At 61.0% G+C, this 57,671-nt stretch carries 46 protein-coding genes and 2 pseudogenes (1 of these 48 running past the window's edge); 19 read left to right on the top strand and 29 right to left on the bottom strand.

The features are described 5' to 3' along the window. The 4 genes from FNJ47_RS05510 to FNJ47_RS05495 all read right to left on the bottom strand — a co-directional run. A protein-coding gene (locus FNJ47_RS05510) for a TRAP transporter substrate-binding protein (RefSeq protein WP_163151392.1) crosses the window boundary here: on the bottom strand, nucleotides 1–313 show its beginning. Its footprint begins 776 nt before the window's first position; 313 of the gene's 1,089 nt are visible here — the first part of the coding sequence; it begins with the start codon at nucleotides 311–313; its stop codon lies off the left edge, out of view. 300 nt (nucleotides 314–613) lie between these two features. Further along, nucleotides 614–850, bottom strand: coding sequence for a hypothetical protein (locus FNJ47_RS05505; RefSeq protein WP_163151389.1), 237 nt, complete (start codon nucleotides 848–850; stop codon nucleotides 614–616). A gap of 211 nt (nucleotides 851–1,061) precedes the next feature. Next, nucleotides 1,062–2,192, bottom strand: coding sequence for a P-loop NTPase (locus tag FNJ47_RS05500; RefSeq protein ID WP_163151387.1), 1,131 nt, complete (start codon nucleotides 2,190–2,192; stop codon nucleotides 1,062–1,064). 56 nt (nucleotides 2,193–2,248) lie between these two features. Beyond that, nucleotides 2,249–2,686: a VOC family protein gene (locus tag FNJ47_RS05495; protein WP_163151385.1), complete on the bottom strand. Its 438-nt coding sequence runs from the start codon at nucleotides 2,684–2,686 to the stop codon at nucleotides 2,249–2,251. Between the two features lie 172 nt (nucleotides 2,687–2,858). Here FNJ47_RS05495 and FNJ47_RS05490 point away from each other — a divergent pair, with 172 nt between their 5' ends. After that, the gene (locus tag FNJ47_RS05490) at nucleotides 2,859–3,761 is read left to right on the top strand and encodes an NAD(P)-dependent oxidoreductase (protein WP_347341616.1); all 903 of its coding nucleotides are present in this window, start codon (nucleotides 2,859–2,861) and stop codon (nucleotides 3,759–3,761) included. Nucleotides 3,762–3,953: 192 nt separating this feature from the next. Here the strand turns inward: FNJ47_RS05490 and FNJ47_RS05485 are convergent, their stop codons facing one another. From FNJ47_RS05485 to FNJ47_RS05475, 3 genes are all read right to left on the bottom strand, one after another. Beyond that, nucleotides 3,954–4,169, bottom strand: coding sequence for a helix-turn-helix domain-containing protein (locus FNJ47_RS05485; RefSeq protein ID WP_163151381.1), 216 nt, complete (start codon nucleotides 4,167–4,169; stop codon nucleotides 3,954–3,956). Nucleotides 4,170–4,473: 304 nt separating this feature from the next. Then, on the bottom strand, nucleotides 4,474–4,581 hold the full coding sequence (locus FNJ47_RS54630; protein ID WP_163151379.1) for a KTSC domain-containing protein: 108 nt from the start codon (nucleotides 4,579–4,581) through the stop codon (nucleotides 4,474–4,476). 51 nt (nucleotides 4,582–4,632) lie between these two features. Then, nucleotides 4,633–6,420, bottom strand: coding sequence for a retroviral-like aspartic protease family protein (locus FNJ47_RS05475; RefSeq protein WP_163151378.1), 1,788 nt, complete (start codon nucleotides 6,418–6,420; stop codon nucleotides 4,633–4,635). 563 nt (nucleotides 6,421–6,983) lie between these two features. Between FNJ47_RS05475 and FNJ47_RS05470 the strand changes: the two genes are divergently transcribed. From FNJ47_RS05470 to FNJ47_RS05460, 3 genes are all read left to right on the top strand, one after another. Beyond that, nucleotides 6,984–8,588: a sensor histidine kinase gene (locus tag FNJ47_RS05470; protein WP_163151376.1), complete on the top strand. Its 1,605-nt coding sequence runs from the start codon at nucleotides 6,984–6,986 to the stop codon at nucleotides 8,586–8,588. 154 nt (nucleotides 8,589–8,742) lie between these two features. Beyond that, entirely contained in the window at nucleotides 8,743–8,946 is a 204-nt protein-coding gene (locus FNJ47_RS05465; RefSeq protein ID WP_163151374.1) for a DUF1289 domain-containing protein, read from the top strand. Nucleotides 8,947–8,971: 25 nt separating this feature from the next. Further along, nucleotides 8,972–9,562 carry a TIGR02281 family clan AA aspartic protease gene (locus tag FNJ47_RS05460; protein ID WP_163151372.1) on the top strand — a complete coding sequence of 197 codons (591 nt, stop codon included), beginning with the start codon at nucleotides 8,972–8,974 and terminating at the stop codon, nucleotides 9,560–9,562. 2 nt (nucleotides 9,563–9,564) lie between these two features. On the opposite strand, the gene catC is transcribed toward FNJ47_RS05460, so the two are convergent. Both catC and FNJ47_RS05450 read right to left on the bottom strand, forming a co-directional pair. Further along, nucleotides 9,565–9,855: a muconolactone Delta-isomerase gene (catC, locus tag FNJ47_RS05455; RefSeq protein ID WP_163151442.1), complete on the bottom strand. Its 291-nt coding sequence runs from the start codon at nucleotides 9,853–9,855 to the stop codon at nucleotides 9,565–9,567. A gap of 122 nt (nucleotides 9,856–9,977) precedes the next feature. Continuing rightward, entirely contained in the window at nucleotides 9,978–11,555 is a 1,578-nt protein-coding gene (locus tag FNJ47_RS05450) for a 4-hydroxyphenylacetate 3-hydroxylase N-terminal domain-containing protein (RefSeq protein WP_163151371.1), read from the bottom strand. A gap of 276 nt (nucleotides 11,556–11,831) precedes the next feature. On the opposite strand from FNJ47_RS05450, the gene FNJ47_RS05445 reads away from it, so the two are divergent. From FNJ47_RS05445 to FNJ47_RS05425, 5 genes are all read left to right on the top strand, one after another. After that, entirely contained in the window at nucleotides 11,832–12,461 is a 630-nt protein-coding gene (locus FNJ47_RS05445) for an FAD synthetase (RefSeq protein WP_235999471.1), read from the top strand. Further along, nucleotides 12,458–12,982 (top strand): flavin reductase family protein, encoded by a 525-nt coding sequence (locus tag FNJ47_RS05440; protein WP_163151369.1) that lies wholly within the window; start codon nucleotides 12,458–12,460, stop codon nucleotides 12,980–12,982. The genes FNJ47_RS05445 and FNJ47_RS05440 overlap by 4 nt, the downstream gene beginning before the upstream one ends. Before the next feature lie 71 nt (nucleotides 12,983–13,053). After that, entirely contained in the window at nucleotides 13,054–13,923 is an 870-nt protein-coding gene (locus FNJ47_RS05435; RefSeq protein WP_163151367.1) for an intradiol ring-cleavage dioxygenase, read from the top strand. A 66-nt stretch (nucleotides 13,924–13,989) separates the two neighbouring features. Continuing rightward, nucleotides 13,990–15,168: a muconate/chloromuconate family cycloisomerase gene (locus tag FNJ47_RS05430; protein ID WP_163151364.1), complete on the top strand. Its 1,179-nt coding sequence runs from the start codon at nucleotides 13,990–13,992 to the stop codon at nucleotides 15,166–15,168. Nucleotides 15,169–15,351: 183 nt separating this feature from the next. After that, the gene (locus tag FNJ47_RS05425; protein ID WP_163151362.1) at nucleotides 15,352–16,248 is read left to right on the top strand and encodes a LysR family transcriptional regulator; all 897 of its coding nucleotides are present in this window, start codon (nucleotides 15,352–15,354) and stop codon (nucleotides 16,246–16,248) included. Here FNJ47_RS05425 and dusA read toward each other — a convergent pair. Further along, on the bottom strand, nucleotides 16,223–17,239 hold the full coding sequence (dusA, locus tag FNJ47_RS05420) for a tRNA dihydrouridine(20/20a) synthase DusA (protein WP_163151360.1): 1,017 nt from the start codon (nucleotides 17,237–17,239) through the stop codon (nucleotides 16,223–16,225). The genes FNJ47_RS05425 and dusA overlap by 26 nt on opposite strands. Nucleotides 17,240–17,384: 145 nt before the next feature. Between dusA and FNJ47_RS05415 the strand changes: the two genes are divergently transcribed. The 3 genes from FNJ47_RS05415 to FNJ47_RS05405 all read left to right on the top strand — a co-directional run bounded on the left by FNJ47_RS05415 (nucleotide 17,385) and on the right by FNJ47_RS05405 (nucleotide 19,376). Continuing rightward, the gene (locus FNJ47_RS05415; RefSeq protein WP_163151358.1) at nucleotides 17,385–18,365 is read left to right on the top strand and encodes an EAL domain-containing protein; all 981 of its coding nucleotides are present in this window, start codon (nucleotides 17,385–17,387) and stop codon (nucleotides 18,363–18,365) included. A gap of 105 nt (nucleotides 18,366–18,470) precedes the next feature. Then, on the top strand, nucleotides 18,471–18,983 hold the full coding sequence (locus tag FNJ47_RS05410; protein WP_235999470.1) for a DNA polymerase III subunit epsilon: 513 nt from the start codon (nucleotides 18,471–18,473) through the stop codon (nucleotides 18,981–18,983). Nucleotides 18,984–19,145: 162 nt separating this feature from the next. After that, complete coding sequence (locus FNJ47_RS05405; RefSeq protein ID WP_163151356.1) at nucleotides 19,146–19,376, top strand: hypothetical protein; 231 nt, start codon at nucleotides 19,146–19,148, stop codon at nucleotides 19,374–19,376. 7 nt (nucleotides 19,377–19,383) lie between these two features. Here FNJ47_RS05405 and FNJ47_RS05400 read toward each other — a convergent pair whose 3' ends face one another. Next, complete coding sequence (locus tag FNJ47_RS05400; RefSeq protein ID WP_347341614.1) at nucleotides 19,384–19,716, bottom strand: hypothetical protein; 333 nt, start codon at nucleotides 19,714–19,716, stop codon at nucleotides 19,384–19,386. 222 nt (nucleotides 19,717–19,938) lie between these two features. Between FNJ47_RS05400 and FNJ47_RS05395 the strand changes: the two genes are divergently transcribed. Then, a complete protein-coding gene (locus FNJ47_RS05395) occupies nucleotides 19,939–20,196 on the top strand; it encodes a hypothetical protein (RefSeq protein WP_163151353.1) in 258 nt (85 codons plus the stop codon). 340 nt (nucleotides 20,197–20,536) lie between these two features. On the opposite strand, the gene FNJ47_RS05385 is transcribed toward FNJ47_RS05395, so the two are convergent. The 3 genes from FNJ47_RS05385 to FNJ47_RS05375 form a co-directional block, all read right to left on the bottom strand. Further along, nucleotides 20,537–21,775, bottom strand: coding sequence for an MFS transporter (locus FNJ47_RS05385; RefSeq protein WP_163151351.1), 1,239 nt, complete (start codon nucleotides 21,773–21,775; stop codon nucleotides 20,537–20,539). 65 nt (nucleotides 21,776–21,840) lie between these two features. Next, nucleotides 21,841–22,719 carry a polysaccharide deacetylase family protein gene (locus tag FNJ47_RS05380; protein ID WP_206685292.1) on the bottom strand — a complete coding sequence of 293 codons (879 nt, stop codon included), beginning with the start codon at nucleotides 22,717–22,719 and terminating at the stop codon, nucleotides 21,841–21,843. Further along, nucleotides 22,719–23,411: a fumarylacetoacetate hydrolase family protein gene (locus FNJ47_RS05375; RefSeq protein WP_163151349.1), complete on the bottom strand. Its 693-nt coding sequence runs from the start codon at nucleotides 23,409–23,411 to the stop codon at nucleotides 22,719–22,721. Before FNJ47_RS05375 ends, FNJ47_RS05380 begins: the two co-directional genes overlap by 1 nt. A 199-nt stretch (nucleotides 23,412–23,610) precedes the next feature. Here FNJ47_RS05375 and FNJ47_RS05370 point away from each other — a divergent pair, with 199 nt between their 5' ends. Next, nucleotides 23,611–24,390, top strand: coding sequence for a GntR family transcriptional regulator (locus FNJ47_RS05370; RefSeq protein ID WP_163151347.1), 780 nt, complete (start codon nucleotides 23,611–23,613; stop codon nucleotides 24,388–24,390). 164 nt (nucleotides 24,391–24,554) lie between these two features. Here FNJ47_RS05370 and FNJ47_RS05365 read toward each other — a convergent pair whose 3' ends face one another. The 4 genes from FNJ47_RS05365 to FNJ47_RS05340 form a co-directional block, all read right to left on the bottom strand. Next, entirely contained in the window at nucleotides 24,555–25,862 is a 1,308-nt protein-coding gene (locus FNJ47_RS05365; RefSeq protein WP_163151345.1) for an HlyD family type I secretion periplasmic adaptor subunit, read from the bottom strand. Then, nucleotides 25,862–27,553: a type I secretion system permease/ATPase gene (locus FNJ47_RS05360; protein ID WP_163151343.1), complete on the bottom strand. Its 1,692-nt coding sequence runs from the start codon at nucleotides 27,551–27,553 to the stop codon at nucleotides 25,862–25,864. Before FNJ47_RS05360 ends, FNJ47_RS05365 begins: the two co-directional genes overlap by 1 nt. 325 nt (nucleotides 27,554–27,878) lie before the next feature. Beyond that, on the bottom strand, nucleotides 27,879–31,766 hold the full coding sequence (locus FNJ47_RS50155) for a M10 family metallopeptidase (RefSeq protein ID WP_175068348.1): 3,888 nt from the start codon (nucleotides 31,764–31,766) through the stop codon (nucleotides 27,879–27,881). A gap of 626 nt (nucleotides 31,767–32,392) precedes the next feature. Then, the gene (locus tag FNJ47_RS05340; protein WP_163151341.1) at nucleotides 32,393–42,601 is read right to left on the bottom strand and encodes a beta strand repeat-containing protein; all 10,209 of its coding nucleotides are present in this window, start codon (nucleotides 42,599–42,601) and stop codon (nucleotides 32,393–32,395) included. A gap of 962 nt (nucleotides 42,602–43,563) precedes the next feature. Between FNJ47_RS05340 and FNJ47_RS54625 the strand changes: the two are divergent. Both FNJ47_RS54625 and FNJ47_RS53160 read left to right on the top strand, forming a co-directional pair. After that, nucleotides 43,564–43,704 (top strand): annotated as a pseudogene (locus FNJ47_RS54625) (SOS response-associated peptidase); the annotation flags it as partial. Between the two features lie 655 nt (nucleotides 43,705–44,359). After that, entirely contained in the window at nucleotides 44,360–44,488 is a 129-nt protein-coding gene (locus FNJ47_RS53160; RefSeq protein WP_283811198.1) for a hypothetical protein, read from the top strand. 30 nt (nucleotides 44,489–44,518) lie between these two features. On the opposite strand, the gene FNJ47_RS05335 is transcribed toward FNJ47_RS53160, so the two are convergent. From FNJ47_RS05335 to FNJ47_RS05325, 3 genes and pseudogenes are all read right to left on the bottom strand, one after another. After that, nucleotides 44,519–45,706, bottom strand: a complete 1,188-nt coding sequence (locus tag FNJ47_RS05335; RefSeq protein WP_163151339.1) for an allantoate amidohydrolase — start codon at nucleotides 45,704–45,706, stop codon at nucleotides 44,519–44,521. Nucleotides 45,707–45,956: 250 nt separating this feature from the next. After that, nucleotides 45,957–46,736 carry an SDR family NAD(P)-dependent oxidoreductase gene (locus tag FNJ47_RS05330; protein WP_163151337.1) on the bottom strand — a complete coding sequence of 260 codons (780 nt, stop codon included), beginning with the start codon at nucleotides 46,734–46,736 and terminating at the stop codon, nucleotides 45,957–45,959. Nucleotides 46,737–46,789: 53 nt separating this feature from the next. After that, a pseudogene (locus tag FNJ47_RS05325) lies at nucleotides 46,790–47,332 on the bottom strand (oligopeptide/dipeptide ABC transporter ATP-binding protein); the annotation flags it as partial. 322 nt (nucleotides 47,333–47,654) lie between these two features. On the opposite strand from FNJ47_RS05325, the gene FNJ47_RS05320 reads away from it, so the two are divergent. Next, entirely contained in the window at nucleotides 47,655–49,634 is a 1,980-nt protein-coding gene (locus tag FNJ47_RS05320; protein WP_235999467.1) for an ABC transporter ATP-binding protein, read from the top strand. Nucleotides 49,635–49,665: 31 nt separating this feature from the next. Then, nucleotides 49,666–50,670, top strand: coding sequence for a phospholipase D-like domain-containing protein (locus FNJ47_RS05315; protein WP_163151335.1), 1,005 nt, complete (start codon nucleotides 49,666–49,668; stop codon nucleotides 50,668–50,670). A 611-nt stretch (nucleotides 50,671–51,281) separates the two neighbouring features. Here the strand turns inward: FNJ47_RS05315 and FNJ47_RS05310 are convergent. From FNJ47_RS05310 to FNJ47_RS05275, 8 genes are all read right to left on the bottom strand, one after another. Further along, on the bottom strand, nucleotides 51,282–51,743 hold the full coding sequence (locus tag FNJ47_RS05310) for a hypothetical protein (protein WP_163151333.1): 462 nt from the start codon (nucleotides 51,741–51,743) through the stop codon (nucleotides 51,282–51,284). Nucleotides 51,744–51,774: 31 nt separating this feature from the next. Next, on the bottom strand, nucleotides 51,775–52,884 hold the full coding sequence (locus tag FNJ47_RS05305) for an HlyD family secretion protein (RefSeq protein ID WP_163151331.1): 1,110 nt from the start codon (nucleotides 52,882–52,884) through the stop codon (nucleotides 51,775–51,777). A gap of 466 nt (nucleotides 52,885–53,350) precedes the next feature. Further along, on the bottom strand, nucleotides 53,351–54,004 hold the full coding sequence (locus FNJ47_RS05300; protein ID WP_430649352.1) for a hypothetical protein: 654 nt from the start codon (nucleotides 54,002–54,004) through the stop codon (nucleotides 53,351–53,353). Between the two features lie 87 nt (nucleotides 54,005–54,091). Beyond that, complete coding sequence (locus tag FNJ47_RS05295; protein ID WP_163151329.1) at nucleotides 54,092–54,841, bottom strand: outer membrane protein; 750 nt, start codon at nucleotides 54,839–54,841, stop codon at nucleotides 54,092–54,094. 129 nt (nucleotides 54,842–54,970) lie between these two features. Further along, nucleotides 54,971–55,921, bottom strand: coding sequence for a helix-turn-helix domain-containing protein (locus FNJ47_RS05290; protein WP_163151327.1), 951 nt, complete (start codon nucleotides 55,919–55,921; stop codon nucleotides 54,971–54,973). 124 nt (nucleotides 55,922–56,045) lie between these two features. Continuing rightward, nucleotides 56,046–56,399: an HdeA/HdeB family chaperone gene (locus FNJ47_RS05285; RefSeq protein WP_050423713.1), complete on the bottom strand. Its 354-nt coding sequence runs from the start codon at nucleotides 56,397–56,399 to the stop codon at nucleotides 56,046–56,048. Between the two features lie 135 nt (nucleotides 56,400–56,534). Next, a complete protein-coding gene (locus FNJ47_RS05280) occupies nucleotides 56,535–56,840 on the bottom strand; it encodes a hypothetical protein (RefSeq protein WP_163151325.1) in 306 nt (101 codons plus the stop codon). Further along, the gene (locus FNJ47_RS05275; protein ID WP_347341613.1) at nucleotides 56,840–57,316 is read right to left on the bottom strand and encodes a DUF2092 domain-containing protein; all 477 of its coding nucleotides are present in this window, start codon (nucleotides 57,314–57,316) and stop codon (nucleotides 56,840–56,842) included. Before FNJ47_RS05275 ends, FNJ47_RS05280 begins: the two co-directional genes overlap by 1 nt. Between FNJ47_RS05275 and FNJ47_RS51040 the strand changes: the two genes are divergently transcribed. Continuing rightward, on the top strand, nucleotides 57,296–57,671 hold a 376-nt coding region (locus FNJ47_RS51040), incomplete at its 3' end, for a DUF2092 domain-containing protein (RefSeq protein ID WP_163151426.1). The genes FNJ47_RS05275 and FNJ47_RS51040 overlap by 21 nt on opposite strands.

Here is a 57,671-nt window from a genome sequence, read left to right as displayed (position 1 = left end):
GGTCCTTGCCGACATAGTAGTAGGACACGGTGTGGCACATCTCGACGGTGCCGTTGGAGGTCGCGTCCAGCGCCTGCAGGCCGGGGACGATCTCGCCCGCCGCGAACACCTGGATCTGGAACTTGTTGTCGGTCATTTCGGCGACGTACTTCGCCACCTGGTCGGCGCCGCCATAGATGGTGTCCAGCGACTTCGGGAAGCTCGAGGTCAGGCGCCACTTGATTTCAGGCGAGGACTGCGCGATCGCCGGCGCGGCAACCGCCGTCGCGGCAGCACCGGCCGCAGAAACTTTCAAAAAATCACGACGCTTCATCGTAAGGCTTCTCCTTGAGGGGCGTTTCCCAGTGACCGCAAGCAGTTCTCCGGCACGACGCATTAATGGCCTGCCGAGGCGCTCTGGTCGGCCCTTTAACACGGAAGGAGCCTTCACGGAAACGCGACAATGGCATGACCGCACCAATTAAACGAAAGTCTGATGACGCGGGAAATTGGCCGAAAAATAAGGGCTCAGGACACCTCGCGGCCGCTGGCGGACCCTGCCGCCGACCGCGCGGTAAATCGCCGCGCGCGAGAGCCGTCCCGTTCACGCTCAACCACCGCGCTCTCGGGACAATCAGCGCCGCGTCGTCTCCCGCGATTTTTTGGCTTTATCGGCCAGATGTCGCCCGCGCCGGATCCAGCTTTGTGCGGTCGTCTTGCTGACGCCATACGTCTTCGAGATCGCCTCCGCGGCCTCGCCGATCGAGTCGGATTTCTTGGCAACGTTGAACGCCGCCCGCGAGGCCTCTTCGCGCTTCTCCCGCGTCAGATGTTTGCGGCGTGTCTTGTTTGCTTCGCGTGATGCTGCCATGTCGATGGCCGCCCCACGGCCCCTGCGCAGTTTCGGCTTCCCCCGTGGCCGCCTTCGACTGGTGGAAGGATGGTACGATTCGGCCGGTGCCACACAAACATACAGGCCGGAGCCGATTCAGCAATCGTCCAAAGGCGACAGGCCTGTGAAGAAGGACCCGAGCATCCTGGCCCTTCATGACCCATCGGCCCGCCCGGACAACCGGGCAGGCTCAGGCCGAGGCGATGACGCCTTGCAGCTGCTCCCGGACCTTGCCGCCGATCGCGCGGTAAATCGCCGCGTGCGGGCCGTCCGGTTCGCTCTCGACCACCGGGTTGCCGGAATCGGAGGCGGTGCGGATGGCGATGTGTAGGGGGACTTCGCCGAGGAACGGCACCCCGAGCTTCTCGGCCTCGTGGCGGGCGCCGCCATGGCCGAAGATGTCCGAGCGGGTACCGCAATGCGGGCACTGAAAATAGCTCATGTTCTCGACGATGCCGAGCACCGGCACGTTGACCTTCTTGAACATCGCCAGTCCCCGCCGCGCGTCGATCAGCGAGAGATCCTGCGGGGTCGAGACGATGACGGCCCCCTTGAGCGGGACGTTTTGCGCTAGCGTGAGCTGGGCGTCGCCGGTGCCGGGCGGCATGTCGACGACGAGCACGTCGAGCGTGCCCCAGGCGACGTCGCGCAGCATCTGGGTGATCGCGGACATCACCATCGGCCCGCGCCAGATCATCGCGGTGTCCTCCTCGACCAGGAAGCCGATCGACATGATCGCCAGGCCGAAGCGTTGCAGCGGGATCATCTTCTTGTCGTCGTTGAGCTGCGGCTTCTCGCGGATGCCGGTCAGCCGCGGCACCGACGGGCCATAGATGTCGGCGTCGAGCAGCCCGACGCGCAGGCCGAGGTCGCGCAAGCCGAGCGCGAGGTTGAGCGCCGTGGTCGACTTGCCGACCCCGCCCTTGCCGGAGGCAACCGCGATGACGGCGGAGATGCCGGGGATCTCGGCCTGACGGGCCATCGGCGATTGCGCACCGGGCGGGTGCGGGTGACGGTGTGCGGATGCGGGCTGGACGCCGCCGGCCGGCCGCGGCGCTGGTGCCGCAGCACCGGCCTTGCGCTCCGCGGTCAGCGCGATCATCGCGACGCTGACGCCGGGAATGGCGCGCACGGCGTTCTCAGCCTGCGCACGCGCGCTTTCCCACGCGCGGGCCTCCGCCGCATCGACGTTGATCGAGAAGAACACCTTGCCGTCGGTGACCGTGATCGCCGACAGCACATTGGCGTTGGTCAAGGGGACGCCGCGCGGCGACATCACCTTGGCAAGGCAATCGAGAACCTGTTGCTGCGTCACGCTCACCGCGCATCTCCTGGAAAATTCAAGAGTGCACCCATAGAGCGTTGCAGCGCAAAAGGCTACCTCGCTCCGACGTCGTCCCGCCGCTCGGCCGGCGCGGCCGAGGCCCCTTCCTTGGCGGCCTCGTAGTTCAGCTCGATCATGACCCCGTTGGGGTCGTTCACGAAGATCTGCCAGAGATCGCCGCCGGGAACCTGGCGCGAGTCGAATTCCATGCCCTTGGACTGAAGCCGCTTCCGCATCCCGTCAAAGCCGTGACTGGCAAAGGCGACGTGATGGACGACGCCGGAGTCCGGCTTTTGTGCCTCGTCGGTCGCCGAAATATCGACCAGATGCACGACAGCCTTGCCCTCGCTGTACATCCACGCACCGGGGAACGCGAAGTTCGGCCGCGCGCCCTTTTCCAGGCCCAGAATGTCCTCGTAGAACCGCACCGTGGCGGAGAGATTCCGGGTCCGGATATTGAAATGATCGAGCACACCGACGCTCATGCCCATGCGATACACTCCCTTTTTTGTGAGCTTCTTTGGTCGCCCGATCCTAGCACAAAACCAGGGTCTGCCATCCAACGAAGCCGTTGCCCTCCGCTGCGCAGGGGGTATGGTGCGGCTCCTTCCATGGACGGAATGCCCTGCCCGCCGCGACGTTTTCCGGCGGTCCTAAGGGGCGATCACCACGGCAAATCACAAGGTATCAGACATGGCTAAAGTCGCTTTTCTCGGTCTCGGCGTAATGGGTTTCCCGATGGCGGGACACCTCGTGAAAAAGGGCGGCCATGAGGTCACCGTGTACAACCGGACCGCAGCGAAGTCGAACGAATGGGCCGACAAGTTCGGCGGCAAGACTGCGCCGACACCGAAGGCCGCCGCCGAAGGCCAGGACTTCGTGATGTGCTGCGTCGGCAATGACAACGACCTGCGCGCGGTCACGATCGGCCCCGATGGCGCGTTCGCCGGCATGAAGAAGGGCGCGACCTTCGTCGATCACACCACCGCCTCCGCCGAGGTCGCCCGCGAGCTCGATGCCGCCGCCACCAAGGCCGGCTTCAAGTTCGTCGATGCGCCGGTGTCGGGCGGCCAGGCCGGCGCCGAGAACGGCGTGCTGACGGTCATGTGCGGCGGCAGCGAAGACGCCTACGCGGGCGCCGAGCCTGTTATCACCGGCTCTTATGCGCGGATGTGCAAATTGCTCGGACCGGCAGGCGCGGGCCAACTGACAAAAATGGTCAACCAGATCTGCATCGCAGGCCTGGTGCAGGGCCTCTCTGAGGGCATCCACTTCGCCAAGAAGAGCGGCCTTGACGTCGCTGCCGTGATCGAGACCATCTCCAAGGGCGCAGCGCAGTCCTGGCAGATGGAGAACCGCTACAAGACCATGAACGAAGGCAAGTACGATTTCGGCTTCGCGGTCGAGTGGATGCGCAAGGACCTATCGATCGCGCTGGCGGAAGCCCGCCGCAACGGTGCGACACTTCCGGCAACCGCGTTGGTCGACCAGTTCTATGCCGAGGTCGAGAAGATGGGCGGCAAGCGCTGGGATACGTCGAGCCTGTTGGCGAGGTTGCAGCGCTAACTCCTCGCATTGGCCTGGGTGACCCGCGCGAGCGGGTCACCTGCCATGCGGCGTCGTCTCGCGAAGGCGAATTCCCCCTTGAAGGTGCGCGCTGCCAAAATATCGAAAACAACCCCATGCAAAGGAGCTGGCGGGCCGCCGGCATTCGACATGGCAACTTGACATGTCGGGCAAATCAGGGGCACACTTCCATTATTCCGAAATTGTAACTTCTGGCTGGCGGTTTAGTGGCCCGGGCTTCCGGTTCAATCCATCTGGCCCTTCGGTCTTCCAGGCCTTGACCCAGTCATGGAGACTCTTGCGGGAGATTCCAAGTTCGCGAGCCACGGGGAGCACACCTTCGCCCCGTTCGATCGCTTTAATTTTGTAAGCTGTCGGAAATTGACGTTTCTTTCCTCGTCCTGCCACAGGTCATCCTCGAAATGCCTGTCACTGTAATTATCGTGTCTCACTTCAGGGGTGCAGTCCAGCACCGTCACCGTAATCGCGGGGGCTCTTCCGACACGCGGTGCTGGCGATGAATCTTGCGTATGAGGTGCACGCCACGCGCTCCTTGATCGCGGATGGCGCCTTCGAGAACGATGTCGAGACAGCATCACAAGCTGCTTTGATTGCCGCCGCTGCCCGTGCATAGATCGCTTTTGCTTTGGCGGCGTCTACGGCGGCGCGCTCGCTAGATTTGGTCCCGGCACCGTTCGCTGACGCTGGCACCCTATGCGTCCGTCATACGGGCCATCCGCACCGGTCCCCTTGATTTTCTGATGTAGAATTGCCCCATCGAAGGTGCGGCAAGGAACGCGTCGAGTACGGCCGGCGGCAACTCGCAATAGTGGTAGTACGTGCCGATGAGATCATCCTTGAGTGTGAGACTTTATTGAAGGACAAGTTCGTGGTTTACGTTGTCCTGCGACCAAGACCTGAACCTATTCAAAAAGGACTGTCCAAGCAGCAAAGGGGCATTGGCGCGTGCGATGCTTGCGTGAACATTGGTCACCGTTCGATCTCCAACCTTCAAAGATCTGATGATAAATGTCCTCGATGAGACAATCGAACCATCAGCAAGGCGATGGTTCGCCGATCCAGTAAAGTCGCTTTCGTTGATCGTGCCGGTCCTCATCAATGTTTGAGCAACATTGGCTGGGATCGAAACGTCAGAGGCTCCACTGTCAACAACGAAGTTTAACTTCAGGGTATCGTTTATGAGAGCGGGCACGTAAAAGGTCCCATTGCCTGAAACCATCCTCACGCGCGCGTCGCCCGCGGATAGTTCGGTCACTATCTGAGGTGCCGCGGGCCGAAGGACGCCGAGACGGGCCAATGCCGCCTGGGCAAAACGATTTCCGTGATCTGCGGCTAGCCTGTACAGGCGGGCGGCTTCGCGCTCATCTTTTACTAACCCGCCATCGCCGCGCTCGTATGCAGCTCCTAGATTTGCCTGACCTTGAGCGTTGCCACCCTCTGCAGCCATTTTGAAGAACCGTACAGCCTCGACAACATCTTTCGGCAGTCCTCCGACTCCACCCAAATAGGCAAGTCCTAGATTCGCCTGCGCCTGCGCATTCCTGTGTTCTGCTGCGAGCTTATAAAGCCGTACTGCTTCGGTCTCGTCCCTAGTTAACCCACCGGAGCCGCGCAAATACGCCGCGCCCAAGTTAGTTTGCGCCTGATCGTTGCCTTGTTCAGCTGACAGTTTGTAGAGACGCACAGCTTCACGATCGTCTCTTGCCAGCCCGCCCGCTCCACGCTCATAGGCAAATCCGAGGTTCACCTGGCCAACGGCGTTACCTTGGTCAGCCGAAAGCTTAAAAAGTCGTACGGCTTCGCGCTCGTCTTTCGATACCCCTGCGTGACCTCGCGCGTAGGCAAGCCCAAGATAAGCCTCTCCGAGAGCATTACCTTGGTCGGCCGATAATTTGTACAGTCGGCCCGCTTCGCGTTCATCTTTGGTGACTCCGCCGCGTCCCTCGAGATAAAAGATCCCGAGATAGACTTGCGCGAAAGCGTTACCACGCTCTGCTGCCGTTCTGTATAGACGGGCGGCCGCGTACTCATCTTTGGCTAAGCCGCCACGTCCCGTTTGATATAATCTGCCGAGATTATATTGCGCTGACGCGAAGCCCTGATCTGCGGAAAGCCTAAAAAGACGGGCGGCTTCACTATCATTTTGGGGCAGCCCGCCGCGTCCCCCTAGATAAAGAACTCCAAGGTCGTTTTGACCTTGCGCATTCCCGTGATCTGCAGCGAATTTCGAGAGGCGGAGCGCTTCGGCGTCATCCTTCGGGATGCCGCCCTCGCCAATCAGATAAAGCGACGCCAGGTTGGCCGCACCTTGAACGTTGCCACCCTCGAACGCCTTGGCGTATTGCCGCCGGGCCGCATCAACGTTCTTTGCGGCCTGATATGCCCGACCAAGCTGGAGGGCAATCCTGGGCTCGTTTGGGGCCACCTTCGCTGCGCGCTCGCATGCATCGATTGCGACCTGTGCGACGATCTTTTCAGAACTGACGCCAGCGACTCCCGCTGGTCGCGTGCTATCAAATGGATGAGCCGCAACTTGATCGCAGGCTGCTAGAAGTTCAACGACCGGCTTCGCGGCAGCGGAAATAGAGGAACAACCAAATCCAATCAAGAGTCCGACGGAGATACAAATCAGCCTCACCGCACTCCTCCCGTGAGACGAACTGAAAGTGTTTCGCTAAAATAAGACCAAGCCTATCCGTCCGGCTCGCTCCTGCCAATGCCGGATGTTCGGGAAGATGTGCGGCGGCAAGGCGAAAACTCTCGGTTGATTAAGAAATCCCGCTCCTCTAGGGACAGCTCGCGCCCGCCACAGTATCCCTTCGCCTGTCCCGCTGGAGGCCTGACGCGCGGCCAGGGAGGGCCCCCTCTGGGAGCTGAGCACAGCTGCGAGGTGTCCTTGCTGGTCGCTGCCCAGCCGAACGCCAATCGACGCTCGCCCCGATCCGCGCCAGTCGTCTCTTTCGAGATGACCGGGATTACGGCGGATCACCTGCCCTGCGGCGGCATCCCCCGATGTTCGCAAGCGCTGCGGCGCTTGCAATTGCGCGCCATTTGCGCAGCGGCGCACCGCCCCTGCAAAAGTTAATTTAACCTCTGGTTAACGAGTTTCCTTAGCTCTTTAAGTCATCGCTTAATGATTTAGCGTCACAGATAGACAATGCAAAAAGCCCGCGCGGTTCGCGGGCAGGATTTGTGTTGTTGATGAGTAATCCCGCAGAAAAGCCTGAAGTTGTAGCGCTTCCGGCAGGACCTCAGGTGGCGGCGCCGGTGAACAGCCGGCGCGTTGCTGCGCAGCGGGTACGTGAGGCGCGGGATCGGTTAACGTCAACCAGTGGAACCCGCCCGGCATTCGATGCCGAACTGCTCCGCCAATACGCCCAGACCCGGATATCTGCGTCCTACGTCGTGATGCTGCTGGTGGTGGCAACCGGCGTGCTGTTCGGCCTCTGGATGAAGCCGATCGTGGCCGGCGCCTGGACGCTCGGCATTCTCTGCGTCCATGTCGCCATCATCCGCAGCTGCGCCCGCTTCCTCGCCGAGCCCACCTCGGTCGCGGTGACCCGCAAATGGCGGACGCGCTTCGTGCTGCTCGACCTGCTCTACGGCCTGTGCTGGACCGCGATCCTGATCCACCCCGCCGGGCGCGATCTCGCTTCCAACACGCTGATGATGTTCCTGATGATGCTGGTGATCGCAGTCTCCAGCATGCTGGCAGCGAGCCTGCCGATCGCAGCACTCGCGGCGACCGTTCCGGTGACGGTGGGGATCGCGCTCGACCTCGTGCTCAACGGCGCGTTCGACAATTACGTGCTGGCGCTGCTCGCGCTTGCCGCCGAAGGCTATTTCGCGCTGCTGGCGCACCGCCTGCATTCGACCACGCTGGCGACGCTGGAGGCCCGTGCCGAAAAGGATGCGCTGATCGGCGAACTGGAACAGGCCAAGGCGATCTCCGACGAAGCCCGGCACCGCGCCGAATCCGCCAACGTCGCCAAATCGCGCTTCCTGGCCCAGATGAGCCACGAGCTGCGCACGCCGCTCAACGCCATCCTCGGCTTCTCCGAGGTGATGAAGAGCGAGATTTTCGGCGCGCATGCCGTGCCGGTGTACAAGGAATATTCCGCCGACATCCATAATTCCGGCGTGCACCTGCTCAATCTCATCAACGAGATCCTCGATCTGTCGCGCATCGAGGCCGGCCGCTACGAGCTGAATGAGGAAGCGGTGGCATTGGTGCATGTCGTCGCCGACTGCCATCATTTGCTGAAGCTGCGCGCCTCCAGCCGCGGCATCACCATCCACGAGGTGTTCGAGCACGGCATGCCGCGGATCTGGGGCGACGAGCGCGCCATCCGCCAGGTCGTGCTCAATTTGCTCTCCAACTCGATCAAGTTCACCCCGCAGGGCGGCGAGATCTGGCTGAAGGTCGGCTGGACTGCGTCGGGCGGGCAGTATCTGAGCGTCAAGGACACCGGCAGCGGCATCGCCGAGGACGAAATCCCGGTCGTGCTGGCCTCGTTCGGCCAGGGCTCCAACTCGATCAAGTCGGCGGAACAGGGCGCGGGCCTTGGCCTGCCGATCGCGAAAAGCCTGATCGACATGCATGGCGGCACCTTCACGCTGAAGTCGAAATTGCGTATCGGCACCGAGGTGATCGTGACCTTGCCGCCGGAACGGGTGATGAGCGCGCTGGCGCCGATGGCGGAAGAATCGCCGCCGATGCAGCCGGAGCCGGTCGAGCCCGCGATGAGCGGCGACCGCAAACGCGTGCGCCGCAAGTCGATCATGAGTGCCGGCACCGGATTGTAGAGCATGTCGCGGAAGATCGTGACGCGGTTATCGCTGCAAACAAACGCAAGGCGTTCGCGCCAGGACCATGCTCGCGACAAGAACCCGAGGCGTGATGCGGCATCCCGCGTCAGCCGGCTTGCACCGGCGGCTGAAACGGTTCAACAGTTGAACAATGAGCTCAGAAACGCCGTGTATCGCAGTCTGCATGATCGACCCCAGGACGAAGCTCTGCTTCGGCTGTGGTCGCACGCTTCCCGAGATCGCGCGCTGGCACAAGATGGACACCACGGAGCGGCTGTCCGTCATGTCGACGCTGCCGGCGCGCATGGCCGAGGCCGGGCTCGAGCGCATCGAGCCGCGTCCGAAGCGCGCATGACCGGCACCACGACCGGAGGTGCTCCATGACCCGCATCCTCCTCGTCATCCTGCTGCTGATGGCAACCGCCGGCGCCGTCGTCGCCTATGGCGATCCCGATCAGATCGCGCGCGCCAGGCAGAACCTGACCCAGATCTTCGGCCGCACCATCGTCGCCTCAACCTCCCCTTCCAGCTCGGCCCCCGCGGTGCAGATCGCACGCAGCCAGGGCGGCGAGTTCGCGTTCCGCGCCAAGATCAACGGCGTCAGCGCGCCGATGGTGATCGATACCGGCGCGACCTCGGTCGTGTTGACCTGGGAGACCGCCAAGGCGATCGGGTTGCCGACCGAAATGCTCGAATACAATGTCGACCTGGAGACCGCCGGCGGTCACACCAAGGCGGCGCGCCTGACCCTCGACAGGCTCGCGGTCGGCAAGCTGGTCGAGAAATCCGTGCCGGCCCTGGTGGTGCAGCGCGGGCAGATGAAGACCAACCTGCTCGGCATGAGCTTCCTCGACCGGCTCGAAAGCTGGGGCGTGCGCTCCGACACGCTGAGCCTGACGGGATACCCCGACGTCACCGGTAGCATCAGCACCTCGAGCCGCCACCGGCGCCCGCGCACGGTCGTCGACTAGGTTTACCTGTCGTCGTCGTGGATCGACGATGGATGCCGGCACAGCGGCGTGACCTGGATCTCCATGAACGGAAACAGCGGCAGGCTGGACAGGATGTCGTGCAACTCCTGCGCGCCCGATACGTCGAAGATGCTGACATTGGCGTAGCGGCCGGCCACCCGCCACAGATGGCGCCAGGCGCCCGTGCGCTGCAGCTCCATGGCGCGGACCCGCTCGGCCTGCTTCAGCGCATCGATCTTTTCGGCCGGGATGTCGTGCGGAATCCGCACATCCATTTCGACGTGGAACAGCATGATGATGAACTCTTTCTGCAAGCAATGATGCGGCACCGTGGAGACGGCGTGGAGCCGCCGCGGATCGCGGCGGCTCCATCGATCTGTCTACCAGATCGTCAGCCCTATCGTCAGCCTTGTCCTCAGCCTTGCACCAGGCCGCGGCTGACAAGGTTGATGTCGTCGGGGTTGACGAGGTCCTTTGCCGTCCAGCCCGAGACGTCGTAGTCGCTCATGCAATTGCGCACGAAATCCTGCATCGCGCCGAGGTCGCCGGTGGCGCTCGCGGCCATCAGGGTCTCGACACGCAGGTTCTCGTAATTGCCCGCATAGTTGCGTTCGTAGAGTTCGTGCCGGCCGCCGAACTCGGAGCCGACCGCGTCCCAGAGCAGCTTGAGCAGCTTGATCCGGTCGATCGCGGCATAGCCGTTGGAGCCGCGCACGAAGCGGTCGAGATAGGGCCGGATCGCCTCGCTCTCCAGATCGGCCGAGCTCGACGGCAGATAGATCAGGCCGCTCGCGACGTGGCGCTCGATCAGTTCCTTGATTCGCGGATACGCCATCGGCGCGAACACACGATAGGCCAGCCCGTAGTTCAGATTGGGAAGATTGTAGCCATCGGTCCCCTGCCAGTCGATCGGCGATTTCACCATCGCATCGGCAATGCCGTGGAACAGATTGCGCCAGGCAATCACTTCGCCCACCGCGGTCTGCACGCCGCGGAAATCCTTCGAGCCGGTCGCCTCGACGGCCATCGAGAACAGGCCGGCGATGAAGTCGAGCTTGACGGCAAGGCGCGTCACGCCGTGCAGCGTGAAACGCGGGATGAAGCCGGACGCCGGGAAGAACTGGTTGATCTTGTCGACGTCGCCATAGATGAAGACGTTCTCCCAGGGCACCAGCACCTTGTCGAAAACGAGGATCGAGTCGTTCTCATCGAAGCGGCTCGACAGCGGATAATCGAACGGCGAACCGGTCGCGGCCGCGGTGAATTCGTAGGACGAGCGGGCAATCAGCTTGATGCCCTTGGCATCCATCGGCGCCGTGAAGATCAGCGCAAACGACTTGTCCTTGATCGGGATGCCGTAGTGGGCGATGAAATTGTAGTGCGTCAGCGCCGAACCGGTCGCGACCACCTTCGCGCCCGAGACGATCAGGCCGGCATCGGTCTCCTTCTCGACATGCATGAAGACGTCGCGCACCTCCTCGATCGCGCGATCGCGATCGATCGGCGGGTTGACGATGGCGTGATTCCAGAAGTCGATCCGTTCCTGGGTTCGCGAATACCACTTCTTTGCGTTGCCGGCGTATTCGCCATAGAAGCCCGAATTCGCACCGAGCGTGCCGAGGAAGGCCGCCTTGTAGTCCGGCGAGCGGCCCATCCAGCCATACGCGACCTTCTGCAGTTCGGCGATCGCATCGCGGCTCTTGATCAGATCATCGGCCGTTTTCGAGCCGAGGAAGAAGGGATGGGTCAGCTGCCCCGAGCCGGTGTCGGTCAGAACGCCGATCTGATCCTTCTTCTCGTGGAAGCGATCATACCAGCGCGCCACCATGCGCGCCGAATTGCGGAAGGCGGGATGCTGGGTGACGTTCTTGACGCGCTCGCCATAGATGTAGATTTCCCGGCCGTCCTGGATGCTGTCCAGGAATTCCGCGCCGGTGTAGACGCTGGTGGTTGACGCAGGCACATCGGCCCGCAGGGCAGCTGCTGTAGTCATGGGTTTCTCCTCCGCTTGTGTCGTCGGACCGGCGGGGCATTGCCGCACCGGCCCGGACCATCCCGTCACGCTCTTGGTCGGCGTGACATCGGAGGAAAAGCTACGCGCTCACCCGGAGCGGGCGAAAGGTATCACACCATACCGCGCAGTCCGTCGCGGCTCGGGCTATGACTCAGCTCGCACGGACCGGACGGCAGCGATCGTCCAGCCGATGCAACACCGCGGCTGATGCAGCAATGCACAGCACGGCATAGGGAGCGAAAACCGGAGCGAGCCATGGTCAAAGGTTTGGGCAAAGGTTTTGACGGCACCGCTGTCGCTTTCCATCGCGATGGCGAATTGGCCCTCGATGCCTGCGTCGTCACGATCGGCGCATTTGACGGCGTCCACCGCGGCCATCAGGAACTGCTCCGGCAGACCATTGCGGCAGCGCAACGCCGCGGCGTTCCTGCTGTGGTCTACACTTTCGATCCGCCGCCAAAGGTGTATTTCGGCCAGGCCGAGGCATTGATCCCGCTCCGAGAAAAGCTCGAGCGCATCGCAACATTCGCGCCCAATCATGTCGTCGTCGCCGACTTCAACCAGATCTATCTCCGCCGCACCGCGGCCGACTTCCTTGCAGAACTGCAGCGCCTGCACCCGCGTGAAGTGATCGTCGGCGAGGACTTCCGCTTCGGGTCCTGCAAAGGGGGCACCGCGCTGCTGCTGCGGCAACATTTCAACACGCGCATCCTGCCGCCGGTGCGCTGCGGCAACGGCGAGATCGTCTCCAGCAGCCGGATCCGCGCGCTGCGACGGTCCGGCCTTGCCGCCGCCGCGTCGGCGCTGGAAAACTGGCGGGACATCGTGACCGCACCATCGGCCAATCGACCGAGCCTGGTCCACCTCGAGGTCGCCAGCCAATGACCGCCATCGATCCACGCGAGCTGCGCAATGCCTGCGGCCAGTTCGGCACCGGCGTCACCATCATCACGACGCATTGCGAGGGGCGCGATCACGGCATGACGGCCAATGCCTTCATGTCGGTCTCGCTCGATCCACCGCTGGTCGCGATCTCGATCGCGAAAAGCGCGAAGTTGCTTTGCAACATCCAGAACACCGGCCGCTTTGCGGTCAGCGTCCTCGCCGAGGGCATGGAGGATCTCGCCTGGCATTTCGCCGGCAAGCCCAGGCTCGACCTCCGCGACGTGTTCGAACGCCGCAACGAGCTGCCCGTGATCGCCGATGCGGCGGCGTATTTCGTGACCGACCTCGCCGACGAGATCGTCGCCGGAGACCACACCATCTTCATCGGCCATGTCCGCGAGATGGCGCTGGAGCCCGGCAAGAAGCCGCTGCTGTTCTTCCGCGGCCGCTTCGGCAGCCTTGCCGACCCGCACCCCGCGCCCGCGACGCTGGAGAATGCTGCTTACGAATTTGTTTGGTGAGACCACCAACCGATATTCCCGAAAACGGGGATGCAAGTTTGAGGAAACTGCAAGAAAAGGAGGAAACGACCATGCTGAACGTCACCAAGGACACCATCACCGACCACGTCATCGCCGCGCTCGCGAAGGATATTCCGGATCGCAACCGTCAGATCATGACGAGCCTGATCCGCCACATGCACGACTTCTGCAAGGAGGTCGACCTGACCTTCGCCGAGTGGTTCGCTGCGTGCGAATTCCTGCGCCGCGCCGGCGACATCTCGGACGAGAAGCGCAACGAGTTCATCCTGATCGCCGATATTCTCGGCGTCGAGGTGCTGGTCGACATGCTCGACCACCGCGTCACCGACGGCGAGAGCGAGTCCACCGTGCTCGGGCCGTTCTACCGGGAAAACCCGCCGGTGCTGCCGAAGGGCGCCTCCATCATCAAGAAGACGTTCGACAACGCGCAGACCGTCAAGGTCTCGGGGCGCATCAGCGACACCGCGGGGCGGCCGATCGAGGGTGTCACCATCGACGTCTGGGAAGACGCGCCGAACGGGCTCTACGATCTGCAAGACCCCGAGCAGCCGGCCTATAATCTGCGCGGACGCTTCACGACCGACGCCAACGGCGAATACGCCTTCGTGGCGCTCCGCCCCGAGCCCTACCCGATCCCCTATGACGGCGCCGGCGGCGAACTCCTGAAGTATATGGGTCACCATCCCTGGCGTCCGGGCCACATCCACTTCATGCTGTCCAAGGACGGCTATCAATCGCTGATCTCGCAGATCTACGATTCCGAGACCAAGTATCTCGACAACGACTCGGTATTCGCGGTGAAGCAGAGCCTGATCGGCAAGTTCGCGAAGGCACCCGCCGGGGCCGACACCGATCTCGTGCTCGACTTCGACTTCAAGCTCAAGAAGGCGGCCGTCGAGCGGCTCGTCGCGGCCGAGTAACACGTACCAAGCCTGCCGGACCTCGAAAGCCCGGCGGGCTCAACTTGATCTGACCTGTGAGGACTTATGAGCCGTGCCGTGATCGACATCGCCGTACCTGTGGAGCAAGTGCAGCCGCCCGCTAAGGACACTGCGATCCGCAGCATCCGCGCCACCATCGTGGAAGCGCCGACCCGCCGGCGACACAAGCTTTCGAACACGGAAGTCACGCATCAGGGCTACGTGCTGGTGCGCGTCCTGCTCGACAATGGCGTCACGGGTATCGGCGAAGCCTCGACACTGGGCGGACCGCGCTGGGCCGAGGAGAGCGTGGAATCGATCAAGGCTGCCGTCACGAATTATCTGGCGCCGGCGCTGCTCGGGCAGCCTGCCCTCGCCTTCGAAGCCAATGCGCTGCGCATGAGCAAGGCCGCCACCCGTAACTTCGCCGCCAAGGGCGCGATCGAATCCGCCCTGCTCGACGCCGCCGGCAAGACGCTCGGCCTTGCCGCCAGCGCGCTGCTCGGCGGTGCGGTTCGCGAGCGCATGGAGGTGATCTGGGCGCTGGCCTCGGGCGACAGCGGCCAGGAGCTGGAGGAAGCCAGGGAGAAGCTGCGGCGCCGCGAGCACCGCCAGTTCAAGATCAAGTTCGGCTTCAACCGCCCGCAAGCGGATTTGAAGCGGTTGCAGACGCTGCGCGCCGGTCTCGGCGACGAGGTCCGCCTGATCGTCGATGTCAACCAGGGCTGGACCGAGGCCGAATGCATCCGCTTCATGCCCGCGCTGGAGGAGCTGGATGTCGCGCTGGTCGAACAACCGGTTTCGGCGCTGCAGCTGGAAGCCATGGCGCGTGTCGCGGCCCGCACCTCCATCCCGTTGCTGGTCGACGAAGCCGCCTTCACCAAGGAGGAGATCGCCCGCGTCGCCACGATGGGTTGCGGCAGCGTCTACTCGCTGAAGCTCGTCAAGAGCGGCGGCCTGTTCGAGATGAAGCGCGCCGCGGCAGTCGCGGGCGCCCATGGGCTCGAGCTCTATGGCGGCTGCCTGCTGGAAAGCAGCATCGGCGCCGCCGCGCATCTTGCCGCATTCGCCACCCTGCCCAGGCTCGAATGGGGCACCGAGCATTTCGGTCCGCGAATTCTCGTCGAGGATCTGGTCGTCAACCCGATCAGATTCGACGCGTTCGAGATCTGCGTCCCCGATGGCCCCGGCCTCGGCGTCGAGGTCGACGAGGACAAGATCCGCGCCTTCGCCCGGAAGGATTAGACGGATGGCGTCATTCCCGCGGACAATTGACAATCCTGGGACCCACGCCCAGTCTTTGCACTGGAACCATCCTGATCGCACGCTGATGACGACGCGGTATCGAACCCGGCAGGCCTTTCCCGCAGCTTCTCCGGAAGTGTGCGAACACACGTCCGGCTGACCGTGAACGATCGCGACGATGTCATGGATCTCAGGCGACTGGTCTATTTCGTCGCCGTCGCCGAGGAATTGCATTTCGGCCGCGCTGCATCGCGGCTCGCGATCGCACAGCCGCCGCTCAGCCGGCAGATCGCACAGCTGGAGAGCGATCTCGGCGTCATGCTGATCGACCGGAGTCGAAGCCAGATCCGGCTGACCCAGGCCGGCAGTGTTCTGCTGGAGCGTGCGCGCGACGTGCTGGAGCGGCTCGACCGCACGCATCGCGAGATCAAGCGGATCGGAGAGGGTTTTTCGGGCCACTTGCGCGTCGCCTTCGTCGGATCGGCGACCTATGGCGTGCTGCCCAACGTCATCAAGGCGTTTCGTTCGGCCTATCCCGACGTCGAGCTCGCGCTGTCGGCGATGAACAACGCCGAGCAGAAGCGCGCGGTGATCCAGCGCGAGATCGATATCGCCGTCGCCCGGCCCTCGCTCGAGGACGAGGAGTTGAAGTCGGAGCCGCTGCTGCAGGAGCCGTTGATCCTCGCGCTGTCTGATACCTCGCCCCTGCTTGAACGCCAGGTCACGCGGCTGGCGGCGCTGAAGGCCGAGACATTCGTGCTCTACCCGCGCAAGCCGCGCCCGAGCTTCGCCGATCATATTCTCAACATCTGCCTCGAAGAGGGCTTCATTCCGAAATCGCAGGTGCTGGCCCAGGACTATCAGACCGCAATCAGCCTGGTGTCGGTTGGCGTCGGCATCGCGCTGGTGCCGAAATCAGTCTCGCAGGCGGAACGCCCCGGCGTCGCCTATCGCGCCTATGAGGGACATAACCCGGGCACTGCGCTGTCGCTGAACTATCGGCGCGACAACCGGATGCCGCATCTCTTCAACTTCCTGAAGATCGCGCAAGACGTCATGCGGCGTCAGCGCAAGCAGTAATGTGCCCCGTCACAAGCGCGCGATCGTCAACGCGTGCGATCGCATCGCGCAGCACCTCGATCCCAGCGCCCGGCCGAACGCCGTTCTCCGCGAGGTGCCTGCGGAACGCACGCGCGCCGGGGACACCATGGAAGGCGCCGACGAAGTGACGCGTGATCGAATGCAGCCGCGTGCCTTCAGCCAGTTGCCGCTCGATATAGGGCAGCATCGCCGTGAACACGTCCTTCATCGTGGCATGCGGCGACGTCTCGCCGAACAGCTCGGAATCAACCGACAGCAGCCGCCACGGCTCCTGATAGGCCGCCCGCCCCAGCATCACGCCATCGACATGCGCCAGATGCTGCTTCGCCTCGGCGACGCTCGTGATGCCGCCGTTGATGATGATGGGGACGTCCGGCAGCGCCGCCTTCAGGCGGTAGACGCGATCATAGGCGAGCGGCGGGATGTCGCGGTTCTCCTTCGGCGACAATCCGTTGAGCCAGGCCTTGCGCGCGTGCACGACGAGCGCATCCGCGCCGGCGGCAATCACACCGCGGGCCAGCGTATCGAGCGCGACCTCCGGATCCTGGTCGTCGATGCCGATCCGGCATTTCACCGTGACGGGAATCCGCACCGCGCGCTTCATCGCCGCAACGCCTTCGGCGACCAGCGCCGGCTCCGCCATCAGGCAGGCACCGAAGCGGCCATCCTTCACCCGATCGGACGGACAGCCGACATTGAGATTGATCTCGTCGTAACCGAACTGCTCGCCGATCTGCGCAGCAGTCGCGAGGTCACCCGGATCGGAACCACCAAGCTGCAGCGCCACCGGATGCTCGCTGGCATCGAAGCCGAGCAGCCGCGCCCGATCACCGTGGATCACGGCGCCGGTCGTCAGCATCTCCGTATAAAGCCGCGCCCGCCGCGACATCAGACGATGGAAGACGCGGCAATGCCGATCGGTCCAGTCCATCATCGGCGCCACGGAAAAGCGATAATCTTGATATTCCAATAAGTTACCCTATTCTTTCAATGGACTAGATCGGGAACGTGTGCGCTCTGTGTGCACTCCAAACTAGCCAGAATTGCACACGCTTGTACCGCATTTGATCTCGCGGTGCACACTTAGCGCACACGAAATCGGGTTGCACACGCAAATGCCGACCTATACGAAGCTGGAGTCAGGAAGCTGGCGCGTCCAGGTCAGGAGGAAACGCCAGTACGTCGCGAATACATTCATCCGACGACGCGATGCCGAAGAGTGGGCAATCGAAGCCGAGCGCTCAATCGATCGGGGGACCCCAGTCCGACGCTTCAAGTCTCAACAGCAACCGCGCATCTTTTCCGATTTGATCGCGTTGCATCTCGACGATCTTGCTGAGGTCGGCAAGCCAGGCGCCGCCTGCATCTCAGCGCTGGAGGAAGGACGGCTGTGCTTCGCCTACCAGCCGGTGTGCAGCAGCAATCGGCCGGATGAGATCTTGTACTGGGAATGCCTCTTGCACATCGCAGGATCGGAGCCTGCCAGCAAGGCTATGGGTGCTGCCATTTCCATCCTGGAGAGAACAGAGTTGATCCGAGGCGTCCACCACTGGGTGGTCAGCCGAGCGATCGACGAGTTACTGAAGGAGCCCCAGATTTGTCTGGGGTGCAATATTTCCGCGCGCAGTGCGGTCCTGGATGCGCAGTGGCTGCCGATTATCGCGAAGGCGGCGCGGCATCCCCATGTTGCCAGACGCTTGATACTTGAGGTGACGGTAACCACGCCTCTACCCGACCATGATGAGACACAGGGCTTCATTCGTACGCTGCAAGCCCTTGGCTGTCGTATCGCCGTCGACGATGTCGGGGCACGATCGGAGGATCGCTACACCCTGGTGTCCGCCGGCCCGGACTTCATCAAACTCGATGCGAGAATCTTGCATGCCGCCCGACTTGATCGGGAAGGGCGGTCGCACTTGTCGGAGGTGGTCAGCGTGGCTGCGCGTCTCAGCAAGGCGGTCATCGCGCTGGGGTGTGAGACGCCCGAAGATCTTCGTATCGCGCGGCTGGCGGGAGTAGCCTGGATTCAGGGGGGGCTACTGGGCTCGCCCGCCATCTCGCGGGACCGTATTCAGCGTGCCGACGATGATGGCTAACGGTCTGTGGCGATGGGCGTCACCGAACAGGGGGCATCAAAGGCACAACATATCATCGGTTCCTTGCGACATTTTCTCAGGTCGAGCCGATCGGCGAGTTCAGGAGTGAGACAATCCAGGAGACCATGGTGCTACAGTGGCTGGCGCGGTTTGTGGGATCGGCGAGGTGGAGAAATTTTTTCGTCGCGGCTCAGCGAGGTTGAATGGCGCAACCTTGGCTTCGAGGGCTCGCGGCTGTCCTATCTTCTGATGAAGGCCGGGCTGTTTCATGAGGCGCATAGGGCAGTCGACGATTGCCTGGCACTGCTTGAGATCCTCGCGATCACCCTGCCCCGGCTCGATCGGACCGTGCTTTCTGTCCTGCTGGAGCGAGCCCGCCGCAAGACAATCAGGATCTGGGCCGAGCAGTCACCCTTCGAGCTCAAGGACGAGCTCAAGCGGCGCGGCTATCGTTGGAGCGACGGCGCCGATGGCCGGCCGCGGTCGTGGTATATCGACGTCGATGAACCCAATCAGGCAACCGAAATCGAGTACCTGCAGAGGACGATCTACCAAGGGGACACCGAGATACGGCTTCAGACGCTCACTGCGTTCGACCGATTCTCCATAAGAGTCTGAGGATCATCTATGGGTCCCCCAACGCCAGCGTGCGAGCAAGCACTCCGAGCGCCGACGGCCTCGCAGGGCGACCTCCACGCTCGCTCTTTTTGTGCTGGGCATTCGGCAACAATCTGGCCAACACGACCGGGACGAAAGGAAACCCGTAACCTAGCTGTGGACATGAACCCGCAAAAGCTCTGTCTCGCTCTTTGTCTACTGGCGCCGCTCGGCGCACTCCAGACCGCCTCTGCCCTTACCTTGGAAGAGATCAAGGCAAAGCTAGAGGCCGCCGGCTTTTCGCAAGTCCGGGAGGTGCCGTCCGGAAAGATCAAGGCCTTCAAGGCAACAAAGGATGGAAAGGTCAGGTCCATCCTCGTCGATAGCACCGGCTATTTTCAGGAATTGCAATAGAGCGCGATCACCCGCGCAGCCGCATCGAGATTTCGGTGCTGGTGAATGTTCTCTCTGGCGTCAGCACGACCAGATCTACGACGGTCATCGAGCCCGGGTGGCTGCACACATATTTGACATGCCAAAGCGGCCCGATGTCGGGAGAGATAACGAAATCTCCGGATTCGAACGCTCGAGCAATCGCCCTGACCGCCACGCTGTTCTTGATCGGAAGAGAAAACACGGCGTCGACAAGCGCAGCCAGGCTCACTCCGTCAGCGAGGAAGGCCCGAGCAACGTTGTCCCCATGCGCCTCTCGAAGGGCCGACATGATTGCGGCGACGGCCTCTGGGTCCTTCACTTTGCGCGCCCTGTTCAGCCATGAGACGGTCAAAGCTAGCCGACTCAACCGGTGACCTGGCCGTCTTATAAGCCGGGAGTCCTTCCATTGGTAATGCAAAGCAGATCGGCGCTTCCCTGTCCGGAGCATGGCCTTCCGGCTTGCGCCTGAACCTGCCCCTTGTCCGCGGCGGAAGGTGTAAACATCTATTGCACCAACAGCTCATTATCCCTGCGGTGCAAAATGGACCTGACCGAAATCCAAGGCTACGCAATACAGGCTAGAATGGCGCTCATCGTGGGCGCGGGAACGTTTGACCGCGTGTTCGCGGGCATCCGCTTTGCTGAGGTCGACGGACCGCTTCTGTATGTCTACGCAAAAGACGAGTCGACCGCGGCTGAGATCGAGGACAATTTCGCCCTGCATGTCGCATTCGTTGCGTCGCAAATCCTCCGCCGGGAAATTGATGTCGTCGTCGTGCTGCCGAAGGTTCTTCAGTGATGATGGTCTGGGAGTGGCTTGCGACCGACATTTGAGCGGTACGCGGCGATGCAAGGCAGCTAGTGAGCTGGGCTAGGCCAAATAGGTCGCAGCGACATCGCTATTTCCGCATTGCCTCCCTGACGGAGAATACGAATCCCGGCTTCGCTTGCCAGATGATGCGGCGAAGTCACCATCCCCCGGAGGGATCGTGTCCTATTCAACATGATCGAGCTTCGTGGTCGGGACGCTTCGAGCTGCTAAAGCATGATCCGGAAAAGTGCGAAGCGGTTTTCCGGAAAGATCATGCTCAAACAAAGAGCTAAAGCGCGACGACGATTCAACCTGATCTCATCGCGCTTTAGGCGGCACGACGGGTGGACATCAACTCCGGCCGGAGCGCGAGCGACAGCACGGCCCCGAGACCGGACATCAGGGTTATCTGAATGAGGCCGGCGACGCTCCAGCCGGCACGATTCGCGAGAAACCCGATCAGGTACCCAGCAATCGCTGCCGCCCCATAAAGACTGGTGACGAATGTACCGGAGGCGCGGCCTGCAAGCGGCGGCGCCACCGCCTTGACATGGTATCCCGCGAGATTGACGTAGATCGTGCCGCTCACGACCAAGCCCCAAGCGAACGAGAGCACAGCCTGAAGCACAAATCCTTGCGCACCCGAGAACAAGAGATAGCCGAGCACCGTCGCCCCGAGAAACGCGCCACTGAGTACGGTTCGCGGCGAAAACCGGTCGCCAACCCATCCGCCAATCAGCGAGCACAGCACACCAGCACCGTAGATACTCATGACCTGTCCGGTTTCGGCCGGCGCAAAATGCAGCTGCTCGCGCAGAAACACCGGATACATGCCAAGATAGCCGTAGATGATGAGTCCGCCTATCACGCTGAGAATCGTCAGGATTATCGTGTTGCGGTTCAACAGCGTGGTAGCGCCTCCGACGAGCTGCATGCCATCGGTCCGGCCCTGCACTTCGGTCAGAGCCGGACGAACGATGAGCGCAATGACCACCATGACGACAAAGCCAATGGCGCCGAACAGGATGATGGGTCCGCGCCAATTGCCGTAGGCCGCAAGCGCGAAATTTGCCGCCATCGGCCCCAGGATCGCACCGACACCGAAAGAGGCGTTGACCGCACCTACCGCGACCGCGCGGGCGCCGACAAATGAAGTGGTCGCGATCGCAATCAGAGCCGTTAGTTGCATCGCCTCGCCGATTCCGGTCGCGGCCCGGTAGAGCAGCATGTCGGCCATCCCGGTCGCGAAGGCCGTCATGAGTGTTCCGGCGGAGAAGATAGCTATTCCGATCTGCAACACTGTCTTTCGGGTAAAGCGCGCAAGCAGATAGCCCGTCGGCCATCCGGCGAGTGCCATGCCGAGGGTAAAGATCGTGGACAGGAGTCCGGTGTCGGCAAGCGAGAAGCCGTACTCCTTGCGAACGTCGGCCGCCAGTAATGGAAATATCTGCCGGTCCATCGCATTGACCACATAGGATGCGAGCAGGACCCCGAACATCCAAAGCATGGCGCGGCTTTGCGACGGCCGCGCGTTGACGTCTGCCGAGACTGAGGTTTCAGTCGCCATTGAGTGCCTCCCGGAATTATTGTTCGTTGCGATCCGTGCGGCCCGAGGGACGAGCCGCACACGGTTCAAGCCCCCGCGGTCTGGCGGTACCAGTCGAAAATCTGCTCACCGGTCCAGAACAGAACTCCCTGTTTGGCGGCAATATGCTCCAGAGCTTCGCGGAAATAGCGCAAGCGGTGTGGCGCACCCATGATGTAGGGGTGAACGACCAGCGCCATCACACGCGCGGAGTCATGCGCGTCCGCGTAAAGTTGCTCGAACTGGTCGATCGCCCGGTCGCGATATTCCGACGCCTTGTGATGCTGGATCAGCATCATCGCGACGTCGTTGCATTCCTGGGTGTAGGGAATGTTGACGATCGGCCCGCTTCTCGTCTTCAACGTGACCGGTTGATCGTCGAGCACCCAATCGCAGACGTAGTCGTATCCCTCTTCGCCCAGGAGATCTGGTGTTTCCCACGTCTCGGTCAGACCAGGACCAAGCCAACCGCGCGGTTTTCGCCCTGTGAAGTCCTTGATGGCCGTTGCCGTCCGGGCGATGTCTTCACGCTCATTTGCGACCTTCTGCATGTTCTTTTGCGTGAATCCATGGCCGATGAACTCCCAGTTTCGCGCGTGTGCCGCGCGCGCGATCGGTTCATAAGCACTGATTGCCGATCCGTTGATGGCGAGAACGGCCTTGATCTTCAGGGCGTCGAAGACCTCGAGCATGCGCCAGAACCCGACACGATTGCCGTATTCATGCCACGCCCAGTTGGGGATGTCGGGGCTCGGCGATCCACCGGCTGGCGGGGTCAGAACCGTACGCGGCATGGTCTCGCGCGCATCCCATTCCTCGACGTTCACAATAACCCAGACCGCCAGACGAGCGTCTCCGGGGAGCTTTAGCGACGGACGATCGGCAATCGCCGAATAAGTCAATCGATCGGTCGGCAGCATCACCATCACACGCTCCTTTCACCGATCTTGAAAGAGATCTCGCCGAGCCCCGCAATGACGCCGGTCATGCAATCGCCAGGAACGACCGGCCCGACGCCAGCGGGTGTGCCGGTGAAAATGAGATCGCCGGGCACCAGGGTGTATTGCTGCGACAGGTTGGCGACGATCTCGGCAACATTCCAGATCATCTGACCAAGATCGCCGCGCTGGCGCACGGCTCCATTGACCGACAATGAAATTGCGCCCGAGCCGATGTGGCCAACCTTCTCCGCGGGATGAATCGGACCACAAGGAGCCGATCGGTCGAATGATTTGCCGATCTCCCACGGCAATCCGCGTTCACGCGCCTCTCGTTGCCGGTCACGGCGCGTCATGTCGATCCCGATCGCGTAACCGAAAACGTGTTCGAGAGATTGATCAGCGGAAATGTTGGAACCGCCGCGGCCAATCGCGACAACCAGTTCGATCTCATGCTGGAAATCATCGGTCGATGGCGGATAAGGGACCTCGCTGCCCTCCCTCAGGATGGAGTCGCTGGGCTTCTGAAAGAAGAACGGCGGGTCACGTTCGTCACCCTCCTTCATCTCCCGGATGTGTTCAACATAGTTGCGTCCCACGCAGTAGACGCGGCGGACGCCGAAGCACGTCGCAGCTCCGGCGACAGGCAGGGTCGTCGGTTCAGGGCATGGTGCAAGCATGAGACCTCCTCGGCGTATAGCGCAGCTATTGTCTGGCTTCATTAAAGTGAATACACTTACTCATTGTCAAGTAATAAGTGTATACATTACCGAAGGAAGACAGGTCTGCACCCGATGGGTGGCACAGTGGAATTCTTGCTGCTGGATGAAGGCCAGCAAGGTTCTGTAAGTGGACGCCTGTACACACTTGAGGACCGCGATGAACGCCGTTTCCGACCAGCCAGGCATGGCCTCGACCCAGTCGCGCCTTTTGGCCGAGCGGTTGCGGCAATCGGTGCTCGATGGCGGGTTTGCGCCAGGTACGCGTCTCAACGAGGTGCACCTTGCGCGATCACTATCCGTCTCGAGAACGCCGCTTCGGGCCGCGCTGCAGACCCTGGCTGGAGAGGGGCTGCTACATCACACGCCGAACCGGGGCTTCACCGTGCCGGCGCTCTCACTCGGCACGATCATTGACGCATACGAAATGCGCGCGCTCGCCGAGGGACTTGCCGCGCGCTTCGCTGCGGAGCGAGGCATCACGGATGCGCTGCGTTTGCAGTTGGAGGCATCACTCGCCGAAGGCGAAAGATCGCTCGCATCAGATGCGGCCGATGGCGAGCGCCGACGTCTCTACGCGGAAGCCAACGAGGCATTTCACGGAGCCATTCAGGAAGCTGCCAAATCTGATCTTGTGAAGGACGTCTTGCGAATTTGCCAGCGGGTACCGCAGACCTCTGCGCACAACATTGTCGCCTTCGAACTGGCGGACATGCGCGAGCGTCACGCGGCACATCAGCGCATCTACGAGGCGATCATCTGCAGGGAGCCGCGCGAAGCCGAGCAGCAGATGAGACAGCATGTGCTTTCGGTGAAGATGTCGATGGCGCGCTGGTACACCAGCCACCTGTCCTCGGCAAGCTCCAGCACCAGCAGGCAACCTCGCGAACCAGAAACAAGCGGGCTGCCGCAGAACAAGCGCACCAGGAGGGGCCGCTAACGTTCCCGCCTGCCGGCGACCGAATGCCTCGCGAGGCGGCAGGCCGGGCGGACCCGCACTGACCGCCAGCCGTTCCTCGCCGAGCTCCGTCGCAACGATCAAATCATGAGCCGATCAAAGTCGCTGGCCGGCAACAAGGTAGATCAGCAGCCGCAGAACGATTGTTATTTTTCACGGAAAGCGTGATGAATTTGATCGCTGAGCGGCTTCGTTAGAAACGACATGACGGTCCGCGGCGAGGTCTGCATAAAGGCTTCGACCGGCATTCCAGGCACCAGCTTATGGTCGCCCAGGCGGGCGATTTCTTCCGGCGGGATACCTATCCGCATCGTAAAGTAGCGTGTTCCGGTCTTTTGATCCTCGCTCACATCCGCCGAAATTTCCTTGACGACACCATTGAGCTCCGGTGTCGTGCGCTGATTGAAGGACGTGAAACGCAGGTGCGCAACCTGGCCAAGGTGAACCTGGTCGATATCCTGCGGCTGAATCTTGGCCTCAACCGTCAACAGATCGAGACTGGGCACGATCAGCATGATCTGCTCGCCCGGCGAAATGACACCGCCAACGGTGTGTACCAACAATTGATGCACGAAGCCGGATTGAGGTGCACGAATATCGACGCGCCTAAGCTGATCTTCGGCCGAAATACGCTTTTCGACCAGCTCCGCGACCTTGCTGCGAATATCAGCCAGATCCTTGCCCACTTCGGTGCGCATGTCCTGGTCGATTTGCAATATCTGTAGCTCGGTCTCGGCGATCTTTCCTTTCGATTGGGCAATCGAGGCAACAAGCTGGCCGCGCTCGCCCTCGAGGCGCTCCTTTTCCCGCTCCAGCGTCGTAACTCTGCTATAGGGTACGAGATTCTGCTGCCAAAGGGTGTTGACACCCTCAAGTTCCTTGGTGATCCACTCGACCTGCTTCACCTTGGAGACGATCTGGGCCTCGTATCCGCTGATCTCCTCGCGCGCCTGCGCAACGCGTTCCCTCAGTTGCGAACGCTGCCCATCGCGGGTTTGCCGACGAACCTCGAATTGGGTTCTCTCGCCGTCGATCGCCTTGGCGACGTCCACCTGGCTCTGCCGGTTCAGCAACTCGTTGGGAAACGATATCGTCGGCTTGCCGTCACGCTCCGCTTCCTCTCGCGCCTGGCGCGCTGCGAGGTCGTCAAGCGCCTTGGTGATGATCGCCAGATTGGCCCTGGTCTGGGTGTCGTCCAGACGCACGAGCACATCCCCGGCCTCGACCGCGGTGCCGTCCCGGACGCGAAGCTCGCCGACTACGCCACCGGTCGGGTGCTGCACCTTCTTGACGTTGGAATCGACGACGAGCTGGCCTTGGGCGATCACTGCCCCGGAAAACTCGGTCGTGGCGGCCCAGCCGCCGAGCCCGAAAACCAGGATTGCGGCCGCGGTGGCGATCACGTAGCTGTGGTTTCTCAGCGACCGCCGCATGTCAGGCGTGACTGTGCTCATCACTGCGCGGCCCCTGGCGCCTCGTTCACAACCCTGAGCGCACCGGGGGCAGCTGCCGGTGCAGCAGCGGTGGGACGGCGCATCATTTTTGCAAGCACCTCTTCCTTCGGTCCGATTGCCTGGCAACGCCCCTGAGCGATTACCATGACCTGGTCGACACCCGCCAAGGCACTCGGCCGGTGCGCAATGATGATTGCAATTCCGTGCCGTGCCCTGACTGAGAATATGGCGCGGGTGAGTGCTTCCTCGCCCTCCAGATCGAGATTCGAGTTCGGTTCGTCGAGCACAACGAGGAACGGATCGTCGTAGAGCGCACGTGCCAGCGCAATGCGTTGTCGTTGTCCCGCCGAAAGCGCACTTCCGTTTTCGCCGATGTCGGTCTCGTAGCCGTTTGGTAGTTTGAGAACCAGTTCATGGACACTGGCGAGCTTGGCGGCGGCCAGCACCTTTTCGGAATCCATGTCGGGATCGAAGCGGCAGATGTTCTGCGCCACCGTGCCGGCAAGCAGCTCAACATCCTGCGGAAGATAGCCGATATGCCTTCCGAGCTGCTCCGGCGACCACTGGTCGAGCGTTGCCCCATCGATGCGAACCGTGCCGCGAACCGGAGTCCAGACGCCGACCAGCGCGCGGGCAAGACAGGACTTGCCGCCACCACTTGGTCCTACAATGCCCAACGCTGAGCCCGCTTCGAGACGAAAGTTCACATCCTGAACCACAGTCCGCCTGTCGCCTGGCGGATTGACGCACACCATTTCGCTTTCGAAGGATTTGACCGGCGCGCTCAGCGCCAATTCCTTTCTCAGGGTCGGAAGCAGGCCCAGCAGGTTCGTCAGGCGCTGCCAAGCCTGGCGTGAGGCAACGAAATTCTTCCAATTGGCGATGACAGAATCGATCGGCGCAAGCGCCCGTCCGCCAATGATCGAACCTGCGATGATGACACCTCCAGTCGCTTCCTGATGAATCACCAGAAACGCGCCGACGCCAAGCATCCCCGACTGGATGACCATGCGTGTAACCTTCGAGATCGCGCCGAAACCACCGGCGATATCGCTTACACGCTGCTGCGCCTCCAGATATTTGATATTGGATTCGTCCCACAGAGCGGCCATTCGCGCCGTCATGCCCATCGCATGCAGGACTTCGGAATTCCGGCGCGAAGCCTCCGCCAGCGAATTGCGTTTGATCGAATGACCGGTCGCCGCCCGCGACGGCTCCTTGGTGAACTTATCGGTCAGCATCGTAAGCACAATCAACCCGATCACGCCGACGAGCGAAGCGACCCCAAGCCAGAAATGAAAAATGAAGCAAATGCCGATATAGAACGGGAGCCACGGCAGGTCGAGGAATGCCACCGGGCCGGGGCCGGAAAGAAAACTGCGAATCTGGTCCAGATCCCGCATCGGCTGCAGGCCGTCGCCCGAGCTGCGCGTCGTCAATGCTAGCCGCGAGATCGTGTGATAGACCCTGGCGGAAAGCTCCTGGCCAAGCGACCGGCCGACCCGCACCAGCATTCGCGAGCGCAGAAGATCGAGCACAGCCTGAAAGCCGTAGAGCGCAATCGCCAGGATCGATAGCCCTACCAGGGTCGGAAAGCTGCGGCTCGGGATGACGCGGTCATACACTTCGAGCATGTAGAACGAGCCCGTGAGATAGAGCACGTTGATCATTGCGCTCGCAATCGCCAGCATGATGAACGCCTGGCGGCAGGAGGCGAGAGCGAGCCTCAGCTCGTTTGAACCGGACACGGCAGGCGGATTTTTGTCGGGGAGAAGTGCGCTCAAGGTCGCAACCACAATGTCTTAAGTACGGGCCGAATGATGAAGCAAGTAGCGGCAGGCAGGAGGACCGCGGCCAAATCCGGCGCCGCCCACGGGGGAGTTTACCGGTCGGATTATACACGCCCAAGATTAGCTATTGGTAAAATATTCAACCGGTAGCTCACCCTCCTGCTCCCTGCGATCTCCCGCCGACACTGATGTCGACCGGTTCGGAGGTTCTGGACCTGAAATCCCCTCAGGCATGAGCCGCCGACGTGGCGTTGAATTGGACCCAGTCGCTCCAGAGCACGCCGTCCGACGCCCGCACCCAGAGCTGGTCGATCGTATTGACCCCAGCCACGAAGCTCGCGTGATCCAGGTCGTTTGCGAGCACCGTGATGGCGGTGTTCGCTGGCTGGTTGATGCCGTCGATTGTAAAATGGCCCGAATTCGCTCCGCCCGCGCCTTCCCAAAACTGATAACTCACCGGCGTATCGCCGGGATCGACATCGGAGGTCGAAAACAGGGAGCCCGCCTGGACTGTCTGGCCGGCAGAAAGAGCCACGTCACTGGCAGTCACGGTCGGCGCGTGATCGACCGGCGCGGTGACTGTGAAGCTTTTCCAAGTGCCCCAATCCTGACCATCGAATGCGCGCACCCACAGCAGGTTCGCCCCCGAACCGGTCTGGAAGCTGGTGCCCGCAAGCTGCGAGGCGTCGACGGTAATGGCTTGGTTAACCCCCTGCTGCACGCCATTGACGACGAAGTGTCCACTGTTCGGATCGACCGTCGAATCCCAGAACTGGTACTGGGAAATGGTATCGCCGGCGTCAGGGTCCGTTGCTGTGAACATGTCCGAAGCCGCGAACACCTGCCCCTTGGTCGCTGTGATGTCCGCCACGCTCGCCACCGGCGCGTGATTGGGCGCGCTCACATGGAATTCCTGCCATGAGCCCCAGGCCAGGCCATCAAATGCTCGGACCCAGAGATCATCGACATTGTGGATGCCGCCGGCGGTATAGGTCACGAGAGAGAGATCAGAGCCGGCGACATCGATCGAGGTGTTGGCGGCCTGCGCAACGCCGCTGACCGAGAAGTGACCGCTTCCCGCGCCCGCGGAAGAATCCCAGAACTGGTAATGGGCGATGGCGTCGCCGTCCTGATCGGAGACGCTGAACAACGAGCTCGCGGCAACCGTCGCCCCCTTGGCGATCACCTGGTCCTCCGCCACCGCGACAGGTGCATGATTGATCGGCGCGATGACGTTGAAACTGATCCAGTCGCCCCAGAGTTGGCCATCATAGGCCCGAACCCAGAGATGGTCCGTGCCGGAGTCGGTATGGAATTGCGTATTTGCGAGATCGGAGGCATCGACGCTGATCGCCTGATTGGCACCCTGCACGACGCCGTTGACGGTGAAGCGGCCGCTATCGGCGGCCGTCGTCGAATCCCAGAACTGATACTGGACGATGGTATCACCGACATCGGCATCGGTCGCGTGAAACAGTTCGGTCGCCTGGAAGACCTGCCCCTTGGTGGCGACGATGTTCGCGGCGGTGGCCACCGGCGCACGATCGGGCGCACTGACCGTAAACGGGGTCCAGCTGCTCCAGGTATTTCCAGTGGCGGCGCGGACCCAGAGCTGATCGGTACTCGCGCCGTTGGCCTGAAAATAGGCGTGGCTCAAATCCGCCAGCGACACATCGATGGCGTGGCCGGATGTCTGGGCGACACCGTTGACCACGAAATGCCCCCCTGCGACGGTATCGTCCCATACCTGATACGCCGTGACCTGTTGGTAGGAATAAGGAACGGAAGCGCTGAACAGATCCGATGCCGAGATCGTGCCGCCCTTGGCGATCGTGGTGCTGGCGGCAACCACCTGAGGAACCAGGGTCACAGGCGCTGTAACGGTGAAGCTTTTCCAATCGCTCCAGAGCACGCCGTCGAAACTGCGCACCCACAACAGGTCGCTGCCGGGAGCCGAACCAGACACGAATGAGACCTGGTTGATGGAGGACGCTGCGACATCGATCGCCTGGTTAGCCGCCTGCACGACACCGTTGACGGTGAAGTAGCCGCTACCCGTCGACGGCGTCGAATCCCAGAATTCATACTTGGTCTGGGCGTCGCCATCGACGTCGCTGGTCGTAAACAGCTGAGTAGCCGCCAGCGTGTAGTTCATCGCCACACCGATGCTCGGCGCAGTCACGACAGGAGCATGGTCGATCGGCGCGATGACGTTGAACTTCTGCCAGTCGCTCCATGTCATGCCGTCAAAGGCGCGGACCTGAATCTGATCCGTACCCGACCCGCTCTGGAAGGAGGTGCTCGACAGCTGCGCTGCCGAAATATCGATCACGGTGCGGGCATCCTGACGAACGCCGTTGATCACAAACGCACCGCTCGAGGGCTCAGCCGTCCCATCCCACAATTGATAGCCGACCACGGTGTCATTGGCGTCAGGGTCCCTCGCAGTGAACAGCGAGGACGCGGCAAACGCCTGGCCCTTGGTGGCCGTGACGTCAGAGGCCGCGACGATCGGCGCCTGATCGGTCGGCGTCACCGAAAGCTGCGTCCAGGTGCCCCACTGTACGCCGTCAAAGAGCCGGACCCAAAGCGTATCCGGCGAAGTACCTGATTGATAGTTCAGATTGGCGAGATCGCTGGGCAAGACCGAGAAGGCCGCATTGTTCGGCTGGGTCACGCCCGAGAGCACGAACGCACCGCCATGGTCCGCCGCTGCCGTGTCCCAAAACTGGTACTGCTGCACATAAGAAACTGACGAAGTGAACAGCGAAGCCGCGGCGACGGAATGGCCATGCGGAACATTCACGCTGACCGCAGCAGCGACCGGCGCGGCGATGCCGAGTTGGCTCGGCGTGAACGTGCCGTTGTTGAACTGAAGGTGCTGGATCGAGATCAGCGTTTCAGTGCCGTCGGGCGAGCCGGCACGCAAATCGCTCACGATCAGTGTTCCGTTCGCGCCGCGCGTAAACGAATAATCGGTGCTGTTGCCGGTGTAGACAGACGTGTTGTCAGTGCTCGCACTGCCATCGATGGTATCGTTGCCGCCCCCGCCCACGAATACGTTGTGACCGGACCCGCCCTTGAGATAATTGTCGGCCTGGTTGCCGATGATGGTATCGTTGCCGGATCCGCCGATAGCATTCTTGATCAGCGACCTCGGATCGTTGTTAAAGAGCAGCGCGTTGGCGATGTTTCCGGGCGCCAGATTCGAGCCGGGCGACAGCTGTGCGCCGAGATCGGCAAGCTGGGCGGCCGAGACCGTAGACCACGCGCCGGGACGCAGATCGATCGTCATATCCGTCGTGTAATTCGAGAAATCGTAGGTGCTGTTGCCACCGCCGTCCCAGACAGTCATGAAAATCTTGTTGCCGCCGGGCGTACCCTGGCCGACACCGTTGATGAACTCCTCGCCTGTGGTCGGGCTCCAGGAATAGACAGTGTTGGTGGGCGTGCTGTTGTAGCGCGCACCATACATCTGCTGCATGGCGGCGATGTCCAGCACCATCGGCGTCTGAGCGAAGCTCCAGGCGTCGTTGACGTAGCCGGTCGCGGCGCCGCCCGAGAACGAGCCGGTGTAGGAATTGTAGGACTCGACCGAATACGCCATCGAGTCGTGCGCGTAAGTCAGATTGGTTCCGGTCGAATCGTCCCGTAAGCCGAGCCCGATACCAATCTCGTGCAGGAAGGTATGGTAGGCGTAGCTACCCTTGACCGGGTTGAGATACCAGGTGCGATAGCTGCTGTACCAGGAGTCCCCGCTCTCCGCATCGGCGTATCCCGGATTAGGGCTGAAGGTGTCAGCGGTGCGCGACAAACCGGATTGAGCTTCACGCAAGGTCGCGTGCTGCGTCGCCGTCTCGTTGATCTGCGTGAATGTCAGATTGCAGACGGCCTGATACTGGGCGAGCACGCTGATTGTGGCCGCCTGCTGCGCGGCGTTGAGCTGCGCGAAGCCGGTCGTGTTCTCGGTGTTCGTCGTGGCATATTGCGAGCCATAGAACGAACCATCCGATGGAAAGCTATAGGTCAACGACGGATCGGCCCAGCGATAGCCGATCAAGAGCCCATCGATATCCTGGTTCCCCGTCCAGGTGACGGTCGTTACGGCAGCCATTTGACGTCCCCGATAAGAACTTTTCGTTCTTGTTATGCGGAGACGTTAGGCGGACCGGATTAACGAGATCGCAGCGCGAATGGGTAACGGAATCTGAGCGCGGAACTACGATAAACAATCGGTGTTTGCGCGAAACTTTTTACGACTTGTCAGTGTTGCCGGTTGGTTACCGTGTGCGGACAATTGAATCTTGTTTGTGCGAACGGCCCTTGAATGCAGCGAAGACAAATTCGTCAGACAACGGCGCTATTCGTACGATGGAAGCGCCTGGTTACTGCTGCAGCGCGCAGCGACACATAGCCGTTAGTAATCCGGATACCAACGCGATCCCACGATAGCCGCGCGGCACGCAACACGAGCGCTCGCCAACGGGCGCCCGGCAAACAACATCCTCAACGAAAAACTAACAAGGCGAATATTCGCATTCAGGCATTGTTAGGCTCGTTGGAGATTTTGAGGCTGACGCAGCGTTCGCAAGCCGGGCGCGGCACGGATCGCCATCCTGAACGAGCTGCGAGAGTTCATGGCGCCGCAACGTGATGCGCCGATATCATGGTGAAGGTGTCATTACGAAAGAGAACCCCGCCTGCCTGGTGGCAGACGGGGCGCTTGATCGGGGCAGATGGTTAGGTGTTCGAGTTCACGTGCGAGTTCACATGGAACTGCTGCCACGTACTCCACATCGTGCCGTCGAAGGCACGAACCCACATCAGGTCGGTTTCGGCCTGCGCCGCACCGACGATGCTGACATGGCTGAGATCGGCCGCGGCCACGTCGATGGCGGCGTTCGCCGCCTGCGGCGCCCCGTCGATCGAGAAGTGGGCCTGGTTCGCCTGGGTCGTCGAAGCCCAGAACTGGTACTTGACGATCTGGTCGCCGTGGTCGGGATCGGTGGCAGTGAACGCCGCACTGGCCGCGACCGACTGGTTGATCCCCACGCCCGTGGTCCCCTGACTGTTGAGCGTGACGTCGGGCGCATGATCGACCGGTGCAACGACATGGAAGCTCGTCCATTTGCCCCAGGTCTGGCCGTCAAACGCGCGCGCCCACAGCAGATCCGACCCCGAGCCGCTTACATACGACACGGAGGACAGGTCGGAGGCGGTCACGTCGAGCGCCTGTCCCTTGGGCAGTATCTGGCCATGGAAGTCGAAATGGCCGCTCACATCGTTGACGCCTGTTTGGCCCGCGGAGTTCGAACTGTCGTCCCAGAGCTGATAGCGTGTGATCTGGTCACCGTCCGGATCGCGTGCCTGGAACAGCAGGTTCGCGGCAGTCGACACGTTGTGACTCGCCACATGGGTGTCTGTCGCGGTCACGATCGGCGCTTGGTTGCCGACGCTGTTGTTGTTCGTCGACTCGTTCACCGTGATCTGCTTCCAGTCGCTCCAGTCGGTACCGTCGGACGCACGGACCCAAACGACATCGTTGGCATTCGCGGTGCCCTTGAAGAACGAGATGTCAGAGAGGTGGTTTGCCGCAACCGTGATCGCAGCACCGGCATCCTGCCTGACACCGTTGACGCTGAAATAGCCGCTGCCGTCAGCCGATGTACCAGCGGCGGGCTTGTTTTCCCAGAACTGATACTGCGTGATGGCGTCGCCATCGGCGTCCGTCACCGACGTTGGCAGGTTGAACAACGCCGCCGCCGAGACCGACGTGGTCTGTGCCGAAATCGGAACGGTGGTGCTGGACAGCGATACGACCGGAGCGTGATTGACGCTGTTGACGTGGAACTCGGTCCAGGCACCCCACTGCAGGCCGTCAAAAGCGCGAACCCACAGATCGTCCGACGAGACGTTGCCGGTCTGGAAGTAAGTGTGAGCCACGTCCGACGCATTGATCGTGAAGGTCAGATTCCCGGCCTGGTCGACGCCGTTGACGACGAAATAGCCGTTGGTCGCCGACGTCGTCCCATCCCAGAGCTGGTACTTGGCAATCGTATTGTTTCCATCGGCGTCGGTGCCGGTGAACAGCGCGCTTGCGGCGATCTGCGAATTCTTCGCAGCGCTCAGGACGCTGGTTGCGGTGACCACCGGAGCTGCGTCCGGGACACCGGTGACCGTGAACTCCTTCCAGGTCCCCCACTTGAAACCGTCATAGGCCTGCGCCCAAAGGATGTCGGTTCCGGTTGTCGAGTGGAATTGCAGGTTTGCGACGTCACTGACATTTACCTCGATCGCAACGCCTTCCGCTTCGCGAACGCCATTGAGAGTGAAATATCCGCTGTTGTCGGTCGCCGGATTGTCGTCGGCCGTCCCCAGCGCATTATGATCGTCCCAGAAGCGATAGCGGACAACCGGATTGGTACCGCTGACGCCGGTAACAAGATCTGACACCTGGAAGACCTGTCCTCGCGTCGTCGCCGTCTGGTTCGCGACCGTCACCTGCGGCGCAACCTCTCCCGCCGGTGCGTTGGCATGCGCCGACGAGTTAGCGTGGAACTGGACCCACTGGCCATAGGTCTGTCCGTCGGAAGCCCGGACCCACAGAGTGTCGCTGGTTGAACCGCCCGTGAATGACACGTGCGACAGGTCTGTCACGTCGATCGCGACACCCGCCGCCTGGCGAATACCGTCGATGGTGAAGTAGCCCGTGGGCGCGCCGGTCGACGACTGGCCCTCCCATAGCTGGTAGCTCACGATCGGGTCGGAATCCGCGTCGGTCGCGTGGATCTTTGCAGCAATCGCAATCGTCTGGTCCTGGATGATTGTGAAGCTGTCCGCCGTGACCGTCGGGGCGATATCCGGTGCATTCGGATCGATCTGGATCGTCATGACCGCCGACGACGCACTGGTATGGCCCTGCAAGTCGACGGACGCGGCCGTGAAGCTGTGGAAGCCGTTCGCAAGGATTGCCGTCGTGAACGCCCAGTGACCCGATCCGTCTGCAACGATGGTGCCGATCTGAGTCGAATTGTCAAACAGCATCACCTTGGAATTCGGGTCAGCCGTTCCGGTGAACTGCAGCGACTTCGCCGCGGTGATGTTGTCGCCCTTGATGCCGGTGTCATTGCCGAAGCTGGAAATGACCGGTGCGTTGGGGCTGTGGTTGACGCCGTCGATGGTGACGACGAGGTTCGCCGCGTTGCTGCCGGCGCCGTGGTTGTCGACATTGGTGTAGCTGAAGGTATCGGTCAGCGTCTGCCCTGCCGCCAGCGCCTGGATCGCCACGAGGTTGTTGTTCAACGCGTAGGAGTAAGTGCCGTCGGCATTGATATGCAACGTACCGTAGGTTCCGACGACATCGTTTCCAGTCGTCGAGTTGACCGCGGCCCCATTGATGGTCGCAACCGTGTGGGTATCGTGAGCGTTGACGTCGGTGTCGTTCGCCAGCACGTTGCCGGTGACCGCGCTTGCGCCGGCGTTGATCGTCGCTGCGTCATTCACCGCCACCGGCGCCTCGTTGACACCGATGACGGTGACGACGAGATGGGCCGGATTGCTGGTGGCGCCGTGGCTGTCGATATCGGTATAGGTGAATGTATCGGTCGCCGTTTCACCCTGCGAGAGCGCCTGCACAGCTGCTAGGCCATTGTTTAGCGTGTAGCTGTAGCTACCGTCGGCGTTCAAGTGCAGCGTACCGTACAGGCCGACCACGTCCTGCCCGACATTGCCGGCCGATCCGTTCACACTCCCGACCGTAATAAGATCGCCGTCGATGTCACTGTCGTTGTGCAGGACGTTGCGCACGACCGGATTGGGCAGGAAGGTGGTGTCGGTGTTCACCTCCACAAACGCGTTGTCATCCACCGCGACCGGCGGCTGATTGACGCCGTTGACGTTGAAGATGACGCTGGTGGTGGACGTCTTGCCGTAGGCGTCGGTCACCGTATAGCTGAACGCATCGGTCGCGTGATTGCCCACTCCCAGCGCCTGCGCCGCTGCATTGTTTGCGAGGTAGCTGAAGGTGCCGTCGGCGTTGAGCGTCAACGTTCCATAGACGCCGGCAACCGCCTGACCGACATTGTTCGTGTTGCCATTAACGGCGGTCACATGGAGGGTGTTCTGCGGATGATTGGCATCCGCATCATTGGCAAGGACATTGTCGCCCGCTCCTACGGCGACCCCCTCCGGCGTGCTGTACGTGTCAGCCACCGCCGTCGGCCCCTGATCGAGCACGCCCGCGAGCGTGAAAGTGCCGTCCGAAAAGTGGAAGCTCGGCGTCGCATTGTTCGGAATGTTCAGGGTATCGAAGCCGTCGGGCGCGCCGGGGCGACCATCGGAGACATAGACAACGCCGTTCGGAGCCTGGACGATGACGTAGTCGGAGCGCTTGCCGCTGTACTCGACCGTGTCATTCGGGCCGAGATAGATCGTATCGTTGCCGGCACCGCCGGTAACGTCGTCGCCACCTCCTGGCGAGCCATAGATGATGTCGTTACCCGCACCGCCCACCAGCACATCGTTCGAGCCGTGGCCAATGAGAATATCGTTGTTCGCCGATCCGGTGATGTGATCGCCGCCGTTCGCGCTGCCCTCAATGTAGAAGCCCTGTCCGGGGTTGGCGGCCGCGCCGTTCGAGAGCACGTTGTGGGTGGCGTTGGCGTCAAAGGTGACCGGCGTCAGCAGGTTCTTGAAGTTGAACTCGTTGTCGACGCCGATTCCGAACGTATTGTAGGTGATGCTGGTGACATTGCTGACGTCCGAGCCGACGCCGACCGACACGCCCGACCCGGCATGGTCGAACGCGTTGCCGGTGATCTGCACCGTCGCAGAGAAGTTGTCGGCATTGATCGCCGAACGCACGTTGCTGAAAGTATTGCCCGCGATGAACGTGTTGCCGGTACCGCCGTTGGAATAGATGCCCGAACGGTAATCGTCGCCGGCGTAGGAATACGGATTGTTGCCGGTGATCAGGTTGTTCGCGATCGTGATCGCCTGACCCGTGCCTACGTTGGCGATCTCGATGCCGCGATGGGTCGGCTGATTGGCGCTGCCCTCGAAAGTGTTCGGGTTGAACCCGGCGGGCAACGTGCTGGGATCGCGCACGAAGATCGAGTTCTCGATCACGTGGCCCGTCGCCGACGACGCCTGCTGCAACACCGTCAGCGAAACGAACTGATCGCCGCTGCTGAGCGAGGTCAACGGCTGGTTGTCAAGGAACTCGAGGCCGTCGAGCGTCACCTGCAAAGTGGTGTTGATCGTCGACTGTCCCGTGATGATGGTTTCGGCCCCGCTATGGCCGCTGCCGGCAACACCATGGTTGGCGCCCGCGATCGTGACGCCCTTGTCGATGTTGAGGTTCTCATTGTAGGTGCCCGCACCCACGATGATGATGTCACCGTTAGACGCGGCATCAATCGCCGCCTGAATGGTAGCATAACCGCCGCCGCCGACCAGCAGGATGTGGTGGCCCGAACCGTCGACAACCTGCGCGATACCGGTCAACTGATCGGTGCCTTCGTGGGGCGTCGTGAGCGTCCATACGCCGGTGGTGGTGTTCAGCGAAAAGTTCGAGGCGTTGAAGATCTCGGTGTAGGTGACGATGTCGCCGCCATGGCCGACGATGATATCGGAACCGGTGGTTCCGATGATGTGATCGCCGCCTGCGGCGCTGCCCTCGATATAGAAGCCCTGGCCCGCGGTGGCCGCGGCCGTCGACAGATGGTTGCCGGTACCGCCGACATCAAAGGTGACGGGCGTCGTCACATTCTTGAAGTTGAATTCGTTGTCGACGCCGACCCCGAACATGTTGTTGGTGATGCTGGTGACATGGCTGACGTCGGAGCCGACACCGACCGACACGCCCGTCCCCGAATGGTCGAACGAGTTGCCGCCGATCTTCACGTTCGACGAGAAGCCGTCGGCATTGATCCCCGAACGCACGTTGGTGAAGGTGTTGTTCAGGATGTTGGTCTGGCCGGCGCCGCCGTTGGAATAGATGCCCGAGCGATAGTCGTCACCGGCATAGGAATAGGGATTGTTGCCGGTGATCAGGTTGTTTTCGATCGTGATCGCCTGGCCCGCGCCGACATTGGAAATCTCGATGCCGCGATGGGTCGGCTGATGCGCGCTGCCTTCGAACGTGTTCGGGTCGAATCCGGAGGCCGAGATCGAGCTGGGATCACGCACGAAGATCGAGTTCTCGATCACGTGGCCTGTGCTCGTGGAGGCCTGCTGAAGCACCGTCAGCGAGACGAAGTGATCGTTGATGTCGAGCGAGGATAGCGGCTTGCTGTCGAGGAACTCGAGGCCATCAAGCGTTACCTGCGACGTCGTACCGATCGTCGACTGACCCGCGATGATGGTCTCGGCGCCGCTATGGCTATTGCCGGCGAGGCCATGATTGGCGCCTGCGATGGCGACGCCCTTGTTGATGTTGAGATCCTCGGTGTAGGTGCCTGCGCCCACGACGATGGTATCGCCGTCGGAAGCAGCGTTGATCGCGTCCTGGATGTGGGCATAGCCGCCGCCGCCGACCAGCAGGATGTAATGGCCCGAACCGTCGGCGATCCGCTCGACACCGCTCAAATGGTCGGTGCCTTCGGTGGTCGTCGTGAGCGTCCAGACACCGGTCGTGGTGTTGAGCGAGAAGTTCGAGGCATGCAGCGCCTCGGTGCCGCCGCCCGGAACCACCACGATCTGCCCCGTGGTGGTCGGGCTCACTGACAGCGTCTGGCCGCTGGCGCTGAGTGTGATGATCGTGGTCGACGTCGACGCCACGTTGGCGATATCGCCATGGTCGATCGAATGCTGCGCGCCCGTGATGGTGACATTGCTGATGTCGACATTGGGGCCGTGCGTATTGGCCTGGCCCGGCTCACCGATCTGGATTCCCGTCGAGGTACCGTTGATCGAGCCGTCATGAATGCTGACAGTGCCGGTGATGGTCGCCGGAGCGCCGGTATAGGAGCCCGCGTCGCGTGCCTCGACGACGATCGCGCCGCCGTTCTTGTTGCCGTCGACGCCGGGTCCGGCGCTCTGGTTGGAGGTGCCGGTATTGGTCAGCGTGAAATGGTCGATTTCGAGATTGCTGTAGCTGCCGTTCTTGAGGTTGAGGTCGATGCCGTTGCCGCCGCTGCCATTGCCGCCCCACGACGGGACGGCCCCATACTGGCCGACGTCGTTCATGGTCACGCCGGTGATATGGCCGTTCGACAGGGTCTCGACATAGATACCCTTGTTGTCGAGATGGCTGAAGTCGGTGCCGCTGATCAGCACGCCGGTGGCATTGCCCTGCCCCGACGTTGCCGGCGACGAGTAGTCCTTGTCGAAGCTGATGCCGTTGTAGCCGTCGCTGATCGAGCCCCCGGTGATGGTCAAGTTGGATATGCCGTTGGCCGCGGTCTTCTCGATCCCAATGACGGTATCGCTGATGTTCAGCCCGTTCAGCGTCGTGCCAGCGACATTCGAACCGTTGAAATTGACGCCGTGGATGAAGCCCGCGACGTTCAGACCCGAAATCGACGAGCCGTTGGCGGAGATGGTGATGCCGTCGGTCGAGGTAGCCGTGCCGTGATAGCCGGCCGCCGTCTGCAGCCAGGTGGCGAGCGAGCCGGTCACACCGTTGTCGGAATTGAAGGTGCCCTGGATGACGGCATGGCTGCCGACCGCTTCGATGGTCAGGTTCGGCTTGTTGACGTTGATGCTCTCGTTGTAGGTGCCGTCGCCGACCAGGATGATGTCGCCGGGATTGGCGGCGTTGATCGCCGCCTGGATGGTCGTGTACGAGCCGTGCGGATCGACCAGCAGATAGGTGTGGCCGCTGCCGTCAGTCCCCTTCTCGATCCCCGAAAGCTTGTCGGTGCCTCCCGCGCCCGCCGCTACCGTCCAGGTATTGGTGGCATTGTCGTAGGAGAAGTCAGCCGCCGTCAGCGTACCGGTATAGGCCACGACGTCGGCAACCGAGCTGTTGCCGGTGATGACGTCGTTGCCGGAAGTGCCGGAGATGATGAACGAACCTGTGGCCTGGTCGGCCGAGAATGCGAGATTGGTGGTGTCGTTGACAAAGGTGTTGCCGTGCTGATTGAGCGCGGTGGTGAACGTGCCTTCCTGATCCAGAGCCTGTTCCAGGTTGCTCAGCGTATTGTTGCTGGCTTCGGGCGCGTCGCTGTTGACAAAGGCAATGCCGGCGTCGCCATGACCGCCGACGCCCGTCACGGTGTTGTAGTCGACATGCACGCCAGGTGCCCCGTTGTACACGAGGATGCCGGAGCCCTGGACGGTGTCCGGCGTGTAGCCGATCTCAGAGACGCTGTTGTGGGTCACCGAGCCGCCGGCGCCGGAAATGATTTCGATGCCGTTCTGGGCGATCGATGTGCTCGGGCCTGCGCCCGTCACCGTGTTGTCGTGGACATTCACCGTCAGACCGTCACCGGACAGCTTGATGCCGTTCTTCTGGAAGTCGGAGATGTTGTTGTGATCGACTTCCAGGTTCTGGCTGGTGCCGTCGGTCACAAAGGCGGCGAGCGCATTGCCGTGCTGAATGCCATCGAGCACACCGCTAGGGCCGCCGTCGCGGACACCGGTGATGGTGCTGTTCTGGACATGCCCCGATGAATTCAGATAGGCGATGCCGTTGAAATCAGCGCCCGCGACCGCTTGTCCGCCCTGACCCTGCCCGTCGACGTGCAGGTTGTTGATCGTGACGTTGGAGTGCCCCTCGACGCCGATGACGGCGTACTTGTCGGTGCTGCCGTCGTTGAAGCTGGCGTGCAGGTTCGCCGACGCCTTCACCGTCACTGCGCCGATGCCTTCGATGGTCAGATTCTTGCCGTTGACCAGAACCTGCTCCGTGTAGGTGCCCTGGGCAATATCGATGGTATCGCCGTTAACCGCATCGTTGACAGCGGCTTGGATCGACATCCCCGGCAGCACGTAATAGTGGGTGCCGAACTTGAGGGCCGCCACGCCCGTCAGGGTGTCCGTGCCGCTCGGACCGGTGATCTGGCCTGACGCAAGGCCGTTGCTGTCGAAGGTCAGGTGCGAGAAATCATACTGGGCGGGCAAGCCGTTCAAGGCCACGGCCGAATTGGCGCCGCCGATGATGGTGTCGTTGCCGCCCGCGCCGGAGAGGATGTCGCCGGTGCCGTGGCCGACCAGTATGTCGGCCCCCGAGGTTCCGGTGATGTGATCACCACCCGTCGAGCTGCCCTCGATGTAGAGCGCCTGGGTCGGGTCGGCCGCGGCGGCCGCCGACAGATGGTTGTTGGTGGCGCCGGCATCGAAGCTGACCGGCGTCGTCAGGTTCTTGAAGTTGAACTCGTTGTCGACGTAGCCGAAGCTGTTGTTGGTGATGCTGGTGACATTGGTGACGTCGGAGCCGACGCCGACCGCCACGCCCGACCCGGCATGATCGAAGGTATTGCCATCGATCTTCACATTCGAAGAGAAATTGTCGGCATTGATCGCCGAGCGCACGTTGGTGAACGTATTGTGCGAGATATTGGTGTTGCCGGCCCCACCGTTGGAATAGATGCCCGAACGATAATCATCGCCGGCATAGGTGTAGGAGTTGGCGCCGGTGATCAGGTTGTTCTGGATCGTGATCGCCTGCCCCGCGCCCACGCTGGAAATCTCGATGCCGCGGTGGGTCGGCTGATTGGCGCTGCCCTCGAATGTGGTCGCGCCGTAGTGGGAATCCGTGATCGAGCTCGGGTCGCGCATGAAGATCGAATTCTCGATCACATGACCGCCGGTGGAATTCTGCTGCAGCACTGTCAGCGAAACAAAGTGATCGCTGGCGCTGCTGCCGGCGAGCGAGGTGATCGGCTTGTTGTCGAGGAACTCGATGCCGTCGATTGTCACCTGTTGGGTGGTGTTGATCGTCGACTGGCCGGTAATAATAGTTTCCGCACCGCGAACAGCGGCGCCGTCGGCGCCGTGATTGGCGCCCTCGATGATGACGCCCTTGTTGATGTTGAGGTTCTCATTGTAAGTGCCTGCACTCACGATGATGGTGTCGCCGGTGGATGCCGCGTCGATCGCCGCCTGAATGCTGCCATAGACGCCCGGCTTGCCCTGGATCGTCACCCCGCCATTGGAGAAGGTGTTGCCGCTGGCGATCGCGCTGGAACTGTAGGTGTTGTCAGGAAGGCCGACATACTGCGCATAGCTGCCGGTGAAATGGTTGCCCGAGACCACCACATAGTCCTCGGCGAGGCCGACAGCAGTGCCACCGGATCCAGCGAACGTGTTGCCGGTAATGTTGGCGTTCGTGGATTCCAGGCCGAGCGCGAGCCCAGAGGTGCCCTGGAAGATGTTGTTGATGAAGTCGACGTTGCTTCCCTGGGCTGCCGGGCCGAGGCTTTCGGCGCCGTTGACATAGACGAGCTGGGTGGCTGTGCCCCCGAAGATGTTCCCCTGGAAGGTGACGTTGTGCTCGCTGCCACCCGTCACAACCGCATTTCCGCCATTTGCGGTGATGGTGAGGTTGGTGATGTCCGTCGTATCGTTGTTGCCGACCAAATAGAGGCCGAATGTCTGCGAGCCGGGAGCCGCGTTCAGCACGAAGTTGGTCGGCGTGTCGCCGGTAATCGTAGCACTCGCACCCTGATCGACTGTAATCGCGCCCTGATAGCCGCCCTGGCTATTAACGGTGACTTGGTTGCCAGCAAGGTTTTCGACCGTGATGTTGCTGTGGCCGGCGGAAATATGGACGTTCTCGCCATAGACACCGGCGGAAATGACCACCGTCTCGCCGGCCGACGCGTTGTCGACTGCCGACTGGATGCTTTGGTAGCCGCCTGCATTGTGCTGGTCGACGAGGAGGTAGGTTTGCGTCCCTATCGTAACCTGGTCGGCCGTGAGAACGGTATCGATCCCGTTGTCGGTGGCGATCCACTGGGTGCCGTTGAAACTCAGGGTTGTGGTCGCGCTGAAAGCCGTTGTCATCGTGGTACTCCAAAAATGAAATCAAAGAAGATCGTGCCAAATCGCAAACTCACGCGTCGCGTGGGGATCCGGCGTTGTGATGAAGTTGAGGGGAAAGAACGTCTGGTGTGGATGAGATCGGACTAGTCAGCGCGCTCGCCGCAGTCCTCAATGATGATGTGCGAAGCGATCCAGAACCAACATTTTGGCCGGGCCTGCGCCAAATGGCACTGCTCCGATCGAGGTCTGGATTGTGAAAAGAGTAGGAGAAAGTCGTAACCGAGTCCCAAATCGCTCTGGTAGTCCTACGCCACCATACAACCAAAACATGTACATTGCTCCCCGCGCACGACTGCCGTGCGCGCCTGACGCTACGCATTCCTAAATCTGCCCAACCGCCCTTCTGACGAGGCGGCTTCCTGCGCGGGTTAAGATTCCAGTAATCATGTTCGGATGCAATAAGTCACGGAAAGTTAAGGCTAATATGAAGCCGAGCCTGTGAAGTCTGAGGTAAGCGGTTGTATTTGCACACAAACTCCCCGCCGCCGGCCCGCCTTAATTCAGAGCAATTAACCCTAATTGATGAGAAATATTTAGAGAGGAAATGTCACGTTGCGGACGAAAACGCCTTCGCGTCCTCCGAAATTGACCCAAATGCAAACGAGCGGCGTCGCACCTCGCCCATTGCAGCCGGCCGAAAAGGACCGCCCCTCGGACTGTCCGTTTCGATTCACCGGTCCATGCCAGAGTTCGGCATTGTGGGGATTCACGTTTGACGAAGAAGCAACTCACTCGCGACACGGCGGAGATATTTCGAGTGTTGCGAACATTTCGCTCGATCAAAAGATCGCGCAGCGCGGCGGCATGTTGTCGAGGCGACGGCCGAAAGCCGTACAGCCGACCAGCCACTCGACGACAACGCCGGAAAGCTTCATGCTTGAGTGATGTGTGATCTCGACAGCATCACGACCAACTAGGCGGCGATCCTCAACTTATTTGGGGTGGTCAACCGGTACGTTGGCAATCACACCCCTATGCCAGGCGTCTTCCCTGATTAACCTGCTCCCGTGGTTCGCAACGCTGGTCATATGCGCGAGATGGAGTTGATGCGCTGGGGCGTGCCGCCGCCACCGCCGCGGACAGGCGGACCGCCGGTGACCAACATGCGCGATACGTCATTGGTGCAGCTGGTTAAAGCCGGAAAAACCGGTGTTTGGTGCCCTTCAACAGCTTTGCCAAATACGTGCCAGAACCGAACCATGCGACGAAGAAACTGGACGTCGTCTGGTTCGCGTTCAAATATCGGCCAAGCCTATCTCACTGGTGCGATTGCTTATGGCTGGCAGGACACGACGACCGAGCGGACGGTCACTGCTGCAGGCATCCAGACCGGCCAGAAACTCGTTGGTCTAGACGCAGAACGGATCGGAATTCGTCCCCGGCGCAGCACAATCTGCCGTCGGCGTCGACAAGTGGGCGACGCTCTAGGGAAACAAGCCCCTGGTTCCCTTGGCGTCGCGAACACGCTGCACACCGATCGATAGCGCGGCATTCCTGTTCGAGATATCGAACACAGGGCCTTGATAGATCGTTGAATGGGTCATCGATGATCTCCTCGGGCGCCGAAGCAACTCCACCTCGATCAATACAACGCCCGGGAAGTCGGAACTGCCGAACATCGCGAGAATTCGGCAGAGCCTTTTTCGAAATTGCGGTCGAACGGCAAGCGCTGCCGCGCGAATGCGCGAAGATCGCCCGACGGCAATCGGGAGCGGCGACATGTCCAACTCTGTACAAATCCAAGCGTTTCGCGATCTCATCGGCCAGGCGGGCGTGGTCGGCGATCCGGAGCGGATCGCCACCTACACGACGGATCACCGCCAAGTCACCGTGGCAACTCTGCCGTAATCATTTGCTCAAGCACCGCCGAAAGCCAAGTCATCCCCTCTCGAGGTCTTCCTGCGACGTCCATTCATCGGGATGGTGGCATAGGCCCGCCCGGCTCGGCACCGTCAGCATGACGGTTGGACAAACGGCGGTCATCATGATCGCGTCGTGGCCTCCCAACGTGTCAACTGCCACGGCCTCTTCTCCGTTGCATTTCGCAACCTCGAAAGCCAATTGACTCAGTCCTTCATGGAATTTTCCCGGTTCTCGCAAATCATCTCGCGCAATTGCGTACTTGACTCGGGCCGTCGTCGCCGCGAACGACGCGCACGCGAGCAGATGATCATAAGATCGTTTGATGACCTCCGGATCCAACGACCGAAGCTCGACACAGGCGGTTGCGCCGCACGGAACGACATTGGGTGAATTTGGGACCACTTCGAGTTTGGCGACTGACGTGTGCAGACTTCCGATCTCCGCACTGTCACCAAGCGCGCGCATCGCAACGATCACCTGCGCCGCCGCGTAGAGCGCGTCTTGACGCGCCCGCATTGGCGTGGGGCCGGTGTGGGCCGTCTTGCCTTCGAACGTAAGGTCAACCTTGTGGGCGCCCCACCACCGGGTAAAGACACCAAGTGACTTTTTGCGAACTTCGAGCTGCGAGCCGCATTCAACGTGCAGTTCGACATATGCCACCGGCAGCTTGGGGGCGGTGTCCGTCCCAAGAAAGCCAATACCAGCTAGCGCCTCGCGCGCACTGATCCCCTGCATGTCCTTGCCGTCGAGCGCAGATTGAAGCGTCCTGGCGCCGGTGTAGACTCTCGATCCCATAAGTGGTCGAAAACGAGCGCCTTCTTCACCCATCCAGGCGACGACGCCCAGATTGGCTGAGCTTGCCTTGGATTGTTTGGCTAGCCGGTCGCGAACGGCGGCTGCAGCGTCCAAGCCTGCAATCACGCCGTATGCGCCGTCGAAGCATCCACCACGCGGCTGGCTATCAATGTGCGAGCCGGTCAATACAAGTGGGGCGCTCTCTCCAGCCAAGTTAAGTAGTCCAAAGATATTGCCGATTTCATCGACAGATACGTTAAACCCCAACTCTTTCATCCATCGAACAAGCTGCCGACGCGCCTCTCCATTCGCTTGGCTTCCTTCGACACGGTCTACGCCACCGTCACCAGTAGATCCAATACGCGAGAAGTGTGCAAAGCGATCCAAGAACGTCTCAGCATAACCCACGGCATCCACCTTTCTCAGACGGGCTCAGCGACAGGCGTAAAAATCCTCGCAACGCGGCTCCGTAAATGCAGCCCCGCCGCCGTGAGACGGCGGGGCTGTGGCCGCGAGCGTGCGCCGCGGCCAAGTCTAGGGAGGAGCGGCAACGGCAGCACCCACGATCGATGCTCGCTGTCGCCTAGTCACCGTTCGACCACTTTGAAAGCCGAACGGATTTCGTCGTGACGCCTGATCGAAGTCGTGCGCGATGCGCCTAGCCGGCGGTGTTGCCGCCATCAATGGTCAAAACCGAGCCGTTGCAATACGACGCTTCATCGGACGCCAGGTACAGGCATCCGTTTGCAATCTCCAACGCCGTTCCGGGGCGCAGCATCGGAGAAAGGGATTTGGCGACCTGAGGATCGTCGAACATGTGCATCACGTCCTGGATCATGTCAGTCGCGGTCCAACCAGGAGCAACGCAATTGGCGCGAATGCCTTGTGCGGCCCAAGCCATGCAGAGTGAGCGCGTCAGGTTTTCGACACCAGCTTTGGTGGCGCAATAGGTGTGGCCGTCTGCCAGCCCCTTGACGGCCAGAATGCTGGAGATGTTGATAATCGATCCGCCACCGGTGGCCAGCATTTTTGGAATTGCCAGCTTGCACATATAAAATATCGAGTCCAAGTTGATGGCCATGACTTCGCGCCATTTGTCCACGGGCGTATCAACCACGTTGGCCATCGAGCCTGCGCTGACTTTCGCCCAGCTGTAGCCAACGCCTGCGCTGTTGAGCAACACGTCAACGCGTCCATGCACCTTGAACGCGGCGTCGAACGCCTCACTGGCACCTTCCCAGGTTGAAACGTCCCCGCCAACGATATGACATTTCAGCCCCTTGTCCTGGAGCTGCGCTTTGGTCTGTTCGAGTTTTTCATAGGTTCTGCCTATGCCCACGACAAGCGCGCCTTCCTCTGCAAAGCGCTCCATGCTGGCGCGGCCGATCCCCGCACCAGCACCGGTGATGATGGCTACTTTCCCCTCTAAACGGCTCATGGTCTCTCCGATCATTCAACGGATTGATGCTGACAGCGGATGGAATGCTGAAACTACGCCGCCACGGTCGTTTCTTCTTGATCAAGCAGGTGACAGGCAGCGAGCCTTCCAGGTTTGTGCTCGCGCAGCAGAGGCGTCTCGATCCGGCAGCGCGCAAATGCGTGCGGGCACCGCGACGCGAAACTGCAACCCGGCGGAATGTCGATCGGGCTCGGCGGCTCCCCGTCAAGCAGGCACTCCTCCGGCTTGTACGGATTGGCGTCCAGCGTCGGCACAGCGGACAACAGCGCCCGGGTATAGGGATGCGCGGGATCGTAGAACGTTCCGCTGGTATCGGCGACCTCGACCATCTTGCCGAGATACATGACGGCGATGCGCGTGCACACGCGCCGGACCATGGCGAGATCGTGCGAGATGTAGAGATATGTCAGTCCGTGCTTGACCTGCAATTGCTCGAAAAGGGCCAGCAGACGCGACTGCTCCACGGGGTCGACCGCCGAAAGTGTCTCATCGAGGATCACCAGGCGCGGCTCGAGCACCAGCGCGCGCGCGATGTTCACGCGCTGGCGCTGTCCGGCGCTCATGCCCACGGGCAGCGAACTCCGGCGGAGAGAGTGCCGGTCAACTCCTGTTGAAAGATAGAGTATTTTTTTACCTTCTTAGGGCTGTGGCCAAAACGGGCGCTTCGCCTTCAACCCTTTCATAGAGTCCATTGTGGCTCCAAGTGTTGGCCCGATATTTCAATTCCCGTCGGCGGTGGACAGCAGGGCCGGTGATGTTTGCCCTCCGAAGGCAAATGTCACACGTTAGAATCGTGTCGGGCGCGCCATTCAGAACAAAACAGCGAACTCATATACCATTGAACTTTCAATATAATCGACGCTACCGCCATTAGCGCGCAGCTAAGCGCGGCTGGTGATGTCCCAGTCGCAGCAGAAGCTTTTGCTGATGCCCTGGTTTGTCTGTTTTTGCATAGCGGCGCAGGTTCGTTACGCACATGATCGCACGACGCTGGAGGTCGTGGCCGACATGTTGTTGAAGACGATTGCCGCCGTCGTTTCGAGCGCCACCGTGGCGCTCAAAAAGCCGCACGAAGGAAAAGGGCTCACTTCGATGGTTCTGGGGTTGCTCAGGCCGTATCGAGGCTGGCTACTCATCGTTTTCGCCGCCATGCTGATTGAGATTGCGATGAGCCTGGCGGCCCCCTGGCCGCTAAAGCTGGTCCTCGATGACGCGCTGGGACGGCACCGAATGCCGGACTGGCTGGCTTGGGCGCACGATTATGGGTTCGGACAACACACCGCAGGCGTTGCGCTGTTTGCTGGCATCGCAACCCTGCTGATCGCCGTCGTCGGCGCAGTCGCGGCTTATATCGACAACTACTACACCACCAGTGTCGGCCAATGGGTTGCCAACGATTTACGCGTACAGATCTACACGCATCTGCATCGGCTATCGCTGCGCTACTATGACAATGCCAAGACCGGGACCCTGATGTCTACCATCACCAGCGACGTCTCGACCATCCAGGATTTCGCATCGTCCGCGACACTCGATATCCTCGTCGATCTCATCACCATCCTGTTTATGCTGGGATTGATGTTCTACCTGGACTGGGACTTCACGCTGATCGCTGTCGCGCTCGTGCCCTTTCTGCTGGTGTTTCTGTTTCACTTCAAGAAGGCTGTGAAAGAGGTGACGCGAACCGTGCGCGCCCGGCAGAGCGAGATTGTTGCAGTTGTGCAGCAAGGAATCGGATCGGTTCGTGCAGTAAAGGCATTTGGCCGGCAGGACCTTGAGATAGCGCACCTGGAATCCGCAAGCCACGCCACGGTGGAAGCGGCGCTGAAGGCGCGCAAGATCAAATCCTTGATGTCACCGACGGTGAACATTGTTGTTGCGATCTGCACCGGCATTGTCCTTTGGAGGGGGACGTCGCTGATCGTTGCGGGTGCCCTGACAGCCGGAGCATTGACGGTTTACCTCGCGTACTTGGCCAAATTCTTCAAACCCGTAAAAGATCTGGCGAGCATGACCAGCACGATCGCACAGACGACCGTTGCGCTGGAGCGCATTCAAACGATTTTGTCGGCCGACGATGTCATCAACGACCCTGTGGACGGCGTCGATCCTGGACGGGTCAAGGGGGCCATCAGCTTCGATAAGGTGGCCTTCGGATATGACGACGTCCCGATACTACGAGAAGTGAGCTTCGAGATAGAGCCCGGTCAGGTCGTAGGCCTTGTCGGACCCACCGGCTCTGGCAAATCAACTGTACTTAGTCTGCTGCCACGGTTCTACGAGGCGAGCAGCGGGCGGGTGCTGATTGATGGCCTGGACGTTTCTTCATATAGGCTCGCGACCCTGCGCTCGCAGGTCGGATTCGTGCTTCAGGAAACAGTGCTGTTTCGCGGAACGATCCGCGAGAACATCGCCTACGGTTGCCCAGGTGCCACCGAGGAACAGATCATCGCCGCGGCAAAAGTCGCCAACGCTCACGATTTCATCAGCGCCATGCCGCATGGCTACGATTCGATGGTCGGCGAGCGGGGCGACACATTGTCGGGCGGCCAGCGGCAACGTATAGGCATCGCCCGCGCCGTTGTGCGCAACAGCCCGATCATGATTCTCGATGAGCCCACCGCCGCGCTCGACACAGAATCGGAACACCTCGTCATCGACGCATTGCGTCGGCTGATGAAGGGGCGCACGGTCGTCATGATAGCCCATCGCCTCAGCACGATTGCCAACGCCGACAAGATCGTCGTGCTGAAGGATGGCGTTGTGGTTGAACAGGGCTCGAACGACGCGTTGCTCGCCCTGGGCGGGGTGTACGCCGAACTTCATCGCATTCAATACGACACTTCGAACCAGGCTTCTGCGAAAGCCGTCTCGTGATTGCAGCGTTTCGGCCCGGAGATTCATGAACATGTCGCACAGCCTCATCGTGCTTCCCGACGATACCGTCAACTCGATTCTCGATCCGATCAATGCGGCCAAGCGCTCGCTCAACATCCGCATGTTCCTGTTCACCGACCCGACGCTGCTGAAAGCGGTGATCGCGGCCAGGCAGCGTGGCCTTAACGTTCGTGTCATGCTCAATCCGGCCCGCCGCGACGGCAATAGCGAGAACGAAATCGCGCGCGAGCAGTTGACTGCCGGCGGTGTCGAGGTTCGATACAGCAGTCCTGATTTTGCCGTTACTCACCAGAAATCAATGGTGGTCGACGACGAGCTTGGCTTCATCGAATCTTTGAATTGGGAAACACGCGACCTGACCGAAACACGGGATTACGCGGTTGTCACGACCAAGAAGATCGAGGTTTCGGAGATGGTGAGGTGCTTCGACGCCGATTGGATGCACCAGAAGTTCGATCCCAGTGCGAGATCGGGGCTGATCTGGTGCCCGAACAACGGGCGCGAACGTATTGCGCGCTTCATCGATTCCGCCAAGGAGACGCTCTGGATCCAGAACGAGCGCTATCAAGATACGGTGATCATCGAACGCCTGGTCCGCGCCATTGAGCGTGGTGTCCGAGTTCACATCATGGCACGCCCGTCGCATAAATTGAAGAAGAACAAACTCGTCGAAGGAATCGGTGGCCTTCGGATCATGCATGACGTGGGAGCTAAGATCCACACGCTGAAGCACCTGAAGTTGCATGGCAAGATGCTGCTCGCCGATGAGGAGCGGGCGATCGTCGGGTCGATCAACCTCACACCGGGCAGCTTCGACGATAGGCGTGAGCTTGCCGTCGAAACTGATGCCCATCATGTTGTCAAACGACTGGTCGAGACCACTCGACACGACTGGAAGCATTCAAAAAAGCTTGATCTTTCCGATGCGGGCATTCTTGCGGACTTCGAAAAGCACGGCACCAAGGGGGCTGATTTGCTTGCCCTCGACCCCTCGCAAAAACACGAGAACGACTAATTGGCTGAGTCGGTCGATAATCAAGAACAAGAGCCCTCTATCTGGCAATGATCTCCTGCATCGCTGGTGCCTGCGAGAAACGGGACTGCTGCACATGTTTGCATTGCGCACCGACGGAGTTGCGAACGAACCATCGCACCTGCGAGAGAGGACAGCCACGGACTCGTCATTTGGCATCTCGGCTCGTCGTCGAGTGGACGCCACGGCGCTGGTCGGCGCCGATACGGCAAGTCGGAATTTTCCGTTAAGCGTTTGAGACCGGCTCCCGTCGAATGCCTTTCTATGTTCGACTATCATTTCCCGAACGGCCGGGAACGGATGACGGCAGAACATTCAACCTATCCCGTGTGCCAGGCATGCTACTGCGATCGCCTCGACGATGCGCTGGTCGGGACTGGCGTAACCACTCCGATCGACCTGTGCATGCGCCAATTGGATAATCGCAAGGCTCGACGACGCCACAACGACGGTCATTTGCCGCCCGGTCCCAGTTCCTCCTGTTCGCCCGGAACGGTTAGAGTTGGTTTTGTGCTCGGAAGCTCGTGTCCAACGAAGTGACAGCATAGCGCGGTGACTACAATTGAAAGTATCCATTGATTCATCCGAGCGGCTTAAAAGTCCGGACCAAACACATCGTTATTGAACTCGGCCGAGGCCTCGTCGTTGTCCATGCTGTTGATCAGGTTCTGCTCGGGATCCGTAAAGCCACCTGCTGAAAGCGCATCTGCCGGCAATGCGCCAAAGCTGGCGCGATATTTGTTCATCGCGGCCACGCTGCCGACATACGCACAGGTGCATCCGGTGGGATCGGCGTAGACATAGTAGGGCCGCCCGCCCTTTTGCCGTAGCTGGAATTGATTGGGCGGAAACGACATCAGTCGTTTCAGCATCTCCGGCGCGGTGGCGGCGATGGGATTGAAACCCGATGATATCAGCAATTGGCCCGTCGATTGCTGAGCGTAGACGCGGGCGCCCGAATATACCTCGGTGAGAAGAACGACCGAGACGATGGTGGCAGCGGCGCATGCAGATCGAAGACTCATTTTCTCCTCCGGGATGCCTGAGTGGACCACCGATTCGAGCCGGGAGTGAAACGGAAGGCGTCTATAGATATGCCGTGTACGAACCGATCCATACCAGGATCGACATGAGCAAGCCGATGACGCCGGCGTTGTCCGCGAACACGGTGGCGGTGCCGGGCATGCCGAGCCTGAGCTGACTGCGGTCGATGGTTTTCGGTATGGAAATGGCGGCCGGATAGACCTTGGCGCCGCCGATCGAGCCGACGCGCGCCAGCGAACCCGAGACCGCGATCTGGCCCTGGCCTACGCCTTGCGGAATGGCCGCGACCGTCGCTTCATGGATGCGGCCGGGGTCGTCGTCGAAAACCAGCTTGACGCGCGCGCCGGGCTTGATGGTCTTGAATCCGTTGGGGGCGAACATGCCTGCGATTAGGATATCGTCCGTGACGACGAACGACATCACCGATCGCGCCGGCATCGCGCGGTCTCCAGCGGCCAGGGCCATGATCGTAACGACGCCGTCGCCGACAGCACGGATCGTCGTTTGCTCGAGCTCCCATTTGGCCTGGTCAAGCTGGGCCTGGATCTGCGCGACGGTCGTGTTGACCCCGCCGATCTCCGACTCCATCGCCAATTGCGCACTCAGTTGCGCGGCCTTGGCCGCCTGTAGCTGGAATTCGACCGTGTCGTATTGCACCTGGACGTCTTGCAGACGAAACTCGGTCTGCGCCTGCTCGCTGGTGAGCTTGCGGTAATCGGAAAGCCGCTGGGCGTGAAAGGCAAGTTGCTTGGTCAGCCCGTCGACATTTGCAGTCGCCTGCTCGTAACTGGCCGTCAATTGCTTGACCTGCTGGCGCGCCTGGGCGAGCGAGGCTTCAAGTTGGTTGACCTTGTACTGGAACGGCGCCGGATCGATGCGGAACAGCACGGCGCCGGCTTTCACCGGTTCGTTAGGCTTGACCGGAATGTCGATCACCTCGCCGGACACATTCGGCGTGACCTCCATGACGCGGGAAATCACGACAAAGCTTCCCGACGGGGTGAGGTAATTGAACATCGCGAGGAACGCCGCGAGAATGAAGGCGCCGAACAGTCCTGCGACGGTGCCGGACGCCCACCCCCATCGCACCAACTTGATCCTGAAGAAGACGAGCCACACCAGGATCAAGTACAGCGTCAGGATGATGAGCACGATTGAATTCCTCTAGCTGGCGCGTACCGGATTGGCCACTAACAAGCCCGGTAGCACGGCAGCATCGGCCAAATGCTTGCATCCACGACTGTCGCCTCGCATCTAGCGGACCCAGATCCGATCTCTATGAGAGGCGCTTGAAGCCGGGAGACTTCGACGTCTCCTCACCAGCCTTCAGAATCGATGGCGGCGTGGTTACTCCCTTTCCGTGGTGGACGGGCCTGACACGCTAAGCGTCTTCCCGTCCGCTAGCCAAGCTACCGAAAATGCGGCGAACCGCTATGCAGATTCGGCAAGCCACGGCTTCCGGCCGCGGAGCAATCGCCTGCAGTGGCGTTCAATCTATTGCCTGGGCTCGGCCTTCAAACCCGTAGTCCGCGCGTCAGATAGATCCAGCGCGGGCATCAGACCGAAACTGGCCCGGCCCCGGCGCAAGAACGCCGGGGCCAAGTTACGCGCAGTTCCGTTAGTAGCATGGAGGATAAGGATAGTACCCGCAAACGGGTGGCCGATAATACGGGCCGTACGCGTAAGCTGCTGCGGCACCGGCCGCGGCGGCGGCTCCAGCATAATACGCACCCCGATAGGCCGTGCGTCGCGCAACGCCCGCGAATGAAAGCGGCGTAAAGGGAAGGCCGATGATGTCGATGAAGACAGAAGCAGGGCCATCGGCGCCCTTGATGTCACCTTCGAGAACATCGACGTCGAAGGTAAGGTTGTCGCCTTCGAGCTTGGGATTTTTCAAGGTAACAACAACATCGCGCACGGTGTTGCCGTCCTTCTGGAATACGGACACCGTGGCGTTAGGCGGATTCTTTGCAAAATTGTCGCTGCCGGCTCCCCAATCTTCAACGATATGACTGGTCAGGTCATGGCCAGCCGAGCGAACCGGCCGATCCGCAAATATGATCGAATTTGGCGCAATGCCTGTGAGAACTAGTTTGCCGGGCTGCAGGTTCGCGCCCCTGGAGTTGAAGACGATCAGCGATGGAACGACCTGGGGTTTGCTGGCCCCGATCGTCTTTAGCGGTGCATGGGGCGCAGTATCCTGCGCTAGGGCCATGTTTGCGACCGTCAGAGCACCGAGAAAAGCAACTGCACGCAGCGTATTCGACAACATGATTCAACTCCAAAGTCAGGGATAATCCGGCCGAGGCATGATGGGAAAGAATGGAGGCCGGCCGAACCGGCCGGCCACCTTTCTTCATTAGTAACCACCGAACTTGTAGTTGAGGCGAACTGCGAGAAGATTCGCGTCCGTCTTGGTGTTGGTGGTGATCGACGCGATGGGCGCCAATGACGGCGTCGAGAAAGTGTTGCTCTCGTTCACCCGCCACAGATAGTCGTACTCGATGCCGGCGGTCCAATTCGGAGAGAAGCCGTACTCGAAGCCGACACCCACGACGCCACCCCAGCGGGTCCGGTTCGCAAAAGCAAGGCCCGTGCCGGTCACGCTGTTAAGGATGGCAAAGTCCTGGCTACCAACCGCGCCGCCGCCCTTGACGTAGAACAAGGCCTCGTTGACTGCATAGCCAATTTGAGCCGTGAAGAGACCCAGGCCGGCGAGGGTCGACTTGTAAGTGAGGGCCGGATCCTGCGCACTGATGCGCGTGTTGCGGATGTTGGCCCAGTCGCCCTGCGCTTCAAGACCGTACACCAATTGTCCGGCCTGCCAGCGATAGCCAATCTGGCCGCCGACGATGCCGCCACCCTTGCTATTGCAGCCTTCGGCGAAGACGCCGCCAATTCCATTGATGGCGGTGAGATCGACACACTGATTGCTCCAGCCATACCCGGCGTTCGCGCCGAGATAGAAGCCGGACCAATTATACATCATCGGCGCCGGGATCGGAGCCGCCTTGTAGACTGGCCGCTGCGGAAGGTCCGCGGCCTTTGCAATACCGGTGAACGCAACGGACATCACCGCCGCCGTGGCAAGCAAACCAACTTTTTTCATAACCTGACAACCTCATCGAAGGTGGAGAACACACGAGCCATGTGCCATCGACCTTCGCTCGGTGGGTATGCAGAAACTGTCATAGCCGACCAATTCACTGTGGTGTTGCACCAAAACACCACTCCAAACTCACCGCGATTTGTCAGGCTTCAATGCGCTAGATCGACGATGTGCCTCGGATGGCAACTCGCCGAACAGCCACCGGTAGCGGCCGGCAAACCTGCCGAACTCGGTGACGCCGTGGGCTACCAGGATATCGACGAGCCTGCCGGCCGAACCCATGTGACGGATCTCATGGTAAACCAGATTTAACTGCCGCAGCTTCAGATAGTGCTTTGGCGAGAAGCCGAGATAGCGCTCGAAAGCGCGCAGCAAGGTTCGGTACTCCACCTTGGTAGCTTTTACGATATCCTTGATATGGATGATGCTTTCCGGATTTTTCCTCACGAACTCGAGGGCCTCCAGAACGATACGCTCGGACCCGACCGTGTATTTGTTGGGCAGCAGGACTTCGCTTGCGCGATTGTCCCAGACGTAAGCAAGTTCATCCATCAAGGCGAGCTCCGTCTCCCAGGCGATCACCGGCCGGTCGGCCGGAGCAGAATCGGAGATAGAGCGCAGAGCCTGCCCCGATGCTTCGATCAGTCGCGATGCGATTTGCTCTGGCAGCCGGACGAGATGCTTGGCCGTCTTCGGCGGAGCCTGGCTCGTGACCGCGGGAAGGATCTTCGTTGCAATACTCTCTTCCCGCGGCAGCGACCACGCTACCCATTCGACATGACCGGAACGAACAAAGGTGAAGTGACAACCCGGAGGCAAAATGACCAGGTCCGACGCTTGGCACCGCGCGCCATCGAGCAGGACGCGATCGTCGAAGTTGGACGACTGGATGATCAGGGTCGTAAAATTCGGGTCGGTGACGCCATGGACGATTCCCGGGCCGCCGTCCGCGCCGAATTGAAGAACCGCGCGACGCAATGCGAGATACTTCACGCCCCACCGGTGCGAGGACGGAGCGGACTTTAGAAATGTCACCCTCGCGCCCCGAATGGCGTCGGTGTATTCCCCGAAATCGTTCAATTCTAAAATACTCCGCCCGTCAGAGCGGCAGTTCAAGCGAAGAAGATAGGCGGAAAGTATGCTGCTTCGGCAAAACTGCACGAGCGGATCGGGTCCGCAGATGACCGATCCGCTCGCGGACGATCTACTTCATCTGAATGCCCATCAGCTCCCGCTCGGCTTTGAACACCACAGCAATGGCATCGATGATGCGCTTTTCGGGATTGGCCTTGCAGTAGACGATCACCTCGTGCTCCGCGATCTTGCCCTTACGCAGGTCGAGGAAATGCTTCTTGGCAAGGCCATTGTACCACCCGCTGTACCAGGCCGTTAGCGCATCGGCGTCTTCCTGATAGGTCCCTGCGAGTTGCGCGCAGGTCAGCGTCTGGACGTCGATGAATCCATTCGCATCAACATAAGACGACAGCGGCACCTGGGCTCTGGCTGACGTCATGGCGACAACGAGCAGCGTAGCGGAAAGCAGCAATCTCAAACGCATTGGGACTCCATTTGTAAGTGAATCAGAGGTGGAGAGATCTCCGGCGATCGAATTGCGAAACGCCGTCGGCTCGACGGGCATCCGAACTGAAACCGTCGGCTCGAATGCGCGATCAGCACCGCGCAGACGCCTGGATCAGGGGCAGCGCATATAAATGCGGCCATAGGCGTCGACCGCTTGGACGCATGCAGGTGCAACAACAACCGGCGCGGCCACGGCGGCCGCCCCCGCAGCGACGGCGCCTGCCGTCATAGCTCGCGCCGTCGTGCGTCTCGCAACGCCGGCGTAACTCATGGGCGTCAAGGGCCGGCCGATGATCGCATGGGCCTGGGTGACAAAGGAGCCGGGTTCAACCAGCGCCTTGTCGCTCGCGAACAGGCCAACAATCACGACGGCCGCGACTCCTGCGAACTGCAGGGACTTGGTGATGGAAGATGTCATTACTTTCCTCCCTGTTGTGATCCTGGCGGGACTTCGTCGATGTTCGCAAGAGAGCCGAAAGCCACCTGCTTCGCTTCAGCCGCAGGCTTGAAGGCGAAGGCGTCGGCCGGCTGCTGCATGTTCGTCTTCCAGTCTTTAATCCTCAGGGTGTATTGAGGCGCTCCGGTCACCGACTTGCTGGTGATGACAAACTTGCGGGGGATGGGATTGGCCCCGGCTTCGATCCATATCTGCCAGTCGGTGTCATGCGAGCGGAAGGCGAGATGCTCGCACTCGACCCCGTCGATGACACCACGGCCAACATGTTTGGCATCATATACGCCCGACATCAGGTCATCGAACGACCGCGACAACAGCAAGTCAGCACCCGGCGCCTCGACGCCGAACTCGGAACGCATCTTGTCGATCAGTTGGTCCACGCTGCCGGAAAAATCTGCCTGGGCGTAGGCGCCGATATGCTTTCCGAGGACCGTCACCTTCTTGCCGTCGAAGACAATCTCGACGTCTGCGTAGCCTCCCGTCCGGCTGGCGCGCAGGCACAGGGCGATGACGCCTCGCTCATCCTCAAAAAGATGTCCGCCTATATCGGCGGTCAGTCGACCATCCAGGCGGCGTACGATTCGGATATCGAAGTGATCACGAACGATCTGCAAAAGATTCAGTTTGCGAGTTCGGGGCAGGTAATGCTCAGCCGTCCCGACAAGCTGCGCGCCAGCCGGACGGGAGGCTACGCAGACGTCGAGATTGTCTTCGACGGCAAGAAGGTGACGGTCCTCGGAAAGCATATCGGCGCCTACGCCCAGGCAGATTTTTCCGGCAGCGTGGACCAAC

It is taken from the genome of Bradyrhizobium uaiense (assembly GCF_010811875.1).
GTDB classification, from domain to species: Bacteria; Pseudomonadota; Alphaproteobacteria; order Rhizobiales; family Xanthobacteraceae; genus Bradyrhizobium; species Bradyrhizobium uaiense.
Note: the sequence above shows the minus strand (reverse complement) of the source record. Positions and strands in the feature narration are given on the sequence as shown.

Coding starts and splice junctions, on each gene's coding strand:
- FNJ47_RS05505 (WP_163151389.1), bottom strand. CDS start 850: ATGGCAGCATCACGCGAAGCAAACAAGACACGCCGCAAACATCTGACG.
- FNJ47_RS05495 (WP_163151385.1), bottom strand. CDS start 2,686: ATGGGCATGAGCGTCGGTGTGCTCGATCATTTCAATATCCGGACCCGG.
- FNJ47_RS05470 (WP_163151376.1), top strand. CDS start 6,984: ATGAGTAATCCCGCAGAAAAGCCTGAAGTTGTAGCGCTTCCGGCAGGA.
- FNJ47_RS05465 (WP_163151374.1), top strand. CDS start 8,743: ATGAGCTCAGAAACGCCGTGTATCGCAGTCTGCATGATCGACCCCAGG.
- FNJ47_RS05460 (WP_163151372.1), top strand. CDS start 8,972: ATGACCCGCATCCTCCTCGTCATCCTGCTGCTGATGGCAACCGCCGGC.
- catC (WP_163151442.1), bottom strand. CDS start 9,855: ATGCTGTTCCACGTCGAAATGGATGTGCGGATTCCGCACGACATCCCG.
- FNJ47_RS05450 (WP_163151371.1), bottom strand. CDS start 11,555: ATGACTACAGCAGCTGCCCTGCGGGCCGATGTGCCTGCGTCAACCACC.
- FNJ47_RS05445 (WP_235999471.1), top strand. CDS start 11,832: ATGGTCAAAGGTTTGGGCAAAGGTTTTGACGGCACCGCTGTCGCTTTC.
- FNJ47_RS05440 (WP_163151369.1), top strand. CDS start 12,458: ATGACCGCCATCGATCCACGCGAGCTGCGCAATGCCTGCGGCCAGTTC.
- FNJ47_RS05435 (WP_163151367.1), top strand. CDS start 13,054: ATGCTGAACGTCACCAAGGACACCATCACCGACCACGTCATCGCCGCG.
- FNJ47_RS05430 (WP_163151364.1), top strand. CDS start 13,990: ATGAGCCGTGCCGTGATCGACATCGCCGTACCTGTGGAGCAAGTGCAG.
- FNJ47_RS05425 (WP_163151362.1), top strand. CDS start 15,352: ATGGATCTCAGGCGACTGGTCTATTTCGTCGCCGTCGCCGAGGAATTG.
- FNJ47_RS05415 (WP_163151358.1), top strand. CDS start 17,385: ATGCCGACCTATACGAAGCTGGAGTCAGGAAGCTGGCGCGTCCAGGTC.
- FNJ47_RS05405 (WP_163151356.1), top strand. CDS start 19,146: ATGAACCCGCAAAAGCTCTGTCTCGCTCTTTGTCTACTGGCGCCGCTC.
- FNJ47_RS05395 (WP_163151353.1), top strand. CDS start 19,939: ATGGACCTGACCGAAATCCAAGGCTACGCAATACAGGCTAGAATGGCG.
- FNJ47_RS05385 (WP_163151351.1), bottom strand. CDS start 21,775: ATGGCGACTGAAACCTCAGTCTCGGCAGACGTCAACGCGCGGCCGTCG.
- FNJ47_RS05380 (WP_206685292.1), bottom strand. CDS start 22,719: ATGGTGATGCTGCCGACCGATCGATTGACTTATTCGGCGATTGCCGAT.
- FNJ47_RS05375 (WP_163151349.1), bottom strand. CDS start 23,411: ATGCTTGCACCATGCCCTGAACCGACGACCCTGCCTGTCGCCGGAGCT.
- FNJ47_RS05370 (WP_163151347.1), top strand. CDS start 23,611: ATGAACGCCGTTTCCGACCAGCCAGGCATGGCCTCGACCCAGTCGCGC.
- FNJ47_RS05365 (WP_163151345.1), bottom strand. CDS start 25,862: ATGAGCACAGTCACGCCTGACATGCGGCGGTCGCTGAGAAACCACAGC.
- FNJ47_RS05360 (WP_163151343.1), bottom strand. CDS start 27,553: ATGCTGGCGATTGCGAGCGCAATGATCAACGTGCTCTATCTCACGGGC.
- FNJ47_RS50155 (WP_175068348.1), bottom strand. CDS start 31,766: ATGGCTGCCGTAACGACCGTCACCTGGACGGGGAACCAGGATATCGAT.
- FNJ47_RS05340 (WP_163151341.1), bottom strand. CDS start 42,601: ATGACAACGGCTTTCAGCGCGACCACAACCCTGAGTTTCAACGGCACC.
- FNJ47_RS53160 (WP_283811198.1), top strand. CDS start 44,360: ATGTCCAACTCTGTACAAATCCAAGCGTTTCGCGATCTCATCGGCCAG.
- FNJ47_RS05330 (WP_163151337.1), bottom strand. CDS start 46,736: ATGAGCCGTTTAGAGGGGAAAGTAGCCATCATCACCGGTGCTGGTGCG.
- FNJ47_RS05320 (WP_235999467.1), top strand. CDS start 47,655: ATGTCCCAGTCGCAGCAGAAGCTTTTGCTGATGCCCTGGTTTGTCTGT.
- FNJ47_RS05315 (WP_163151335.1), top strand. CDS start 49,666: ATGTCGCACAGCCTCATCGTGCTTCCCGACGATACCGTCAACTCGATT.
- FNJ47_RS05300 (WP_430649352.1), bottom strand. CDS start 54,004: ATGTTGTCGAATACGCTGCGTGCAGTTGCTTTTCTCGGTGCTCTGACG.
- FNJ47_RS05295 (WP_163151329.1), bottom strand. CDS start 54,841: ATGAAAAAAGTTGGTTTGCTTGCCACGGCGGCGGTGATGTCCGTTGCG.
- FNJ47_RS05285 (WP_050423713.1), bottom strand. CDS start 56,399: ATGCGTTTGAGATTGCTGCTTTCCGCTACGCTGCTCGTTGTCGCCATG.
- FNJ47_RS05280 (WP_163151325.1), bottom strand. CDS start 56,840: ATGACATCTTCCATCACCAAGTCCCTGCAGTTCGCAGGAGTCGCGGCC.